The organism is Muriicola marianensis (assembly GCF_014638095.1).
Lineage (GTDB): Bacteria > Bacteroidota > Bacteroidia > Flavobacteriales > Flavobacteriaceae > Muriicola > Muriicola marianensis.
On sequence record NZ_BMFH01000001.1, the window covers coordinates 1,180,176 to 1,237,846 of the forward strand.

50 protein-coding genes, 2 tRNA genes and 1 riboswitch (2 of these 53 cut by a window edge) are annotated in these 57,671 nt (G+C 47.7%); of the genes, 23 read left to right on the forward strand and 29 right to left on the reverse strand.

The features are described from left to right. Both IEV19_RS05425 and metK read right to left on the reverse strand, forming a co-directional pair. On the reverse strand, nucleotides 1–852 hold the 5' portion of the coding sequence (locus tag IEV19_RS05425; protein ID WP_188369653.1) for an O-acetylhomoserine aminocarboxypropyltransferase/cysteine synthase family protein. The gene continues 441 nt to the left of window position 1, outside the view; only the first 852 of its 1,293 coding nucleotides appear in the window; its start codon is at nucleotides 850–852; the stop codon falls past the left edge of the window. Nucleotides 853–974: 122 nt separating this feature from the next. Beyond that, nucleotides 975–1,088: riboswitch (SAM riboswitch) on the reverse strand. A 75-nt stretch (nucleotides 1,089–1,163) separates the two neighbouring features. Beyond that, nucleotides 1,164–2,420 carry a methionine adenosyltransferase gene (gene metK / locus IEV19_RS05430; RefSeq protein WP_188369654.1) on the reverse strand — a complete coding sequence of 419 codons (1,257 nt, stop codon included), beginning with the start codon at nucleotides 2,418–2,420 and terminating at the stop codon, nucleotides 1,164–1,166. A gap of 324 nt (nucleotides 2,421–2,744) precedes the next feature. Between metK and IEV19_RS05435 the strand changes: the two genes are divergently transcribed. Further along, entirely contained in the window at nucleotides 2,745–3,359 is a 615-nt protein-coding gene (locus IEV19_RS05435; protein ID WP_188369655.1) for a deoxynucleoside kinase, read from the forward strand. A 76-nt stretch (nucleotides 3,360–3,435) separates the two neighbouring features. Here IEV19_RS05435 and IEV19_RS05440 read toward each other — a convergent pair whose 3' ends face one another. The 3 genes from IEV19_RS05440 to IEV19_RS05450 all read right to left on the reverse strand — a co-directional run bounded on the left by IEV19_RS05440 (nucleotide 3,436) and on the right by IEV19_RS05450 (nucleotide 9,575). Continuing rightward, nucleotides 3,436–5,844, reverse strand: a complete 2,409-nt coding sequence (locus IEV19_RS05440) for a sodium-translocating pyrophosphatase (RefSeq protein WP_188369656.1) — start codon at nucleotides 5,842–5,844, stop codon at nucleotides 3,436–3,438. Nucleotides 5,845–5,958: 114 nt separating this feature from the next. Beyond that, a complete protein-coding gene (locus IEV19_RS05445; protein WP_188369657.1) occupies nucleotides 5,959–8,451 on the reverse strand; it encodes a DUF5686 family protein in 2,493 nt (830 codons plus the stop codon). A 146-nt stretch (nucleotides 8,452–8,597) separates the two neighbouring features. Further along, nucleotides 8,598–9,575 (reverse strand): pyruvate dehydrogenase complex E1 component subunit beta, encoded by a 978-nt coding sequence (locus IEV19_RS05450; RefSeq protein WP_188369658.1) that lies wholly within the window; start codon nucleotides 9,573–9,575, stop codon nucleotides 8,598–8,600. Nucleotides 9,576–9,756: 181 nt separating this feature from the next. On the opposite strand from IEV19_RS05450, the gene IEV19_RS05455 reads away from it, so the two are divergent. From IEV19_RS05455 to IEV19_RS05475, 5 genes are all read left to right on the forward strand, one after another. Beyond that, nucleotides 9,757–10,503: an electron transfer flavoprotein subunit beta/FixA family protein gene (locus tag IEV19_RS05455; RefSeq protein ID WP_188369659.1), complete on the forward strand. Its 747-nt coding sequence runs from the start codon at nucleotides 9,757–9,759 to the stop codon at nucleotides 10,501–10,503. 30 nt (nucleotides 10,504–10,533) lie between these two features. Beyond that, nucleotides 10,534–11,502 carry an electron transfer flavoprotein subunit alpha/FixB family protein gene (locus IEV19_RS05460; RefSeq protein WP_188369660.1) on the forward strand — a complete coding sequence of 323 codons (969 nt, stop codon included), beginning with the start codon at nucleotides 10,534–10,536 and terminating at the stop codon, nucleotides 11,500–11,502. 88 nt (nucleotides 11,503–11,590) lie between these two features. Then, nucleotides 11,591–12,220, forward strand: coding sequence for a bifunctional nuclease family protein (locus IEV19_RS05465; protein WP_163691461.1), 630 nt, complete (start codon nucleotides 11,591–11,593; stop codon nucleotides 12,218–12,220). A 17-nt stretch (nucleotides 12,221–12,237) separates the two neighbouring features. Beyond that, nucleotides 12,238–13,704, forward strand: coding sequence for a NupC/NupG family nucleoside CNT transporter (locus tag IEV19_RS05470; RefSeq protein WP_188369661.1), 1,467 nt, complete (start codon nucleotides 12,238–12,240; stop codon nucleotides 13,702–13,704). A gap of 109 nt (nucleotides 13,705–13,813) precedes the next feature. After that, complete coding sequence (locus IEV19_RS05475) at nucleotides 13,814–14,638, forward strand: thymidylate synthase (RefSeq protein ID WP_188369662.1); 825 nt, start codon at nucleotides 13,814–13,816, stop codon at nucleotides 14,636–14,638. Between the two features lie 140 nt (nucleotides 14,639–14,778). On the opposite strand, the gene IEV19_RS05480 is transcribed toward IEV19_RS05475, so the two are convergent. Then, nucleotides 14,779–15,075, reverse strand: a complete 297-nt coding sequence (locus IEV19_RS05480) for an isoamylase early set domain-containing protein (protein ID WP_188369663.1) — start codon at nucleotides 15,073–15,075, stop codon at nucleotides 14,779–14,781. A gap of 126 nt (nucleotides 15,076–15,201) precedes the next feature. After that, complete coding sequence (locus tag IEV19_RS05485; protein WP_188369664.1) at nucleotides 15,202–16,326, reverse strand: aminotransferase class V-fold PLP-dependent enzyme; 1,125 nt, start codon at nucleotides 16,324–16,326, stop codon at nucleotides 15,202–15,204. Nucleotides 16,327–16,451: 125 nt separating this feature from the next. On the opposite strand from IEV19_RS05485, the gene IEV19_RS05490 reads away from it, so the two are divergent. Both IEV19_RS05490 and IEV19_RS05495 read left to right on the forward strand, forming a co-directional pair. Continuing rightward, the gene (locus tag IEV19_RS05490) at nucleotides 16,452–16,841 is read left to right on the forward strand and encodes a 2TM domain-containing protein (protein WP_188369665.1); all 390 of its coding nucleotides are present in this window, start codon (nucleotides 16,452–16,454) and stop codon (nucleotides 16,839–16,841) included. Then, a complete protein-coding gene (locus IEV19_RS05495; protein WP_188369666.1) occupies nucleotides 16,838–17,344 on the forward strand; it encodes a dihydrofolate reductase in 507 nt (168 codons plus the stop codon). The genes IEV19_RS05490 and IEV19_RS05495 overlap by 4 nt, the downstream gene beginning before the upstream one ends. On the opposite strand, the gene murI is transcribed toward IEV19_RS05495, so the two are convergent. The 8 genes from murI to IEV19_RS05535 form a co-directional block, all read right to left on the reverse strand. Beyond that, nucleotides 17,329–18,117: a glutamate racemase gene (murI, locus tag IEV19_RS05500; RefSeq protein WP_188369667.1), complete on the reverse strand. Its 789-nt coding sequence runs from the start codon at nucleotides 18,115–18,117 to the stop codon at nucleotides 17,329–17,331. The genes IEV19_RS05495 and murI overlap by 16 nt on opposite strands. Nucleotides 18,118–18,197: 80 nt before the next feature. After that, nucleotides 18,198–18,707: an OmpH/Skp family outer membrane protein gene (locus tag IEV19_RS05505; RefSeq protein ID WP_188369668.1), complete on the reverse strand. Its 510-nt coding sequence runs from the start codon at nucleotides 18,705–18,707 to the stop codon at nucleotides 18,198–18,200. 42 nt (nucleotides 18,708–18,749) lie between these two features. Further along, nucleotides 18,750–19,580, reverse strand: a complete 831-nt coding sequence (locus IEV19_RS05510) for an OmpH/Skp family outer membrane protein (RefSeq protein WP_188369669.1) — start codon at nucleotides 19,578–19,580, stop codon at nucleotides 18,750–18,752. A gap of 93 nt (nucleotides 19,581–19,673) precedes the next feature. Continuing rightward, on the reverse strand, nucleotides 19,674–22,295 hold the full coding sequence (locus IEV19_RS05515; protein ID WP_229732491.1) for a BamA/OMP85 family outer membrane protein: 2,622 nt from the start codon (nucleotides 22,293–22,295) through the stop codon (nucleotides 19,674–19,676). Nucleotides 22,296–22,299: 4 nt separating this feature from the next. Then, nucleotides 22,300–23,040, reverse strand: a complete 741-nt coding sequence (gene uppS / locus IEV19_RS05520; RefSeq protein ID WP_188369671.1) for an undecaprenyl pyrophosphate synthase — start codon at nucleotides 23,038–23,040, stop codon at nucleotides 22,300–22,302. 8 nt (nucleotides 23,041–23,048) lie between these two features. Beyond that, on the reverse strand, nucleotides 23,049–23,735 hold the full coding sequence (gene porG, locus IEV19_RS05525) for a type IX secretion system protein PorG (protein WP_188369672.1): 687 nt from the start codon (nucleotides 23,733–23,735) through the stop codon (nucleotides 23,049–23,051). 108 nt (nucleotides 23,736–23,843) lie between these two features. After that, nucleotides 23,844–24,725, reverse strand: a complete 882-nt coding sequence (locus tag IEV19_RS05530) for an NAD kinase (protein ID WP_188369673.1) — start codon at nucleotides 24,723–24,725, stop codon at nucleotides 23,844–23,846. Beyond that, on the reverse strand, nucleotides 24,722–25,378 hold the full coding sequence (locus IEV19_RS05535; RefSeq protein ID WP_188369674.1) for a CBS domain-containing protein: 657 nt from the start codon (nucleotides 25,376–25,378) through the stop codon (nucleotides 24,722–24,724). Before IEV19_RS05535 ends, IEV19_RS05530 begins: the two co-directional genes overlap by 4 nt. A gap of 93 nt (nucleotides 25,379–25,471) precedes the next feature. Between IEV19_RS05535 and IEV19_RS05540 the strand changes: the two genes are divergently transcribed. The 7 genes from IEV19_RS05540 to clpX all read left to right on the forward strand — a co-directional run bounded on the left by IEV19_RS05540 (nucleotide 25,472) and on the right by clpX (nucleotide 32,726). Next, entirely contained in the window at nucleotides 25,472–26,188 is a 717-nt protein-coding gene (locus IEV19_RS05540; RefSeq protein WP_188369675.1) for a pyridoxine 5'-phosphate synthase, read from the forward strand. Further along, nucleotides 26,185–26,955, forward strand: coding sequence for an alpha/beta fold hydrolase (locus tag IEV19_RS05545; RefSeq protein WP_188369676.1), 771 nt, complete (start codon nucleotides 26,185–26,187; stop codon nucleotides 26,953–26,955). Before IEV19_RS05540 ends, IEV19_RS05545 begins: the two co-directional genes overlap by 4 nt. Nucleotides 26,956–27,077: 122 nt before the next feature. Next, nucleotides 27,078–28,703, forward strand: coding sequence for an SGNH/GDSL hydrolase family protein (locus IEV19_RS05550; RefSeq protein WP_188369677.1), 1,626 nt, complete (start codon nucleotides 27,078–27,080; stop codon nucleotides 28,701–28,703). A 67-nt stretch (nucleotides 28,704–28,770) separates the two neighbouring features. Continuing rightward, nucleotides 28,771–29,124: a phage holin family protein gene (locus tag IEV19_RS05555; protein WP_188369678.1), complete on the forward strand. Its 354-nt coding sequence runs from the start codon at nucleotides 28,771–28,773 to the stop codon at nucleotides 29,122–29,124. 92 nt (nucleotides 29,125–29,216) lie between these two features. Continuing rightward, nucleotides 29,217–30,539 carry a trigger factor gene (gene tig / locus IEV19_RS05560; RefSeq protein WP_188369679.1) on the forward strand — a complete coding sequence of 441 codons (1,323 nt, stop codon included), beginning with the start codon at nucleotides 29,217–29,219 and terminating at the stop codon, nucleotides 30,537–30,539. Between the two features lie 171 nt (nucleotides 30,540–30,710). Then, a complete protein-coding gene (gene clpP, locus IEV19_RS05565) occupies nucleotides 30,711–31,391 on the forward strand; it encodes an ATP-dependent Clp endopeptidase proteolytic subunit ClpP (RefSeq protein WP_188369680.1) in 681 nt (226 codons plus the stop codon). A 99-nt stretch (nucleotides 31,392–31,490) separates the two neighbouring features. Beyond that, nucleotides 31,491–32,726, forward strand: coding sequence for an ATP-dependent Clp protease ATP-binding subunit ClpX (gene clpX / locus IEV19_RS05570; RefSeq protein WP_188369681.1), 1,236 nt, complete (start codon nucleotides 31,491–31,493; stop codon nucleotides 32,724–32,726). On the opposite strand, the gene IEV19_RS05575 is transcribed toward clpX, so the two are convergent. Both IEV19_RS05575 and IEV19_RS05580 read right to left on the reverse strand, forming a co-directional pair. Beyond that, nucleotides 32,723–33,268, reverse strand: coding sequence for a dienelactone hydrolase family protein (locus IEV19_RS05575; RefSeq protein ID WP_188369682.1), 546 nt, complete (start codon nucleotides 33,266–33,268; stop codon nucleotides 32,723–32,725). The two genes, clpX and IEV19_RS05575, sit on opposite strands and share 4 nt — an antisense overlap. 132 nt (nucleotides 33,269–33,400) lie before the next feature. Then, nucleotides 33,401–34,915 carry a GH3 auxin-responsive promoter family protein gene (locus IEV19_RS05580; protein ID WP_188369683.1) on the reverse strand — a complete coding sequence of 505 codons (1,515 nt, stop codon included), beginning with the start codon at nucleotides 34,913–34,915 and terminating at the stop codon, nucleotides 33,401–33,403. A gap of 77 nt (nucleotides 34,916–34,992) precedes the next feature. Between IEV19_RS05580 and IEV19_RS05585 the strand changes: the two genes are divergently transcribed. Beyond that, nucleotides 34,993–35,787: a DUF2797 domain-containing protein gene (locus IEV19_RS05585; protein WP_188369684.1), complete on the forward strand. Its 795-nt coding sequence runs from the start codon at nucleotides 34,993–34,995 to the stop codon at nucleotides 35,785–35,787. On the opposite strand, the gene IEV19_RS05590 is transcribed toward IEV19_RS05585, so the two are convergent. From IEV19_RS05590 to sppA, 3 genes are read right to left on the reverse strand one after another with little or no spacing between them, the layout of a single operon-like run. Continuing rightward, entirely contained in the window at nucleotides 35,780–38,500 is a 2,721-nt protein-coding gene (locus tag IEV19_RS05590) for an AsmA-like C-terminal region-containing protein (protein WP_188369685.1), read from the reverse strand. The two genes, IEV19_RS05585 and IEV19_RS05590, sit on opposite strands and share 8 nt — an antisense overlap. Before the next feature lie 27 nt (nucleotides 38,501–38,527). Then, the gene (locus IEV19_RS05595; protein ID WP_188369686.1) at nucleotides 38,528–39,238 is read right to left on the reverse strand and encodes a queuosine precursor transporter; all 711 of its coding nucleotides are present in this window, start codon (nucleotides 39,236–39,238) and stop codon (nucleotides 38,528–38,530) included. 3 nt (nucleotides 39,239–39,241) lie between these two features. Beyond that, a complete protein-coding gene (gene sppA, locus IEV19_RS05600) occupies nucleotides 39,242–40,999 on the reverse strand; it encodes a signal peptide peptidase SppA (protein ID WP_188369687.1) in 1,758 nt (585 codons plus the stop codon). A 189-nt stretch (nucleotides 41,000–41,188) separates the two neighbouring features. Between sppA and folK the strand changes: the two genes are divergently transcribed. Further along, the gene (gene folK / locus IEV19_RS05605; protein WP_188369688.1) at nucleotides 41,189–42,346 is read left to right on the forward strand and encodes a 2-amino-4-hydroxy-6-hydroxymethyldihydropteridine diphosphokinase; all 1,158 of its coding nucleotides are present in this window, start codon (nucleotides 41,189–41,191) and stop codon (nucleotides 42,344–42,346) included. Between the two features lie 8 nt (nucleotides 42,347–42,354). On the opposite strand, the gene IEV19_RS05610 is transcribed toward folK, so the two are convergent. Beyond that, nucleotides 42,355–42,897, reverse strand: coding sequence for an RNA methyltransferase (locus tag IEV19_RS05610; RefSeq protein WP_188369689.1), 543 nt, complete (start codon nucleotides 42,895–42,897; stop codon nucleotides 42,355–42,357). 135 nt (nucleotides 42,898–43,032) lie between these two features. Here IEV19_RS05610 and mutS point away from each other — a divergent pair, with 135 nt between their 5' ends. From mutS to IEV19_RS05625, 3 genes are all read left to right on the forward strand, one after another. Next, complete coding sequence (gene mutS, locus IEV19_RS05615; RefSeq protein WP_229732492.1) at nucleotides 43,033–45,645, forward strand: DNA mismatch repair protein MutS; 2,613 nt, start codon at nucleotides 43,033–43,035, stop codon at nucleotides 45,643–45,645. Between the two features lie 111 nt (nucleotides 45,646–45,756). Further along, nucleotides 45,757–45,829: transfer RNA gene (locus IEV19_RS05620), tRNA-Gly, on the forward strand. A 213-nt stretch (nucleotides 45,830–46,042) separates the two neighbouring features. Beyond that, nucleotides 46,043–46,127 (forward strand) — tRNA-Leu (locus IEV19_RS05625). Nucleotides 46,128–46,366: 239 nt separating this feature from the next. Here IEV19_RS05625 and IEV19_RS05630 read toward each other — a convergent pair. Further along, nucleotides 46,367–47,791, reverse strand: a complete 1,425-nt coding sequence (locus IEV19_RS05630; protein WP_188369690.1) for a DUF4236 domain-containing protein — start codon at nucleotides 47,789–47,791, stop codon at nucleotides 46,367–46,369. A gap of 105 nt (nucleotides 47,792–47,896) precedes the next feature. Between IEV19_RS05630 and IEV19_RS05635 the strand changes: the two genes are divergently transcribed. Then, the gene (locus IEV19_RS05635; RefSeq protein ID WP_194419542.1) at nucleotides 47,897–48,112 is read left to right on the forward strand and encodes a hypothetical protein; all 216 of its coding nucleotides are present in this window, start codon (nucleotides 47,897–47,899) and stop codon (nucleotides 48,110–48,112) included. A gap of 137 nt (nucleotides 48,113–48,249) precedes the next feature. Here the strand turns inward: IEV19_RS05635 and IEV19_RS05640 are convergent, their stop codons facing one another. From IEV19_RS05640 to IEV19_RS05660, 5 genes are all read right to left on the reverse strand, one after another. After that, on the reverse strand, nucleotides 48,250–48,882 hold the full coding sequence (locus tag IEV19_RS05640) for a hypothetical protein (protein WP_188369692.1): 633 nt from the start codon (nucleotides 48,880–48,882) through the stop codon (nucleotides 48,250–48,252). Between the two features lie 52 nt (nucleotides 48,883–48,934). After that, nucleotides 48,935–49,438 (reverse strand): porin family protein, encoded by a 504-nt coding sequence (locus IEV19_RS05645; protein ID WP_188369693.1) that lies wholly within the window; start codon nucleotides 49,436–49,438, stop codon nucleotides 48,935–48,937. Between the two features lie 210 nt (nucleotides 49,439–49,648). After that, entirely contained in the window at nucleotides 49,649–50,341 is a 693-nt protein-coding gene (locus IEV19_RS05650) for a LytR/AlgR family response regulator transcription factor (protein ID WP_188369694.1), read from the reverse strand. Then, on the reverse strand, nucleotides 50,331–51,389 hold the full coding sequence (locus IEV19_RS05655; RefSeq protein ID WP_188369695.1) for a sensor histidine kinase: 1,059 nt from the start codon (nucleotides 51,387–51,389) through the stop codon (nucleotides 50,331–50,333). The genes IEV19_RS05650 and IEV19_RS05655 overlap by 11 nt, the downstream gene beginning before the upstream one ends. Further along, complete coding sequence (locus IEV19_RS05660) at nucleotides 51,390–52,049, reverse strand: hypothetical protein (RefSeq protein WP_188369696.1); 660 nt, start codon at nucleotides 52,047–52,049, stop codon at nucleotides 51,390–51,392. A gap of 349 nt (nucleotides 52,050–52,398) precedes the next feature. On the opposite strand from IEV19_RS05660, the gene mscL reads away from it, so the two are divergent. Both mscL and IEV19_RS05670 read left to right on the forward strand, forming a co-directional pair. Continuing rightward, nucleotides 52,399–52,860 (forward strand): large conductance mechanosensitive channel protein MscL, encoded by a 462-nt coding sequence (gene mscL / locus IEV19_RS05665; protein WP_188369697.1) that lies wholly within the window; start codon nucleotides 52,399–52,401, stop codon nucleotides 52,858–52,860. Between the two features lie 198 nt (nucleotides 52,861–53,058). After that, nucleotides 53,059–53,331 carry a DUF4242 domain-containing protein gene (locus IEV19_RS05670; RefSeq protein WP_188369698.1) on the forward strand — a complete coding sequence of 91 codons (273 nt, stop codon included), beginning with the start codon at nucleotides 53,059–53,061 and terminating at the stop codon, nucleotides 53,329–53,331. Nucleotides 53,332–53,448: 117 nt separating this feature from the next. On the opposite strand, the gene IEV19_RS05675 is transcribed toward IEV19_RS05670, so the two are convergent. Together IEV19_RS05675 and IEV19_RS05680 are read right to left on the reverse strand one after the other, a co-directional pair. Continuing rightward, nucleotides 53,449–55,590 (reverse strand): glycoside hydrolase family 97 protein, encoded by a 2,142-nt coding sequence (locus IEV19_RS05675; protein ID WP_188369699.1) that lies wholly within the window; start codon nucleotides 55,588–55,590, stop codon nucleotides 53,449–53,451. Between the two features lie 82 nt (nucleotides 55,591–55,672). Continuing rightward, nucleotides 55,673–57,671 carry the 3' portion of an amylo-alpha-1,6-glucosidase gene (locus IEV19_RS05680; protein ID WP_188369700.1) on the reverse strand. Its footprint extends 398 nt past the window's final position, so only the last 1,999 of its 2,397 coding nucleotides appear in the window; the start codon falls outside the window, past its right edge; it ends in the stop codon at nucleotides 55,673–55,675.

Consider the following 57,671-nt stretch of genomic DNA (forward strand, 5'->3'; position numbering starts at 1 on the left):
TCCTTGCAGGATCTGGAAGGCGTTGAACGGACTCAGGCAGGCACCGTGGTCCCTGAGGCCTTCTATCCGTACCTTGGCGATAAAGGCAGCCGGTCCGAGCGCCTCGTGATATACCAGACCGTGATAACCGGGAGAGGGTTCCGTAAATTCCGGGAACTTACCATTTGCCCAGTCGAACGTACCCGCATCAATGATGGCACCTCCCAGGGCAGTTCCATTCCCGTTGATGTATTTGGTAAGAGAATGGATCACAATATTGGCCCCGTGTTCAATTGGGTTCAGCAAAGCAGGGGTAGCCACGGTATTGTCGACGATAAATGGAACCTTGGCTTTTTTGGCTTCACCGGAGATGGCTTTCAGATCCAGCACGTCCAGTTTGGGATTTCCCAGAGATTCCACAAATATCGCCCGGGTGTTCTCCTGTACCGCCCTGCCAAAGTTTTCCGGGTCTGACGGATCTACAAACGTAGTGGTGATGCCCAGCCTTGGCAGGGTCACACTTAACAGGTTGTAGGTGCCACCGTAAAGGCTGTTGGAAGCCACGATGTGGTCTCCTGCCTTCAGGAGTACCAGCAGGGTGGTATTGATGGCGGCTGTCCCGGAGGCGGTCACAACCGAAGCAATCCCACCTTCCAGTGAAGCGAGGCGCTGTTCTAAAATGTCATTGGTCGGGTTGTTGATCCTGGTATAGATATTCCCGAATTCGGCCAGGGAGAATAAATTGGCCGCATGGTCCGAATCGTCAAACACATAAGCTGTGCTTTGATAGATTGGAATGGCACGGGTCCCCCCGTGTACTTTGGTGTCGTGACCGGCGTGTAACGCCCGGGTCGAAAATTTCTGATCGCTCATGATTTTAGTTTTTTTATTTGTTGAACTTGAAATAAAAAAGCCAAACCACACATCTGCTTATAAAGCAGACGTCAAATCAAAAAAGTTATTAAGAAAGAGATATTACCAAGGGTAATGCATCAGTGTTATCTGCCCCGTTTCTTGTACGGGATAGAATGTAGCACCTTCTTTGCATGTGACACAAAGGGTTGCTAAGGCTTCAAAGGGTCTAGTCCCTCCACCTTTCTCGATAACTATTCAATAAGAGTTTGAACTTTGAATGGTCAAATATAGGAATGGATTCTTATAAAATCCTAATTATCCTACTAATTTTATATGTTAAATGCTTCCTGCACCAGCTCTACCATGTCGAGTTTTTCCCAGGTAAACAATTCCACTTCCCGCTTGATCCGTCCGTTATACGGCGATTCAAAGACCTTGGTAACTGTCCTGGGTTCCTTCCCCATATGGCCATATGCGGCGGTTTCCAGATAGATCGGATTTCTGAGCTTCAATCGCTCCTCAATAGCAAAAGGCCTGAAATCAAACAGGTCTGAGACGATCTTAGCGATCTCCCCGTCTTTCATGTCGACCTTAGCCGTGCCATAGGTATCAACAAATACCGAAGTGGGCTGAACCACCCCGATGGCATAGCTGATCTGTACCAGAATCTCATCGGCCACTCCTGCCGCGACCAGGTTTTTCGCTGCATGCCGTGCTGCGTATGCTGCACTGCGGTCTACCTTGCTAGGGTCCTTCCCGCTGAAGGCTCCCCCTCCATGGGCTCCCTTGCCCCCGTAGGTATCCACGACGATCTTTCTGCCGGTAAGGCCGGTATCCCCGTGAGGGCCTCCGATCACAAATTTCCCGGTAGGGTTGATGAAGTATTTGATGTCATCGGTAAAAAGAGCCTGAAGATTTTCCGGCAGTTTCTTTTTTACCCTGGGTATAAGGATCGCCAGGAGATCCTTTTTGATCTTCCCCAGCATTTTCATATCGTCCTCATCAAAGGGGTCGTGCTGAGTGGAGATCACGATGGTATCTATTCTGAGAGGAACATTGTCATCGGAGTATTCAATGGTGACCTGGGCCTTGGCATCGGGTCTGAGATAGGTGATGTCATCGTTTTCCCTTCTCAGAGCTGCCAGCTCCTGGAGGATCTTATGGGAGATATCCAGGGCCAGAGGCATATAGTTTTCGGTCTCTCGTGTAGCGTAGCCAAACATCATCCCCTGGTCTCCGGCCCCTTGCTCTTCCTTGGTCCCCCGGTCTACCCCCTGGTTGATATCCTTAGACTGTTCGTGGATCAGGGAGATTATCCCACAGGAATCCCCGCTGAACTGATAAGCCCCTTTGGTATACCCGATCTGGTTGATCACTTCCCGGGTGATCTGTTGCAGATCTACATAGGTGTGGCTCTTCACCTCTCCGGCCAGGACTACCTGACCCGTGGTGACCAGGGTTTCACAGGCTACCTTGCTCTCAGGGTCAAAGGCGAGGAAATTATCTAGCAGGGCATCACTGATCTGATCTGCGATCTTGTCCGGATGTCCTTCACTGACAGATTCTGAGGTAAACAAATAGGGCATAACCTTAATCTTCTTAAGCGAGATACGGATTCGAGTGATGCTGTAAGGAGTTTGAGATGCGGGGTTCCGCCGGAAACTGCTTTAGCATTTTTACAGAGGTTGCAATCAGTCAAATCCGTCCTCTTTTTCGGCCTCAAAAGTAGGGTAAATATCGATCTTCACAAAATATGAACCCTACTTTTAACCCTAAGTTATACTTCCGTTTCAATTCCCGGGAACGCAAAGTCAAAATCCAGGGATTAGACCGAAAAGATTTTCAAAGAAGCGGATATACTTTGTATATTGCTGTCCTTTCAAAAATCAAAATCCTAATACAAGGATCCTATGCACATTGCCGTTGCCGGAAACATCGGTGCAGGAAAAACAACCCTGACCGAACTGCTCGCTAAACACTATAAATGGGAGGCCCATTTTGAGGATGTCGTCGATAATCCTTACCTGGACGACTTCTATACCCAGATGGAGAGGTGGAGCTTTAACCTGCAGATCTATTTCCTCAACAGCAGGTACCGGCAGATCCTCAAGATCAGGGAAAGCGGCAAGAATGTGATACAGGACCGTACCATTTACGAAGATGCACATATCTTCGCTCCCAACCTGCACGCCATGGGACTGATGACCAACAGGGATTTTACCAACTACACCAGCCTGTTCGAACTCATGGAAAGTCTGGTGCAACCCCCGGACCTGTTGATCTACCTCAGGAGCTCCATCCCGAACCTGGTGAACCAGATCCACAAAAGAGGGCGGGAATACGAGAACAGTATCTCCATCGACTACCTCAGCCGACTAAATGAACGCTACGAAGCCTGGGTCCACGGGTATGAGAAGGGCAACCTTTTGATCGTGGATGTAGATCGACTCGACTTTGTCGATAACCCGGAACACCTGGGAGAAGTGATCAACCGGATCGACGCTGAGATCCATGGCCTTTTTTAGATCACCATCATCTAACAAAATAAAAAAACAAAGCCCCTGATCTCTCAGGGGCTTTATTCTTCTTGAAGAATATTATTTAATTCACTTCAACTTCTTTTTCAATCACTTTTTTGATGCGGACCTCTGCCCCATTCTTCATGTCGTTCAGGGCTTCGATCTTAGCTTTCACCTCTTCCATGGTCCCTGAAAAAACCTGCTCTTGTACGGTCTCTTCACCATTTTCAGTGGTCGTGGTAACGACAGTAGCTGTTACGGTACCGTCTTCTTTCTTTTCCATATTGACCTTGACCTCCTTTTGCATGCTCTGCTCTACAGGAGCTCCGGCCATCTTTTCTTCATTATAGGCCGTTACCTCATCGGCTGAAAGCGCGATACTGGGGGCAATTACCAAAGCAACAACAGACATGAGCTTCAGGAGGATGTTCAGAGAAGGACCTGATGTATCCTTGAAAGGGTCACCTACAGTGTCTCCAACAACAGCTGCTTTGTGGGCATCCGTACCTTTACGGCCGTCGGCCTCTATCATTTTTTTAGCGTTGTCCCATGCGCCTCCGGCATTCGACTGGAAGATCGCCATGAGCACTCCTGCGGTGGTCACCCCTGCGAGGAGTCCACCGAGCATTTCTGCTCCTCCGATAAATCCTATGGCTACCGGAACGGCAATAGCCAGAAGTCCGGGCAATACCATTTCCTTTATGGAAGCCTGAGTAGAGATGGCTACACATTTTTCGTATTCAGCCACCCCGTTAGCCTTGTCAAAGATCTTTCTGTCTTCAGCCGTTGCCTTTGACATATCGGAATTGTACTTACGCATGATCTCAAGGGCCGCTTTGAGTTGAGGAATATCCCTGAACTGTCGCCTTACCTCCTCGATCATGGCCATGGCAGCTCGACCTACTGCATTCATGGAAAGGGCCGAGAAAACAAAGGGCAGCATACCGCCGACCAACAGGCCTGCCATGATATCAGGTCGACTTACGTCAATGGCGTTCACATTGGCAACCTTCATAAAGGCGGAGAACAGGGCCAGGGCTGTCAGGGCCGCAGAGGCAATGGCAAATCCCTTTCCAATGGCTGCAGTGGTGTTACCAACAGCGTCCAGTTTATCGGTTCTCTCACGTACTTCCTTAGGCAATTCAGCCATCTCGGCAATACCCCCGGCGTTATCTGAAATAGGTCCATAGGCGTCAACGGCGAGCTGAATCCCTGTATTGGCCAGCATCCCCACGGCCGCAATGGCAATTCCGTAAAGACCGGCAAAATAGTGAGATACCAGGATGGCACCGGCGATAAGTATAATTGGCACGGCGGTAGACATCATCCCCACGCCGAGACCGGCAATAATATTGGTAGCAGAACCGGTTTCTGACTGACGGACAATACCACTAACGGGCTTGGTCCCGGTTCCTGTGTAATATTCGGTGATCTTACCTACACCCAGACCTGCCACCAGACCTGCGATAGTAGCAAGGAAAACACCCCATGCACCATAAGGCAGCCCCTCTACCGTGTCAGGGATCATGGCGTAAATAACGAAGTAAGATGCGATGATCATGAGAATGGCTGAGCCAAATTCTCCGATATTCAATGCAGTTTGAGGGTTTCCTCCTTCTTTTACCTTTACAAAGAAAGTCCCCAAAATCGACATGACAATTCCGAGGGCGGCAAGTACCAAAGGCAGGTACACTGCACCCAGACCTCCGAAGTCGGGTGTGATCACATAAGCCCCGAGGACCATGGTTCCTATGATGGAACCTACATAGGACTCAAAGAGGTCGGCTCCCATCCCGGCAACGTCCCCAACATTGTCCCCTACGTTATCTGCAATAGTAGCAGGGTTCAAGGGGTGGTCTTCCGGGATACCCGCTTCTACCTTCCCTACGAGGTCGGCTCCCACGTCAGCAGCTTTGGTATAGATCCCTCCCCCTACACGGGCAAAGAGGGCGATGGAAGAAGCTCCAAGGGAAAAGCCGGATAGCACGTTGAGTACCATGCCCAGGTTTTCGGCCTCTGGCCAAATATTCTGATAGATCATAAACAGGCCGCTGAGCCCGAGAACCCCCAGTCCTACGACCCCAAGGCCCATCACAGAACCTCCGGCGAAGGCCACTTCAAGAGCCTTTCCAAGAGAAGTTCTGGCCGCCTGGGTAGTGCGCACATTAGCTTTGGTTGCTACCCGCATCCCAATAAAACCGGCCAGGGCAGAACAAAAGGCCCCTACAATGAAAGAAAGGGCAACCATTCCGGTAGACCCCGCTTCATTCTCACCTTTAAAATACAAGAGAACAGCTACCGCCACGACAAAGATCGCAAGGATTTTATACTCGGCTTTGAGGAAAGACATAGCGCCATCTGCAATATTCTTGGCAATCCTGGCCATGTTGGCGTCTCCCACTTCCTGTTTGGAGACCCACATGTTTTTGAATAATACGAACAGCAAGGCGAGCACACCAAATGCCGGTAATAGGGTTACGATCAATTCCATATCGATTTGTTATTTATCTGTTAAAACGGCAGCAAAAGTAGTAAAACGGTTTAGAATATAAAAGCACTTATTTAGCCTGATGCATACCCGTACCGAATACAGTAAACGAAGTACTTAAAAGTGAAATCCAAATGTTCCCGTCACGCTGAACGGCCTTGCGTCCGGATTTTCCAGGTAATTCCCCCTGAAATTGAAATCGAGCCTGAAGATCTTGAAGATATTCCCCACCCCCAGGGAGTATTCCCAGTAGATCTTGTCAGAGGGAGCGATCAGGGGGATATTGGCCGGACTGTTCAGGGCGATATTCTCATCTGAAAGTTGTCCCCAGGCTCCTCTCAAACCGACGATTTCCCGAAGATTCCAGTCGCGTAGCACAGGGATACGGGAGAACAACCTGCCGTTAAAATTGTGTTCGAGGAAGAGTGCCATATAAGTATCCGTCACAAACTCGTAAAAATCCAGGTTGGGAAAGGTATTATAAAGGGTAAACAGGGTCTGGTTACCCGGGATCACATTGAGCAGGCTAAGGGGGACAGTCCCGACGGTTTTCCCCATCTCCACGGTACTGAGGAGTCGGCCAAAACCACCGATCTGCCAGGGTTGGGTATAAGAAAATTGGTATTTGGTATAGTTAAAATCACTTTCCAGGAATCCTTCCAGGCCCCTGGTATAATTAAAGAAAAGGGTAGCGTATTCGTCATTGACGCTACGCCTCTCCACCCCGTAACCTATGGTCTTCTTGCCGGGAGTGTAGATCAGCGTTGTGGTGAGATCGAACTGTTTTACCTCTGAGGAAACCCCCGTGGGCGAGTCCGGGTCGATATAATCCAGGTTAAATGCCTCAGGCAAGGCCGAACTCAGGGTCCGGAAAGAACTTCCAAAACGGATCCTGAAATTAGTCAGGGGTTCAGCCTCCAGGTTCAAGGTACTCAGGTTGATGTTGGAAAGGCGGTTGTTATTCCCCACCGTCAGGACGGCGGAGGAGGCAACGCTCCTTCCCAGGACATCGTTTGTAGCCGTCAGACTAAGGCCCAGTTGTTCGATATCCCGGCGATTACCCCCGGAGATGATGAGCCGACTTTCCCTGTCGAGGAGGAATTTGGCGGAGAAGCCGTGCTTGAACTTTCGATCTGAAAATCCGTAAGCCATGTATCCCTCCAGCCGCCAGGGGTCATTTTGGCCGAAGAAGGTCCGCGCCCCTCCCCTGAGCCGTATCCCTTCGGCATCGTTAAATCCAAAGGTGCTGTAGATATCACCTATGTCGATATTCCATTTATCAATCTCCACATATCCGGATCCCAAAATACTCACAATATTGTAGTAGGTATTGAATTTGGGAACTGTCTTAAGGGTATCCAGCAGGCTGTAGATCCCGCTTTCGTCCTTGTTGAGGGCTTCGAGCCTGTTTCGGTTCCAGAAGGTACTGTCCTGTTCAAAGACCCTCGGGTCGTAGGGATCTGAAGCCTCGCGGTAAAAGGAATCGGGCCTGGGGTCATCGAATTTGTAATGGTCATACACCGTGGTCCTCTTTCCGTAGATCCCTTTTGAAGTTTCCTTTTTATTAAGGGCGAAATCAGAAAGCATATAATCCCGCTTCAGCAGGAAGACGGAGTCGTTCACGACCTCGAAATCCTGTTCGATATAGATCTCCTTTACCCAGTTAATATTGGCGCTTTTTGTGACTTCGAGGTTGATCTTCTTCAGGGCGAAGGTGGAATCGTTCACCCAGAAATCACCTTTAAAAGTGAGTTCATTCTTCCTCCGGGGGTAGTAGATGATCTGGTAACACCATTTATTGTCTATGTAGGCGCTGTCTGAAAGTACGTAGTTGTATACATCCACCCCGGTACGGGATAGGGGACTCGTAAAACTCTTGTCAAAGAATTTCAGGTAATTGGCGTATACGTTGTAATCAGAATACAGGTCCTGAACAAAGGCTGTGATCGCCTGGTTGTTGCTGAATCCCGAGTTCTTGTTGCCCAGCACGTCTACCCTTTCCTTTTGAATGAGGTTGTTTCCGTACACTTTGGAAAAGACCTCATTGAGAAAGATGGGCAGGTAGGTTTTCCCGGTGATCCTGGAGGTATCCAGATCGGCAAAGATGAATTCCAGCCCTTTGAAGATCCGGCTTTTGATCAGGGCACTGTCTATGGTATTCAGGTCGAATTCCACCTTTTCGTATTTGTCGTACTCGTATTGATCGAACATCCGGAGCCCGTTGATCCTTTTCCTGGCCCAGATCTTTTTCAGGATGTCGATGGCGGGGTTGTTCTTCTTGGATTGCTTGCCCGAATAGACCACCACTTCATCGAGCTGCTCTCCTTCCAACAGTGTTATGGTAAGGTCATAATTTACTGCGGAAGGCAGGGGTACTTCCAGGGTCTGATAGCCGATAAAGGAGACCAGGACGGAATTGTAGCGCAAATCCGATTCGAGGTAAAAACGGCCATTGTCATTGGTGATCGTCCCCTTTGTGGAATTGGGAAAGATCACATTGGCAAAGGCCACGGGTTCACCGGCTTCATCGATCACGATCCCGCTGACCTTGGTCTGTGCCCAACTGTGACCGGCCAGAAGGAAGAAAAGAAAGATATATAGTATTCTCATTGTGCAATGCCGAACAGTCTGACGGGAACTCATTAGAACCGGTTGTGCGATCCCGGATGTCTCCCTAAAACCCCCTAAAAATTACGTATAAAAAAACTTCGCCTGTTTTAGGAAGACGAAGTTTTGTCGGTATTATTGTGAAAGTCTTACTTGTACATCACTTTTTTTACAGCCCTGATCACATCCTCATGATTGGGAAGCCACTCTTCGAGCAGTACAGGAGAATATGGAGCAGGCGTGTCGGCCGTGTTGATCTTTGCGATGGGCGCATCGAGATAATCAAAAGCCTTTTGCTGCACCTGATAGGTGATCTCTGTAGCGACATTGCCAAACGGCCAGGCCTCTTCAAGGATCACCAGTCGGTTGGTCTTTTTTACAGAAGTCAGGATGGTTTCTGTATCCATAGGTTTTACAGTCCTCAGATCGATGATCTCGCACTGAATGCCTTCTTTCTCAAGTTCATCAGCTGCTTTGTAAGCTTCTTTGATGATCTTGCCGAAGGAGACGATGGTCACGTCCTTTCCTTCCCGCTTAATCTCAGCTACTCCTAATGGAATCGTGTATTCGTCTTCGGGCACTTCCCCTTTGTCACCATACATTTGTTCAGATTCCATAAAGATAACAGGGTCATTGTCCCGAATAGCCGATTTGAGAAGCCCTTTGGCGTCCCTGGGGTTGGATGGAACTACAACTTTGAGGCCGGGGCAATTGGCATACCAGCTCTCAAAAGCCTGGGAATGGGTGGCAGCCAGCTGACCTGCTGAGGCTGTCGGACCGCGGAAAACGATAGGACAGTCGAACTGTCCGCCGGACATCTGCCTGATCTTAGCAGCGTTGTTGATGATCTGGTCTATTCCCACCAAAGCGAAATTGAAGGTCATAAATTCTATGATGGGCCGGTTCCCGTTCATGGCCGACCCTACTCCAACCCCGGCAAAACCGAGCTCTGAGATGGGGGTGTCAATTACCCGACGGGGGCCGAATTCATCCAGCATTCCCTTAGACGCTTTGTAAGCTCCGTTGTATTCGGCAACCTCTTCGCCCATGAGGTAGATCGATTCGTCCCGCCTCATTTCTTCGGACATTGCTTCCGCTATCGCTTCCCTGAATTGTATTGTCTTCATATACTAGTGATTCTCGACATGAAATCATTTCAAAATGCGAACAAAAATAGGAAATTATCCTTCAATTAAGCCGGAGAGAAAGGCAAAAACATTTTAAAAATTTATTATGCATGCATAGTATTTTTTGTTTTTATTGGTTATCTTTGGGGCCACACTATTCTAATAAATCAGTAAAACTCAAATGAAGATATTAGTTTGTATCAGCAATGTTCCGGACACCACTTCCAAGATCAATTTCACGGCAGATAACACCGCATTCGACACCACTGGAGTGCAGTTCGTGATAAATCCCAACGATGAGTTCGGACTTACCCGGGCCATGTGGTTCAAGGAAAAGCAAGGTGCCACGGTTCACGTAGCTACGGTGGGTGGCCCAAGCGTTGAATCCACCATGCGAAAAGCCCTGGCTATCGGCGCCGATGAGGGCATCAGGATCAATGCCGAACCCACGGACGGATTTTTTGTAGCCCAGCAACTCGCCGAGGTGATCAAGACCGGTGGATACGACCTGGTCATTGCCGGAAGGGAATCTATTGATTATAACGGGGGAATGGTTCCCGGGATCATTGCAGCCCTGCTCGATATCAACTTTGTAAATACCTGCATCGGTCTGGAGATCGAGGGAGATAAGGTTACCGCCATCCGGGAAATAGACGGGGGAAAAGAAACCCTGGAAACTTCCCTTCCGCTTATCATTGGCGGTCAGAAGGGGCTCGTTGAAGAATCCGATCTGCGCATCCCTAATATGAGAGGGATCATGATGGCCCGCCAGAAAAAACTCAATGTGGTAGAACCGGTTGAGGCCATCCACGCCATCAAGGATAAAACCTTCGACAAGCCTGCCCCAAAAGGACCGGTAAAGCTCGTTGACGCCGGTAATGTAGGCGAACTGGTGAAACTGCTCCACAACGAAGCCAAAGTCATTTAATCGCACTTAAATCCTAAGAAAAACAACTTTATGTCTGTTCTAGTATATACCGAATCCGAAAACGGAAAACTTAAGAAAAATGCCTTCGAGGCCGCATCCTATGCCTATAAGGTAGCCCAGGATATGGGCACAACCCTTACCGCAGTGAGTTTTGGGGTGGCCGATGCTTCGGCCCTGGGTGAATACGGAGTCTCCAAGGTCCTCAAAGTTCAAAATGACAAACTGAAGGTTTTTAATGCCAGGGCATATGCAGCAGTGCTCGCAGAGGCCGTAGGGCAGGAAGGGGCTAAAGTGGTCATCCTGAGTTCGAGCACGGACTCCAAGTATCTGGGAGGCCTGTTAGCCGGGATGCTCAAAGCCGGCTACGTTCCCAATGTGGTGGCCGCCCCTGACAGCGTGACTCCCATGTTAGTTAAGCGCATGGCGTTCAGCAACAAGGGATTTGCCCATACGGAGATCACTACGGATGCCAAGATCATTGGGGTTTCCAATAACGCCTATGGCGCGCATGAAAATAAAACCTCTCTGGAAGAAGCATCTTTTGATCCATCGCTTGGTGAAGGTGTCTTTTCGACGAACTCTGTGAACATCGACAAGGTGTCCGGCGAGGTGACCATTGCCGATGCCGATATCGTAGTTTCTGCAGGCCGGGGCCTGAAAGGTCCGGAGAACTGGGGTATGGTCGAAGAATTGGCAAAAGTACTAGGGGCGGCCACAGCCTGCTCCAAGCCTGTAAGTGATATGGGATGGCGTCCTCATGGGGAACACGTAGGGCAGACCGGGAAACCCGTGGCGAGCAACCTCTACATCGCCATAGGAATCTCAGGTGCCATACAGCACTTGGCAGGTGTAAGCGCATCCAAAGTAAAAGTGGTGATCAATACGGATCCCGAGGCTCCCTTCTTCAAAGCTGCCGATTATGGGATAGTCGGTGACGCCTTCGAAGTGGTCCCTGAACTCATCGAAAAATTAAAGGAATTTAAGGCCCAGAACGCCTAATTTTTGTTAATTTGTGCCTTTGAAGGGCTGTTTAAATACTTAGGACATTCCCTATATTTATACAGCCCTTCTTGGTATTGGAGTGATTATGAGTTTAGTAAGGTTGAAAATAAAGGGCATCTCCTACAGCCAGACCCAAAACGGGGCTTATGCCCTTATTTTGAATGAGGTTGAAGGAGACAGAAAGCTGCCCATCGTGATCGGTGCTTTTGAGGCACAGTCGATCGCCATTGCCCTGGAAAAGGAGATCAAACCGCCGAGGCCGCTTACCCATGACCTTTTTAAAAATTTTGCCGACCGGTTCGACATTGTGGTTAAACAGGTCATTATCCACAAACTGGTGGATGGGGTTTTCTATTCCAGCATCATCTGTGAACGGGACAAGGTGGAAGAGATAATAGATGCTAGGACCTCCGATGCCATCGCCCTGGCCCTGCGCTTTAACGCCCCCATTTTTACCTATAGAACGATACTCGACAAGGCGGGAATCTTCCTTAAATTCTCATCAAAGGAGAAGGAAAAAGAGGAGATCGATGACAGTATCGTGGTGGATGAGATCCTGCAGGAAGGTGAAACCGTAGAGATCGATCCCGGTTCTCAGGCTCCTTATAAGGAACTGAGCATGGACGAACTCCGCAAGGAGCTGGAAAAAGCCGTCGCCAGTGAAGACTACGAAAAGGCGGCCCGCCTGAGGGATGAAATCTCCAAACGCAAATGATCTGCTAGCCCACGCCTATGAAGCCAGGATTTTGGATGCTGTCCCTTTTGCTGCTGCTTTCCTTCCCGGTCCTGGGCCAGGAAATCAATGCTCCTGACAGCCTCCTGACCGATAGCATTCCAACTATGACAATGACCGAGGCGATCAGCAGTTCTGACGGACTTATCGCACCCAATGCAGGATTTTCTATAGACAGCCTGTGGCGAGGGATCCTTGGCATGCTGGTGCTCTTGCTGATATCCTATATCTTCTCTGCCAACAGGAAGGCCATAAATTGGAAGACCACCGCCATTGGCCTGGGAATACAACTCTCTCTTGCCATTGGGATCCTGAAAGTTCCCTTGATTCAGTGGTTCTTCAACAAACTGGGACAATTCTTCAATGAAATCCTGAACTATACCCTGGCCGGGAGTGAATTCGTCTTTGGCGGTCTACTGAATCTTGACAATCCCAATATCGGCTATATTTTTGCCTTTCAGATCCTGCCTACCATCATTTTCTTTTCTGCACTGACTTCTGTCCTCTACTACCTTGGGGTCATTCAGAAGATCGTCAAGGGCCTGGCTTGGTTGCTTACCCGCTTCCTCGGGATCTCAGGAGCCGAGAGCCTTAGTGTCTCCGGGAATATCTTCCTGGGCCAGACGGAGGCGCCCTTGTTGATAAAGGCATATTTGGAAAAAATGAACAAGTCAGAAATCCTTCTGGTCATGATCGGAGGGATGGCTACAGTGGCCGGAGGGGTATTGGCGGCTTATATCGGCTTTTTAGGGGGAAATGACGAACAACTCCGGCTGGAGTTTGCCCGCCACCTCATCGCAGCCTCAGTGATGGCGGCCCCAGGGGCCATAGTGATCTCAAAGATGCTTTATCCCCAGATCGGGGAAGTAAACAAGGAGATACACATTTCAACAGAAAAAATAGGCTCCAATATTCTCGACGCGATCGCAAACGGCACCACTGAAGGCCTTAAACTGGCCGTGAATGTGGGGGCCATGCTCCTTGTCTTTGTGGCGTTTATCGCCATGATCAACGGGATCCTTGGATGGGTTGGCGATATCACCACCCTGAATGACTGGCTGACCGTCAACTCGGCCTATGAAGAGCTTTCACTGGAGGCCATTCTCGGAGTGATCTTTGCACCTCTGATGTGGCTCATTGGGGTCAACTCCCAGGACGTACTGCTTATGGGGCAGTTGCTGGGTATCAAGCTGGCTGCAAGTGAATTTATAGGATATATCCAACTGGCAGACCTGAAAGACGTGAGCAATGGTACCCATTTTGCCTTCAACAAATCGATCATCATGGCCACTTACATGCTCTGCGGCTTTGCCAATTTTGCCTCTATCGGGATACAGATCGGAGGCATCGGCTCCCTGGCACCGGGGCAGCGCAAGACCCTCTCGGAATTCGGGATGAAAGCTGTGCTGGGTGGCACACTGGCCTCCCTCCTTTCGGCTACCTTTGCCGGGATGATCCTGGGGTAAGTTTACCCGAAGCTTCGTTAATAAGTTTTCAAAAGAAGCCAGAGATGTCACCGTCATTGAAATAGAGCTTTTTTTATTTTTACAACCAGTTCAATTATCAACATCCCGAATGAAGCAATATCACGACCTCCTCAACTACGTGCTCGAAAATGGAAACAGGAAAAGCGATCGTACCGGTACCGGGACCATCTCGGTTTTCGGGTATCAAATGCGGTTCGACCTCAATGAGGGATTCCCTCTGGTCACTACCAAAAAACTGCACCTAAAATCTATAGTTCACGAACTGTTGTGGTTTCTCAAAGGGGATACAAATGTGAAATACCTGCAGGAGAATGGGGTCCGAATCTGGAATGAATGGGCCGATGAAAAAGGAGACCTGGGACCCGTTTACGGCTATCAATGGCGCAATTGGAATGGGGACGGGATCGACCAGATCAAAAACCTCATCCATACACTGAAGAACAACCCGGACAGCAGGAGGATGCTGGTGGCTGCCTGGAACCCCAGCGTGCTGCCTGATCCCTCAAAATCTTTTAGCGAAAACGTGGCCGATGGCAAGGCCGCCCTGCCTCCCTGCCATGCCTTTTTTCAATTCTATGTGGCTGACGGTAAACTCTCCTGCCAGCTTTACCAGCGTAGTGCGGATATCTTTCTGGGGGTGCCTTTCAACATTGCCTCCTATGCCCTTTTCACCCTTATGGTGGCCCAGGTATGCGGCTACAAACCCGGAGAATTCATTCACACCTTCGGAGATGCCCATATCTACAACAACCATATGGAACAGATCGAACTACAGCTGAGCAGGGATATCAGACCCCTTCCCAAAATGGTGCTGAATCCGGAAGTAAAGGATATCTTCGATTTCAAGTTCGAGGACTTTACCCTCCTGGATTACAATCCGCATCCCCATATCAAGGGAATGGTAGCAGTTTGATTCTATAATATCTTTTCCGGTCAAAAACAATACAGAAGGATAACTATATTCAAGAAGTCCCTTTTACCACTAAAACTCAGGCAAAAAAAATCCGGGACCTTTTCTCAAGATCCCGGATCACAGTCTTTTTTGGAAATGAATTACAGTTCCAACACGGCGTTCTCAGCACCGGCGTAGTCGTTCCACTGGTAACGATCGGCCTCTGTCTCATTTACATAGGTACCGTCTACCAGGTAACGGAATTCATAGGTGTTCTCCTTTGGAAGGTCGAAGGTACCTTTGAAGTTTCCGTTCTTTAATTTTTTCAGCATGCTGCCTTTTGGGTTCCAGTTGTTGAAGTCACCCACAACAGCAACTTTTTTTGCATCCTCTGCAGGAACAGTAAAGGTTACTTTTACTACAGGTTTTGATTTCAAGTATTGTTTAGTAATAGCCATCTTAATCGGTTTTAAAATTTGGGACAAAATTATAATATTAAAATACTCATTTCCAATGATTAACGAATTATTATCAATTTCATAATAATACTGTTACAAAAAATTGACATCCGTAATTTTGGACCGTTACTTTTCAGGACTAGTCAAGGAGGAATCGGCAGATTTCAGGATCTGAACCAAGCGGTCGATCTCATTTTTAGTATTATACAGGTGGAAACTCAACCGTATACCCCCGCCTCTCTGTGAACAACTCACCTCTTTTTGGACCAGATATTTGAACAAGCGGTCGTCTCCCCTGATGTTGAGGATATTCCCATGAACCTTCCTCCCGATCACGGCCTTATCCAGCAATTTTAGTTCTGCCAGCTCCTCTGCTGCCTGCCTTATGAGGCTGCTGTTGTATTCCTCAATATTTTTCACTCCCCATTCCATCAGCTTTTTTACGGAGAAATCCAGACTGCCAAAACAAAGACTGTCGAGGTGGCCGGGTTCCAGATGTTTTGGCAAACGGATGTTCTCCTTTCCCTCAAGTTTACCGTTGACAGAGTTGAATCCTGTGGCACTGGGGGAGAAGGCATCCGAAGCTCTTTCTGAAAATAACATATACCCGTTGCCTGTACCGGCCAGCATCCACTTATATCCGCTTCCCCCAAGGACATCGAGGCCAGAAGCGTCAAAATTAATATCACAAGCCCCACAGTATTGGGTGCCGTCAGCGATCAATATAAGATCGGGATACTGCTCCCGGATATACCGGATGAAGTCGGGATCTATCCTGATCCCATTCTCCCATTGCACCAGGCTGAAGGCAAAAACGTCGTAAGTTCCCTCCTTGAGTTTTTTCTCTATCTGATCTTCGAGATCGTAGCCCAGGGTAGCATAAGATACGGGGAACCCCCTGCTCTCAAAAGGCCAGTTTACCGAAGGGTAATCTGTCTGGAGCAAGAGTACCCTCGACTTTTCATGTAAGCCTTCCAGCAGCAAGTTTATCCCAAGCGAAAAATTCGGGACGAGAGCGATCCGCTGCCGGTCACATCCGAGAAATTCCCCCAGGGTATCCCTTACCCCGGAGATCATCTGGAAGCTCTCCATTTTCATTTCACTGCCCCCGATCAAAAAGTCCAGATCGTGTTCCTGTCGCCATTCCAGCAATTCTTCAGACATCAGTCCGATCGCAGCAGTATTAAAGTAAAGAGAGTGCTTTACCACCGGAAAGGAATTTCTCAAACTGTCGGGATTAAATCTGGACATAGTTCTTTTTCAGGGTTTGTAAAATCTACCGTTATCCTGGATCAGGCCCTTGCAACATCGCTAAAATCTAAGCGCAAAATACATGATGAATTGGCCTATCTTTGTTGTTAAAGATAGCGATTGAGATGACTTCGAGGCAAAGAAAAGAATCCGGCCTGGACCTGGAACAGCACGAACTGATCGAACACGCCCAGGAACGGATCCGAAGTAAAAAGAATCTGTACCGGCATTTAGTGTGGTTCCTGATCGGGGGTGTCGGGTTAGTCCTGCTTAACAAGGTGTTCAAATACGGCGCCGAATACGACTGGTCTTACTGGGTTGTGGGGTTCTGGGGCATTCTGTTTCTGGTCCATCTGGTCAATGTCTTTATCCTGTCACCTTTTACTGGGAAAGACTGGGAGCGGTCTCAGCGCGAAAAACTCATCATCGCTCAAAAGAAGAAGATAGCCGCACTTAAAGAAGAGGTGGAACGTGAATATCCACTTCCATCAGCTCCTAAAAAAAAAGTGGAATGAAGAACATCATCATCATAGCCGCGGCCGCTGAGAACAATGCCCTGGGCAAGGACAATCAATTGCTCTGGCACCTTCCGGACGACTTCAAACGCTTTAAGACCATCACCACAGGACATACGATCATTATGGGAAGGAAGACCTTTGAGAGTTTTCCCAAACCACTCCCCAACAGGTTCCACATCATCATCACCCGCGACCGGTCTTATACCACGCCATACGAACAGTGTGCAATTGTACATTCATTGCAGGAAGCTTATGAAAGGGCAGCACAGGAAGAGACCGTTTATGTCATAGGGGGTGGGGAGATATATTCCCAGGCCATGGCCGATGCGAACCTGCTTGAAATTACCCGGGTGCACGCCTCCTACGAGGCCGACGCATTTTTTCCCGAGATAGATCCCGGGCAATGGGAACTCCTCAGGGAAGAACGGCATCCGGCCGATGAAAGGCATGTTGTTCCCTTTACGTACCGCACCTATTCCCGCCGTCAGAAATCCAGGTAAGCAATCCTGATATCACCTGATTCCCCTTGAAGAAAATGGGACAGTAATTCGTGATTGGCATTGCTGTAAAACTGATGGGTCGTCTCTTCCTTTTCAGCGGAAAGGAGACCGTGTTTTTCCAGGATGCGGAAAGTTTGTCTGGCCACTGCTTCTCCGCAATCTATGATCCTGATACCTTCAGGCAATTCCTCTTTGAGCAGGGGGATCAGATGGGGGTAGTGCGTACACCCCAGCACGAGATGGTCTATCCCGGCTGCCAACATGGGCTGCAAATATTTACGGATTAGGTTTTTCGTTTCTCCTGAAAGGGCCTTGCCCTGTTCTATCAATTCTACGAGGCCTCTGCCTTCCTGTTCGAGGATCTCGATATGGGATGCGTGGTTTCTCGAAGTACTGTGAAACAGTTTACTGCTGAGCGTTCCCCTCGTGGCCAGTACCCCTACTTTCCCTGTAGCAGACCCCAGGGCCGCGGGCTTGATGGCAGGCTCTATCCCGATAAAGGGAACGGGGTAATGAGCCCTGAGGTGATCAATGGCGTTGGTCGTAGCTGTATTACAGGCGACGACAATGAGTTTGCAACCTTTATTCAGCAGCCATTCCGTATTCTTGACACTGAGGTCCAGAATCTCCCGGGATGTTTTTTCACCGTAGGGTGCATTCCTGCTATCTGCGAGGTAGAGCGTGTCCTCTAAAGGAAGTTTTGATCTGATCTCCTTCCATATGGATATCCCCCCTACTCCTGAGTCGAAAATGCCTATGGGTCTGTTGTCCAAGGTATGTGTTGAATTGATTACTGTAAAAATAAAAAAACCGCCCTGGTAAGGACGGTTTTTTTAAGTGGATTGTTTTGGGATTAGAAGCCCAATTCCTTTTTGACTTCAGGAAGCAGGTCTTTACCCTTGGCTACGATGAGTCCGCCACCCTGAGTAGAGTCCATCACGTATTCTATTCCCTGGGCAGCAGCAACCTTTTCGATGGCTGCCATAGCCTTTTCAGAGATGGGCTGGAACAGTTCGGCCTGCTTTTTGGCCAGCTCCTGCTGGGCAGCCTGCTGTGCTTCACCGATATTCCTTTCGAATCCCTGGAGCTCTACGGCCCTTTTTTCGTTTTCCTCCTTGGTCTTGGCAGAAGCCTCGCTCTGGTATTGCGTATACTTGTTTCGCAACTCAGTCATTGAGCTTTCGATGTCAGCCTTGTAGGTTTCCTGTAATTTCTTCAGTTCTGCCTGTGCAGCTTTCATCTCCGGCATGGCCGACAGGAGCTCGGTTACATTGATGTGTGCAACCTTGCTTTGCGCGTTTACAAACCCCGTAGCGGCAACAAAAAATAAGATGGCTACTGCTACATTCTTCAAGTGTTTCATGACTTTAAATTTACTATTTGAGTGTTATAATTGATTCCTATTCTAATTAACTGTATCCTTTTTCTGTTCGGTCTGCTTGGCTCTTTCAGCTTCTTTTTCCTTTCGCTTGGCTTCACGTTCTTCAAGGAGCTTCTTCCTCCTTGCCTCATAGGCCTTCTTGCGTTCCTCTCTGAGCCTGAGCTGTTCCGCTCTTTTATCCTCGGCAGTTTGTCTGCGGAGTGAATCTGCTTCCTGGGCTTTTTCAAGTCTGTCCCTGAGTGCGTCCGTCATTTCTTCCTCTTCCTCCGCTGCGGCCGCTTCAAAGGCTTCTATCCTCGCTCTTTCAGCTGCCTTATTCGGCCTGCTGACCCTTCTGGTCCTGGCGATCCCTCTCAGCACTAATTCGCTGATATCGTGCCTTTTTTCGGAGTACAACATTACGACATCCGCAGATTTATCGAAAATAAAATCGTACTTTTTATTGGCTCCGATCGCCTGTACTTCGTTGAATACCTGGTCCTGGATCGGCTGAATCAATCTTTGCTTTTGCAGGACGAGATCCCCATTGGGTCCAAACCGGTTTTGCTGGTATTCCAGCATCTCCTTTTCCAGGATCTGGATCTCCTCAGTGCGCTCAGCGATCAGTTCATCCGTCAGCAGGACTTTTTCAGCCATCAGGTCTTTCTTCATCTGGTCGATCACTCCCTGCTTCTCCTCTATCTCAAGTTTCCATCTCTGAACCCGATTCTCGAGTTGCTCATTCGCTTCCCGATACTCCTCCACATTTTCCAGGATATACTCCATGTCTACATATCCGATCCGTACACCCCGTTGCCCAATGGCATTGAAAGTGGTCAGGAACAAGACAGTGATTAAAAGAACGTTTGTCTTCATGTTACTCAGGTTTAGTACATAGAAAATATCGTGCCAAAATTACTAAAACTTTTAGTATGAGCGCTTTACCTTTTTAAAGGGAAGAAGAAAAACCTAGAATTGCTGGCCTATGATAAAGTGCGTCTGCCAGCCACTCGGACCATTCCCCACAGACTGTGGTCTCAGGTCCTCGTCAAATCCGTAGCCAAAATCTATCCCCAGTAAACCAAAGGCAGGCATGAAAATCCTCAAGCCCACACCGGCCGACCTTTTTAGTTGAAACGGATTAAAGTCTTTAAAATTGTTGAAGGAGTTCCCTGCTTCCAAAAATGTGAGGCCGTAAATAGAGGCCGAAGGCTTCAGGGTGAGCGGATATCTGAGTTCCATGGTGTATTTATTGTACACAATACCTCCTTCCTGAGCGAAGGTTATAGGGTCTACGGGAGTAAGGGAGTTGTTCTCATAACCCCTCAACTGAATCTGTTCCCGTCCGTCGAGCGTAAAATTCCTTCCGAGTCCGTCTCCTCCCAGGAAGAACCGTTCAAAGGGCACTTCCCCCACATCACTGTTGTAATTGCCCAGGAAACCGAATTCCACATTCGTCCTCAACACCAGCTTATCAACGAGCCTCGTATACCAGTCGCCCCTGAATTTGACCTTGTAGTATTCCAGCCACCGGAAGCGTTCCTGGTCTACGCTTTCCAGCTCATTCCTTTCCGCTATGGTAAGATCGCTTCCAGCCAGCCTTCGTTCGGTCTGCAATTCGGTAAGTTCTTCGCTCCTCGCTTTCAGGGCTGCAAAATCCTTATCGCTGAAGAGAGAATATGGCGGGGTGAATTTTGCGGTCACCTCAAAGATAGACCCGGTGATAGGATATATCCTTCCTGGGCCGGCAGAGCTCCTGGAGATCCCGAAAGTATACGCCAGGGAATTCGACTGACCATTACCGAAGTTGAAGAGTCCCGTCCTGTAGTTCCTGAAATCGTACAGCTGGTAGCTCAGGGCGTGGGATACCGTGAAAAAGTCGTCAGGCCACTGCACTCTTTTGGCGAGCCCCAGGGTAACCCCGGTGATGGAGAACTGCTGATCTTTGTCTACTTCTATCCGACCGTTATTTCCGAATGACGCCAGGAATTGTTGTGTTCTTGACAAGGACATATTGAAACGGACGGGCTTCTTGCCCCCCAGCCAGGGTTCTGAAAAATTAAGGCTGTAGACCCTGAAGGTACGGCTGGCCTGCAACCTGAGCGCAAAGGTCTGTCCGTCTCCCATGGGAACGGGCTTGTAGGCCTCCCCGTTAAAGAGGTTCTGGATAGAGAAGTTGTTGAAGGAGAGTCCGAGTGTACCGATGAAACCACCACCACCGTAGCCTCCCTGCAATTCGATCTGACTCGAGCCGGACTCCACCAGGCTGTACGCCAGGTCTACGGTCCCTGAGTTGGGATCGGGATTCTGAATGTCCGGTGCGATCTGCTCCGGGTCAAAGAATCCCAATTGTCCTAGTTCACGAACACTTCGTATAATATTTTCCTTACTGTATTTCTGGCCGGGCCTGGTCCGGATCTCCCGGAATATGACATGGTCATTGGTCTTGTCATTCCCGGTGACCGTTACATGGTTTAAAAAGGTCTCCTTCCCTTCGATGATCCTGATCTCAAAATTGATAGTGTCATTCTCTGCCGAGACTTCTACCGGGTTGATCTGGGAGAAAAGGTATCCGTTGTTCTGATAGAGGTTGGTCAGGTCATCGGCATCGGGCTTGCTGTCATCGGCAATTCGCTCGCGCAGTAATACCCCGTTGTAGGTAGAGCCTTTTTTAATACCCAGTACCTGGGAGAGCTGGCGGTCTGTATAGACGGAATTCCCGACAAAGTCGATGTCCCCGAAATAGTATTTATTGCCTTCCTCCACATTGATCGTTATCCGGATATTTTCATCATTGACCCGTTCGATGGTATCTGAAAGGACGCGGGCATCCCTGTACCCGTTCTCGGCGTACTTGTCGATCAGGGACGAAAGGTCCTCCTTATAGTCCTCAGGTATGTACTTGGATTTCTTCCAGAATCTGCCCAGCCTTTTTCGTTTGGTGTTTTTCAGGGCTTTTCGAAGCGACCGGTTCGACAGCTCCTCATTGCCTTCAAAAACGATTTGGGAGATCTTGACCTTATTCCCCTTGTTGACATTGATGACCATACTCTCCGCATTGGTCTCTGAAGTGTCCCTGGAGGTGACAATGGTCGCCTTGGCATTGAGGTAACCCTGTTTCTTGTATTTATTCTGAAGGTAATTCTTGGTGTTGGCGATCAGGCTCTCCGTAATCTTCTTCCCTTTCTTGAGGTCTGTGTCCTTGATGATCTCGTCTACCTTGCGTTTTTTTACTCCGTAGATAGTGACCTTTGAAAGGGTGGGCCTTTCCTTGATATTGAGTTCGAGGTAGATATCATCCCCATCGATCCTGGTGATATAAAAGGTAATATCACTGAACAATTCGAGTCCCCATAATTTTTTGAGCACGTCACTGATCTGGTCTCCGGGCACGGTGATCAGTTGTCCTTCCCTCAACCCTGTGTAAGTTTTGACTGTCTGCTCGTTATAACTTTGGAGGCCGGTCACTTCCAGACTTTTGAGGATGTACTTTTTCCCATCGTCGTAAGGAATATCCTGTGACAGAAGGTTGCCGGAACACAAAAGATAAAGGAAGATAAAAAGGAGGCTTCTGAAGAAGAAACTATTCACCCCATTAATTGAGTTGTTCGCTTGTTTTTCCAAATCGTCGTTCTCTGTTCTGGTAATTCTTTAATGCTTCTGCCAAATGTTCCCCTCGAAAATCGGGCCAAAAGACGTCTGTAAAAAACAATTCGGCATAGGCAATCTGCCAAAGCAAAAAATTGCTTATCCGATGTTCTCCACTGGTACGAATAAGCAAATCGACATCCGGCAGGTTGTGCGTGTAAAGATGACTATTAATAATGGCATCATCAATATCGCCGGGCGAAATTATATTATTTTTAACTTTGAAACTAATTTCCTGAACGGCATGTCTTATTTCTTCTCTGGCACCGTAGCTCAAAGCGAGGGTCAGGACCATTGCCGTATTACCTGAAGTTTTCTCGATCACCTCAAGTAATTCCCCGTGGGCCTTAGCCGGAAGGGATTCGATCCTGCCTATGGCATTGAGCCTGATATTGTTTTTGTTCAGGGTTTTGAGTTCTTTCTTCAGGGAGGAGACCAGGAGGTTCATAAGGGTGTCTACCTCCAGTTTTGGACGTTTCCAGTTTTCTGTGGAGAAGGCGTAAAGCGTAAGGTATTCGATCCCGATCTTTGCGCAGTTCTCTACGGTTTCCCGCACGGATTTGACGCCATTCTCATGCCCGAATATCCGGAGTTTTCCCCTCTGTTTTGCCCATCGGCCATTACCGTCCATGATAATAGCCAAATGAGTGGGTAGTGGACCCGCCTTCAATTCTTCTATAGTGTTCATCCTTCTACTTAGTCAAAGCAATCAGAGCAGACCACCCTGCCGAACGTGTAGGTCAGGGTAATCCCCGAGAATACATACCAGTCGTCACTCAGTATATTCCCGAACCGGAATTGCTCAAAATTCGACCCCTCGGGATTGCTGGCATCCAGGTTGTCCGTAAAGGTATACCTGGCACCTACCTCTGCCCCCAGGATCAGGTACTGGTTCAGCCTCAGTTTCGCCCCCACCGTCATGGGGATGGCAAAGGAACCGTCTTTCTGACCTGTTTCCTGCAGGACGCCGGCGTCGAAATAATTAAAATCATAGCGAAAATACGCAATTCCTGTGTATAGGTAAGGGGTAAATGCCTGAGAAAGTGAATGCAGGTTGTATTCCACGAAGTTCAATTCGAGTCCGGCAGATACCTCCAGGAGGGTATGGTCGAGGTTATAACCCCTCTGCTGCCTGGATGCCATATCCGACTTGGCGTCATCGGCGGTAAAGGAACCGTAGAGGGCGCTTGCCCGCCAAGCGTAACGCTTGCTCTTATTCCACTTGAAGATTCCGCCAAATGCAGGGCCTGAGGGAGAGATGAAGTTCATCCGACCCACGTCCCCGATATTGTTCAACCCCCCGCCCAACAGGCCTACCTCAAAGGTCTGCCCCTGAACCTGAGCAGTCATAAAAACGAGAAATATGCACAGAAAAGCTCTCATTTCCTTAAAAAAGGGGCAAATATAAGCCATATTACCGGTTGGACTCGACAAAGGCAAGGACATTTGTTTTTTTGATAAACAGGGAATTGAGTTATTTATTGTCTGTCCTCAGTTGCGTTTGTCCTGTCCCCACAACAATTTATTGCGGATTGTCTTGAGGAAACTTTCCGAGGCATACTCTATCATTTTTACGGTAAAGTCGGCCTTTTTAATCAGCAGTTCTTTCCCGTTGTCAATGGTAGCCAGCCTCGAATCAAGAGAGACCATATGTTGGTCTTCCCGTCCGGATACTTTGATCCTGATCTCAGTATCATCCGAAATGACCAGGGGTCTTGCGTTCAGGTTGTGCGGGGCGATGGGTGTGATGACCAGGGACTGGGCTGTAGGGGTCATCACCGGCCCCCCGCAGCTCAGAGAATAGCCTGTTGATCCCGTAGGGGTTGAAATGATAAGTCCGTCTGCCCAATAAGAAGTTAGATATTCCTCATCGAGGTGAGTTTCGATAGTGATCATGGAAGTGGTGTCTTTCCGACTGACCGTCACCTCATTCAGGGCGTAGTTCATGCCTTTGAATTCCTCTATCTCCGGATCAGCAGACACAGTCACCAGACTTCGCTCCACAATTACATAATCACCCCTCTTGAATTGGTGGATCAACTGCCTGACATCCTCTTTCTTGTAGGTTGAAAGGAAGCCAAGCCTGCCTGTATTGACCCCCACTATCGGGATCCCGAGATCGCCTACATAGGTGACGGCGCGCAGGATGGTGCCGTCTCCCCCGAAGCTCACAAAAAGGTCGAATTCACTGCTGAGGCCTTCTTTATGGTCGAACGTCGGGTAGGATATATTTTTTTGGTGCGTGCGAAGCAATTGCAGAAAATCTGCTTCTATGACAACCTGGGATTCCATTCCGGCCAGTTCCTCCAGCAATTCATAGACATAAGAAAGACCGTTGTCCTGAAAGGCCTGACCGTAAATGGCGATTTTCATACATTCAGGAATTTGTCCAGGTAATCAGAACGTTCTTTTAGGTCCTCCAGGAATTGATCGGCTTTGTTGCCATAGAGGATGGAATAGTTATAACGGCGGAAGGTGTTCACGACCTCGCTGAAATTGTTGGTCCCCACCTTGATGGTGATCTGCACCACCTCGCTGCGTGTATCTGTAATAAAAGCACCGATAAGTTTGGTGTTGTTACTTTCGACGATCTGGGCGATCTCGCTAAAGGAATAGTCCTTGATGCCCTTCGCCACTACGAGGATGGCTCCGGGTTCCTTAAAGAAAGGCGTGTCTATAAAAACCCCCACAAAATCATTCAGGTCGTAATACCCCAATACATGGGCTTCCTCGTCCAGCACCGGTATGAGGTTGGCTTCATTCCTCGAAAAGAGTTCCAGCACATCCAGCCATGAGGTTTCCCTGGAGGCGTAAAAAGATTCCAGGTTGGTTCTAAAGCTGGAGATCTTTTCCCCCTTTTCGAAGGATTCCAGGTCATTTTCCGAAAGCAAGCCCAGCAATTTCTGGTCTTCAGTAACGGCCACGTGCGAATAAATACTATTCTTGAAGAAGTGAATGGGCTCCTCAAGCAGATCCTGGACGTCGAATACAGGGATGGTGTGGATGATATGGGATTCTATGGACATGGCCTTTAAAATTATCGCAAATTACTAATTAAAAAGATCAAAAGGCATGCCTAATTCGTATTTTTGCGGCGATTCAACGATGATATGATCCCCATGACGAAACTCAGTGTCAACATCAATAAAATTGCCACCCTCAGAAATGCGAGGGGAGGCAATGTACCCGATGTAGTGAAAGTAGCACAGGATATAGAAGACTTCGGCTCAGACGGAATCACCGTACATCCCAGGCCTGATGAAAGACATATTCGTTACTCCGATGTCTATGCCCTGAAGGAGGTGCTCAGAACGGAATTCAATATTGAAGGAAATCCCAATCCCAAGTTTACGGACATGGTGCTTGAGGTTGTCCCTGCACAGGTTACCCTGGTGCCCGATGCGGTGGATGCCATCACTTCCAATGCAGGTTGGGATACCAAAAAACACCGATCATTCCTGCAGGAAAAGATCAGCGCGTTCAAGGCGAAAGGAATTCGTACCTCCATTTTTGTGGACCCTGATCCTTCTATGGTGGAGGGGGCGGCAGAAACAGGAACAGACCGCATAGAACTCTATACGGAAAGTTATGCCAGGGGATTTGCAAATGACCCGGCCAAAGCCATCGCCCCATACGCAGAGGCAGCCAGAATTGCCCATTCCCTGGGGCTGGGAATCAATGCCGGGCACGACCTCAGCCTGGAAAACATCGCTTATTTCAGCAAGGGCATCCCACATCTGCTTGAGGTCTCCATAGGCCATGCCCTGATCTGTGAGGCTATCTACCTGGGCCTCGAAAATGTGGTAAACATGTACAAACACAAACTGAGACCGTGAACAGCCTCTATTCTAACATTGTTGGATCGGGAAGGCCCCTGATTATCCTGCACGGCTTTCTGGGTATGTCTGATAACTGGAAGACCCTTGGGAACCGGTTTGCTGATGAAGGTTTTAAGGTGCACCTGATAGACCAGCGAAACCATGGCAGGAGTTTCTGGTCGGATGAATTCAACTACGAAGTCCTGGCGGAGGACATCAGAAGGTACCTCCTGGAGCACGAGATGCAGGAAGCAGATATTTTGGGGCATTCCATGGGAGGGAAAACCGCCATGCAATTGGCTTGCTCCTATCCTGAGATGGTCTCTTCCCTTATCGTAGCCGATATTGCTCCGAAGTACTACCCCCCTCACCACGATTACATCCTCAAAGGCCTTCAGGCATTGAGGCCGGAGGATCTCACCTCCAGGACAGATGCAGACAAGGCACTCTCTGCCCACATTCGGGATTGGGGCATACGACAATTCTTGCTTAAAGGTCTCTACTGGAAGGAAAAAGAACAGCTCGCCTTTCGCTTTAATCTGGATATTCTGGCCGATCGGATGAATGAGATCGGAGAATCCATTGGCAGTACAGAAAGGTACGAGGGCCCTACCCTCTTTATCCGGGGCAGCCGTTCTGAATACGTGCAGGAGCAGGATCTTCCTCAGATCCGGAATCATTTCCCCAATGCACAACTCAGGACGGTGGATGATGCCGGCCACTGGCTGCATGCCGAAAATCCCGATCAATTCATGGAATTCTCCCTTGCATTTTTAAATTCCTAATTTTTCCCTCCGCTTATCGCAACAATCCTAATTCTAATGGGGCAAAATTGCGTGTGTCATAATTTTGGTTAAATTTGAGACCACTGACATTCATTACGTACTATCAACTCAAATTCTCCTCAATGAAAAAGCTCTTTGCCCTTCTGGCATTCTTCGGACTGCTTTTTGTGTCCTGTAGTGATGACGATACTACGGTCACCACCACCCCTCCACCGGAACCCATAACCTATACCAGCGGAACGGCCGATTTTTCAAATTATGTAGCCCTTGGCAATAGCCTTACAGCCGGATATTCAGATGCCGCCCTGTTCATAGACGGGCAGACAGCGTCCTTTCCGAACATGCTGGCCCAGAATTTTGCCCTGGCGGGTGGAGGCTCCTTTTCCATTCCCTTTATGGCAGATAACCTTGGTGGAGCGACACTCAACGGGTCTCCAATCCTTGGAAACAGGCTCATCCTCTCCTTTGCGAGCGGTTCACCAACCCCTGTACCCGTTTCAGGTCAGGGTTCAACTGAGATCAGTAATACCCTGACGGGCCCATTCAATAACATGGGCGTACCAGGAGCCAAAAGCTTCCACATGGTGGCTCCGGGTTACGGCAATGTGGCCGGTGTACCCCTGGGATTAGCCAATCCCTACTATGCCCGATTTGCCAGCTCTGCCTCTGCTACCATTATCGGTGATGCCGCTGTACAGAATCCTACTTTTTTCACCCTGTGGATAGGAAATAACGATATTCTCAGCTTTGCCACTTCCGGCGGGGCCGGGGTGGATCAGACAGGAAACCTCGACCCAAGTACCTACGGAGGCAATGACATTACAGATCCCAATGTATTCGCCAGCGTATACGACGGACTGCTGCAGACTTTGACAGCGAACGGAGCAGACGGGGTGGTAATCAACCTTCCTGACGTCACCACCATACCGTATTTTACCACAGTACCTTATAACCCGCTCGATCCCACAAACCCGGCATTCGGGCCTCAGATCCCTCTTCTGAATACCATTTTCGGAACCCTGAATCAGATCTATACGGCTATCGGGCAGACCAACCGCATTGTGGTTTTCTCTGAAACTTCTGCCAGTCCAGTTGTGATCAGGGATGAAAGCCTGGCAGATATTTCGGCAACGATCGCCGGGGCTTTACTGGCCAGTGGACCTGCCTTTGAGGCATTTATCGCCCAGTTCGGGCTGCCCCCTCAGGCAGCACCCCTTGTTGCTAATTTACTGGGAGCTACCTACGGACAATCCAGGCAGGCTACTCCGGAAGATCTGATCGTCTTCCCGAGCGCAACGGTCATAGGAACTGTGAATACCACGTCGGTACAAAACCTTGTGGCTCAGGGATTATCTGCTCAGTTGGCAGGCCAGTTCTCAGTAGAGGGAGTGTCTCTTCCCCTAGCAGACAAATGGGTCCTCACCCCGGATGAACAGGCCTCTGTTGCAGGCGCGACAGCTGCCTATAACCAGACTATTTCCGCCCTGGCTCAGGCATATGACCTGGCTTTTGTAGACGCCAACACCTACCTGCAGACCATCGCAGATGTCGGGATTCCCCTGAGTGACGGAAGCACGATCACTGCCTCCTACGCCACAGGAGGAGGTTTCTCCCTCGATGGTGTTCACCCATCCCCAAGGGGTTACGCATTGGTGGCCAACCTGATCGTAGAGGCAATCAACGCCAAATACGGCTCAAACCTGCCCGGGGTAGATCCGTTGGATTACACCGGACTTTACATTCAGTAAACCAAAAAAATTTATAATTTAAAAGCACGCTTCAGGGCGTGCTTTTTTATAACCTAATACTGCGTCTATGAAATTTATACTCCGAATGCTCCTCTCAGCCCTGGCTGTGGTCCTTCTCGCCAACCTGTTGAGCGGGGTGCAGGTCGACTCGTTTTTGATCGCCGTTATCGTGGCCCTGGTGCTCAGCCTTCTCAATTTCATTGTAAAACCTATTCTGGTCATATTCACCCTCCCTGTGACCATCCTGACTTTCGGGTTGTTCCTATTGGTCATCAACGCTGGTATTATTCTTCTGGCCGACTGGCTGGTGACCGGCTTCTCCGTGGATAATTTCTGGTGGGCCTTGCTGTTCAGCCTGTTGTTATCCTTCCTTCAATCCCTGTTTTTCTCTGCCCTGAAAGAACCGGAAAGGACCCAGTGAAGACAAAGTCAGACAAGTTTCTAAAAACTTGTTCCCCAGTGTAAAATGTACTACTTTTGCCTCCCTTTTAGGGACGTAAATCATATGTATTCATGAACATTAGCAAGGAGCAGATCGATGACCTGAACGCCGTTGTCAAGGTCAACATCAGTAAAGAGGATTACCACGATAAGGTGGAGAAAATATTGAAGGATTACCGCAGGCAGGCCAACATTCCCGGATTCAGGAAAGGACAGGTCCCCATGGGCCTGATCAAAAAGCAATACGGCAGGGCTGTCCTGGTAGACGAGGTGAATAAATTACTGCAGGACAACCTGAACAAGTACCTCAACGAAGAAAAACTCGACGTATTGGGTAACCCCCTTCCCAAACAGCAGGATAGTTTCGACTGGGACAGGGAGGAATTCTCCTTTGAATTCGAGTTGGGCCTGGCACCGGAATTCGATGCAACTTTAAAGACTAAGAAGCCTGTCACTCACTACAAGATCGTCGCCGATAAAAAGATGATCGAAGAGCAGATTGAGCGTATCAGGAAACAATACGGAAAACTGGTCTCCAAAAAAGAAGTCGGTAAAAAGGACGAGGTTACGGGAACTTTCTTCAATGAGGCCGAGGAGATAGACCATAAGTCGACTCTGGAATTAGACAAGATCAAGAGCAAAAAGGCTCTGGATTCCCTCCTTGGCAAGAAGGCAGGAGAGTCCGTTACCTTGAAGACCAAGGGGCTTTTCAAAGAAGATTACCTGCTCTCAGGTGCGCTTGGGATCAACAGGGATAAGGCAGACAAACTAGACATTGAGGTGAAATTCACTATCGATGAAATCAACGAGCGCCAGCCTGCTGAACTCAATCAGGAACTCTTTGACAAACTCTTCGGAAAAGATAAGGTCACTTCTAAAAAGGAATTAAAGGAACGCCTTAAGACAGATGCCGAGAAACAATTTGAACAGCAATCGGATCAAAAATTGCTAAACGATGTTACGGAGCGATTGATCGAGACCACGAAATTTGACCTACCTACTGAATTCCTTAAAAAATGGATTCAGATGACAGGTGAAAAACCCTTGTCTCCGGAAGAGGCAAACGATGAATACGAAAAATCCGAAAAGGGATTGAGGTATCAATTGATAGAGGGAAAGATCATCAAGGACAACAACATCGAACTCACCTTCGATGAATTGAAGGAATTCACCAAGGGCTTTATCAAGTCGCAGATGGCCCAGTACGGTCAGATGAATCCCGCAGAAGAAGAGCTCGATGCCATCGCCGGGAGGGTGATGAGCAACCAGGAAGAGGTGAAACGTCTCTCCGAACAGCTCATGAGCCAGAAATTGCTGGCCCTTTACAAGGAGAAGGCTAACCTGAAAGTGAAGGAGGTTACCTATGAGAACTTTGTAAAAGAGGTTTACGGATAAATAATCATTCCCGGAAATACAACGGGTAAGGCCAGGCCCAACAGGGTGTTAAGGCTATGGTAAATTTGATGGCCCACGTTTCTCTGTCATCGATTTTCATTAAAAATAAGTATCTTTACAGAGCCGAATGAGTACAATTCGGCTCAATTTTTTTAATACCATTTTCCAACAATGAACTACGGACAAGAATTTAAAAATTTCGCGATAAAGGATCAGGGGATCAACAGTTTGTACTACGATGACATACTGCGCAGCATGTACCCTGTGAACATGACCCCTAATATCATAGAGGAACGACAGTTAAACGCAATTGCGATGGATGTTTTCTCCAGGCTGATGATGGACAGGATCATCTTTCTGGGTACGGGGATCAGCGACCAGGTAGCCAATATTGTTCAGGCACAGCTCCTCTTCCTGGCCAGCGCGGACTCCTCCAAGGACATCCAGATCTACATCAATTCCCCAGGAGGTAGCGTCTATGCCGGATTTGGCATCTATGACACCATGCAGTTCATCAAACCCGATGTGGCCACCATATGTACGGGGATGGCTGCATCTATGGCTGCTGTACTGCTCTGTGCCGGGGAAAAGGGTAAACGAAGTGGTCTCAAACACTCCAGAGTGATGATACACCAGCCCATGTCAGGTGCCCAGGGACAGGCCAGCGATATTGAGATCGCCGCCAACGAAGTCTTAAAGATCAAAGACGAACTCTACCATATCATCTCCAAACATTCAGGTCAGCCTTTTGAAAAGGTGTATGAAGACAGTGACCGGGACTACTGGATGAAGGCCGAAGAGGCCCTGTCATACGGTATGATTGACGAGATCCTGGAAAGAGACAAGGACTAATACAAGAGCTGTTATTAATCTGCGAAATGTAACTACCGGACCGGAAAGTAAACCAAAAGCCAAAATATTTCGTTATAATAGCCGATAGTACAGAGAAAAATGGCGAAGGAAAACTTAGAATGTTCTTTTTGTGGTCGGAAAAAACCCGAAACCAACCTGTTGATAGCGGGCCTGGATGCCCATATCTGTGATCGATGTATAGAACAGGCTCATGGGATCGTGGCAGAGGAATCCAAGCAGTCCAGAACGGATGATCTTTCCTCCGAACTCACCCTGAAAAAGCCGATGGAGATCAAAAATTTCCTCGACACTTTCATCATCGGGCAGGAACGCACAAAGAAAGTATTGTCCGTAGCGGTTTACAACCACTACAAAAGGTTATTGCAGCCCAGCTCCAAGGAAGATGAGATAGAGATCCAGAAGAGCAACATTATCATGGTGGGACAGACCGGAACGGGTAAAACCCTGATGGCCCGCACCATTGCCAAGATGCTGAATGTCCCCCTGGCCATTGTCGATGCTACTGTACTGACCGAGGCCGGATATGTGGGCGAAGACGTGGAGAGCATCTTGACCAGATTGCTGCAAGCAGCGGACTACAACCTTGAAAAAGCAGAGAGAGGCATCGTGTTTATCGATGAGATAGATAAAATTGCCCGCAAGAGCGATAATCCTTCAATTACCAGGGACGTTTCCGGAGAAGGCGTTCAGCAAGGTCTGCTTAAACTCCTGGAAGGCACCGTGGTAAATGTACCCCCTAAGGGTGGAAGAAAACACCCCGACCAGAAATTCATCGAGGTCAATACAGAAAATATACTTTTTGTGGCCGGAGGTGCCTTTGACGGTATCGAACGCATCATCACAAAAAGGCTGAACATGCAGGCCATAGGCTACAGTGCTTCCCGTAAGGAAGAGAACATAGACCAGGACAATGTCCTGCAGTACATCATTCCCAAAGACCTGAAGGAATTCGGCCTGATCCCTGAGATCATCGGTAGACTGCCCGTTCTCACCCATATGAATCCGCTTGATAAGAAAACACTGAGGGCCATCCTTACGGAACCCAAGAACGCCATCATCAAGCAGTACGAAAAACTGTTTGCCATGGACGGGATCACGTTTCAGATCACCGAGCAAGCGCTGGACTATATTGTGGATAAGGCTATTGAGTACAAACTGGGAGCACGTGGGCTCAGGTCACTGTGTGAAGCCGTATTTACAGATGCGATGTTTGAACTTCCAAGCAGCGAAGACACGGAATTTAAGGTGACCAAGCCTTATGCCGAAGAGAAACTTTCCTACGAGACCATCAAGAAGTTGAAGGCGGTCTCTTAGAGCTGAAATTTTTTGTGTATCACAGCTTCCAGGAGGGACAGGCAAACCTTTTGGATGATCTTCTCGTCAGAATACAATTCGTGCCCGAACTGGGGCATAATTTCCAGGGAAACACCTTTTTCCCTCGCCCATTCCTTAGTAGGAAGATCCTTGTCGTTCTCACCGTATAACAGGCGTACAGGACAGGCAGGAGGAGTACCGTCAAGGGGAAGATCTATGGGCGAAACGGCGTAGAGTGATTTAATAGGCAATCCTTGTTCTGCTGCAAGCCATGTCACCGTACCCCCTGCACAAAATGTGAGGTAATGAGCCGGTTTCTTTTCCTTTTTAAGCAGTTGCTTTACTGCTATATCCTTGCCCCCTTCACTAAAAGCCTTGTAAAGCTCCTCTGAGGTGAGCATGACCAGGTCAACATCGGCGAGTTGCTGAGTGTCGTGAAACTGGATGTCAAAATATTGTTGAAGGTAACCGAGGTAAGATGTGATCCAAAGACCTTTCTTAGACCCCCACATATCGGAAAGGATGACAAGTTTTTCAGCCATGATTCTAAAGTTCAGGTTAAGTACGGTGATCTAATTTGGTTATAATTCAGAGATTCAGGCCTATTTTTTTGACGATCGGGTGTATTTTATCGATAAGGTATGTTAAAACGGGCACTGAAAGGGGGTATTCTCCTACGTATTCATCTGCAGCAGTTCGTCCAGGTAAGCCCTGTCGTTGGACAGCCTGGGGATCTTGTGCTGGCCTCCCAGCTTGTCCTTGGATTTCAGCCAGTCGTAGAACAGGTTTTCCCGCGCTACATGCACTGTAGGCATGTTCAGGGTCATATCGTTGTAGCGCTTGGCCTCGTAATCTGAATTCAGCGCTTTCAGAGCCCTATCCAAGGATTCTGTGAAGTCGTTCATCTTTTCTGGCGGCTTGCGGAATTCGATCATCCATTCATGGGCACCTTTCTCCTTCCCTGACATAAAGATGGGGGCCACGGTATAGTCCTTGATCTGGGCTCCGGTCTCCCGGCAAATCTGCTCCAGGGCCTTTTCTGCATTCTCAATGATCAATTCTTCCCCAAAAACATTGATATGGTGTTTTGTGCGTCCTGTGATCTGTATACGGTATGGGTCCGTGGAAGTAAACCTCACCGTATCCCCTATTTTATAACGCCAGAGTCCTGCATTGGTCGTGATGATGATTGCGTAATTCTTACCTGTTTCCACTTCCCAAAGCGGAATGGCCTGCTGCTGTTCCGTTCCATAGCGATCCATAGGGATGAATTCGTAAAAGATCCCGTAATCGAGCATGAGGAGCAGGTCATCTGCATTGTTCCTGTCCTGGATGGCAAAAAATCCTTCAGAGGCATTGTAGATCTCATAGTACCTGAAATTCTTTCTGGGCAGGAGCTTGTCATACTGTTCCCTGTAAGGTTTGAAACTAACCCCTCCGTGAAAGTACACTTCCAGGTTTTCCCAGATCTCGAAGAGATGTTCCTTCCCGGTCTCTTCCAGGGCATTGTTCAGCAAGACCAACATCCAGGAAGGCACACCAGCCAGACTGGTCACATTCTCCTGAATACTTTCCTGAATAATTGCTTTCATTTTGGATTCCCATTCGCTCATCAGGGAGACCTTATTGCTGGGCGTGCTGCTGAGTTCTGCCCAAAAAGGCATATTGTCGATCAGGATGGCCGAAAGGTCGCCGAAGAAGGTGCCGTTGTCCTCGTATAATTCCTTGCTCCCTCCCAGCCTGAGGCTTTTTCCTGTAAATAGCTGTGAATCCTCATTGTTGTTCAGGTACAAGCATAGGAGATCTTTACCCGACTTGTAGTGGCAATCTTCCAGGGCCTCCACGCTAACCGGGATAAATTTGCTCTTTGCGTTCGTGGTTCCACTGCTCTTGGCGAACCATTTGATAGCGGTGGGCCAGAAGATGTTCTGCTCTCCCCTTCTGCTGCGCTCGATAAGGGGTTCGGCGTCCTCATATGCTGTGACAGGCACCCTTGCTCTGAATTCTTCGTAATTCTCAATGGAAGAAAATCCAAAACGCCTGCCTATCTCCGTATCCTCAGCGATTTCCAGCAGCTGCTCCAGCACTTCCTGCTGTACCTCAGCAGGATATTTCAGAAAGAGTTCTATCTGGTGAAACCGCTTTTTCAGCAGCCAGGAAGCTATGGAATTAAAGAGTGGAATGGGCATTTTTAGGTATCTTTGGCCAGATTTATAAGGAGTGAAAAGGTAGGAATTTTTGACCGAATTTCTATAAAAACAAGAGTATGCAGTTCGAAGGAGTTTTACGCAAGATGAAGACTGAGATCGGGGATCCGATCCAATATTACCTGTTGTTCGAAACGGATTTCCTGAATGTGAACCAGGTACTGGGCAAAAAGCTTCAGATCTCCTTCCTCAAATACCAGTGTCTGAATTGTGGCCTGGAAAGACCGATCTTCAGACAGGGATTCTGCAGGACCTGCTTTTTCGATATCCCGGCTGCAGGGGACTGGATCATGCATCCGGAACTCAGCACTGCCCATCTCGGAAAGGAAGACAGGGACCTGGAATACGAAAAAAAGATGCAGTTACAGCCCCATATTGTGTACCTGGCCAATTCGAGCAATGTCAAGGTTGGCGTCACCCGCAAATCCCAGGTGCCCACCCGCTGGATAGACCAGGGCGCCCATGAAGCCATTGAGATCGTTGAGGTTCCTAATCGCTATCTGGCAGGGATCACGGAGGTGGCTTTGAAAGAACATATCGCAGACAAGACCAACTGGCGCAAGATGCTGACCAATGATGTGGACGATGAGGATCTGGTGAGCTGGCGCGATAAGCTGCGCTCCTATATCCCTGAAGAGGCAGCGCCTTATTTTATCCAAAACAATAAGGAAACTGAACTTCATTTTCCGGTACTTCATTACCCAAAAAAGGTAAAAAGCCTGAATCTGGAAAAGACCCCGGAATACAAAGGGGAACTTACCGGGATCAAAGGCCAGTACCTCCTATTCGAAGACAATACCGTCTTCAACGTCAGGGGCAGTGAGGGATATTACGTGGCCCTGACACTTAGTTGACGGAATCTTTTTTTACTGTCGTCGAATCCTTTTTCTTCTTCTTCAGCAACCCTCCTAATACCGATTTGGCTGCATCCTTGACTGCCTGATTCGTTTTCCCACCGGCCGTGGTATCCCGTTTAGTGGTATCGGTCTTCACAGTACCCGAGGTCAGGATGTTCCCCAGGGTCTTCTTAACCTCATCGGTAGGAGAGGTTTTCGTAATGGTACTGTCCGCCTTTTTACCTGCCAGAAGGCCTTCAAGAAGGTCAGAAGCCTTTGCTTTCCCCTGGCTCACGAGTTTCTGTTTCTGAATCTCGACCAGGCTGGCTGTGAGATCACGAACTCCGGAGGTCAGGTCCGTCTTTACCTGAGGATTGTTGTACGCGCCACCAATGGTCACCCCCACAGGGATGGTAAGGTTTTGGAGACTGTTGTCATTGATCCTGGCGATCAGGTTGTTTACTTCAGCACCCAGGTATCGTGCAGGCACATCGAGACGGGCCCTGTAATTTAGCTGGTTGTCAAAACTATGGCTTCCATCCACCGTGATCGCAATGTCCTGGTAACTAAAGGTCATCGGCCTTACGGTCACTACCCCCTCTTTGAAAGAAAGGGCGGTCTTCAGCCCACTGAGGTTAAGTTTCGCCGGGTCGAAGAACTGGAGCTGGGTGGCCATGGCATTGAGTACATTGGATTTCTCCGTGTTGATTTTGGTCTCCAGGATCTCGGCCAGCACGTTACCCGTGATACTCTGGAGCTTTGGCGTGAATTCAGGACTCAGGTTTCCGGATAGGGATATCCTTGAATTCAGTTTTCCTTGAAGGGCTGCCGCCACCGGTGCCAGTGTCCTTAGGAGGTCCAGGTTATTAAATGCCTCTGACAACTGAAACTGTTCAGCACCGAGATTCATGTCGAAAATCGGCGTTTCACCCTTGGTAGATACGGTACCTTCCAGGGTTAGCTTTCCATTGAATATGGACGAAGAGAAATTGTTCAGGGTGGCGGTCTCATCCTTGATCCTGATCGTACCCTGAACATCCCGAAGAACCAGGTTATCATACAATACATTCTGAGCCTTCGCATTGATAGAACAGTTGAGGAAGGACGGGATCTTTACTGCTGCCTGCCCGGATTCCTCTCCTGCATCGCTTTGCTCCTCGGGTTCCTCCACCATAAAATCATTGAGGGAAAAGGTATTCGAATTGAGGTTGAAATTGCCTTCCACGTCCTCCTTGTTGAACATAAAGCCCAGCAGGTTATTGAGGGTACCGGTAATGTCAAAATCCGTCTTTCCCAAATTTCCCTGCATTCGGTTCAGGGTAATCCTTTCAGGCTTAAAATCGATAGCAATCATCTGGAAACGGGCCGGGGCGGTGAGTTCATCACTGTTGTATTCGAATCCTTCCAGGCTCAGCTGTCCTGAGGTCCGCGTCTTGGCATATTGCTTTTTCTCCAGGGTGGCCATGTCAAAAGCAGTGTTCACATCAGCCTTCAAAAGGCCTTTCAGGTCCTGTTCTGCGGCATAGGGGTATGCCTTTGAGAGGTTGGCCAAATTCATGTTGGCGTCTACATGTGCGTTAACACGTGTATTACCCGTCAGGTCTCTAATCTCGGCTTCCATCGCAAAACGGTCCTGATCTATGTTGAACGAAGCCTTGTCTACTTTCACATAGGTGTCTTCCGTCAGGCCAGTTTCATTGATTACTAATGCGGAGATCACGATATTATCAACCGATTTGGGCAAGTCAGGATATTTGAAGGAAGCTCTGTCGGAACGTATGTCGATGCGAAAGGCAGGGATATGCTCATCATCGATCCTGCCTTTTAATTCTCCTTTGACGACAAATTCTCCCGTTGTAGACACATCTGCGATGTCTTTGGAATACTTCTCCGGGAACAGCGCCAGGAAGTTCCTGAAGTCAGAGGAGGGGGTCTCAAAGGTGATATCGACCTCATTGAATTCATCCTCCACTCTCACGAAACCATTGAACACTAGGGGGAGTTGATTGATCTGCCCTGAATTTTCTAAAAAGGTATAGGTGTTGGTCTGCAGATCGATCCCCAGAAGTGCATCCAGGGAAACCTTGTGTTTGTTCAGGTATTCGGTCCCGTCCATGCTCAAGCTCACGTATCCTTCAGAGTGCGTATCCAACTGGGACTTTGCAAGGGAAAGGTCCCCCGTACCTTTGTGCTGAATCCCGGAGACATCGAGATAGATCCCTCCGGCCCTGTCGTGGTAGATAAGCCGTGAATCGCTGAAGCCGTATTCCTGCAGGTCGAGCGTAAACCCGCTGTCATCGGACGTGTCCCCGGTCCGGGAATCTTCCTTTTTGCCGATCTCGTAATTGGGCCTTTCTTCCTCGTCGTACACGATATTGATAAAAGCCCGGTCGAGACTCAGTTTCTGCAGTTTAATAGGTTCTGACGGGTCTTTGAACAACTCGAATACCGAGAGCGACAGGTCGATCTCAGAAGCACTGAACAGCGTATCTCCTTCAAAAGGTGCTGCCGTGGTCAAAACGGCATCCGATATCCGGAGGTTCGCATTTGGAAAATTGCGAATCAGACTGAGTTTCGCTTCCGAAAAATCAAAGGTGCCTGTTATATTGCTGTTGACTTTGTTTTTGAGGAGCTGACCAAACCGGCCCTCCAGTATAAACGGCAGGGCGATGATCGCCCCTATCAGGACCAGCAGGACAGCTGCTGTAATTTTTACAACTTTTTTCTTCATGAAATGAGATTTAGAGCTGAAACAGAATCAGATATCGAGGGTGATTTCCTCACCTATCTTTAGTCCGAATCGTTTCCTAAGAATATATACGAAAAAATAGAGAAAAGGGGTGTCGATCAGTGCTATAAAAACCTTAAAAAGAAAGCCGCTGATCACAAGACCTGTAAAGAGGGTCCAGGGCAGTACCCCAAAGACACATAACAGTCCTACCACCGTAAAGGTATCTATGAACTGGGACAGGAAGGTAGAGAAGTTGTTCCGTATCCACAGGTATTTTCCCTTGGTCACCCGTTTCCAGAAATGGTAGATGGCTATGTCGACATATTGGGCACAGAGATAGGCGATCATAGATGCGAGCACCGCGATGGGGGAAAGGGCGAAGACCTTTCGGAAAGTCTCATCTCCTATGGGCGATTCGGGAATTGCCGGTGCCCATTCGGCCAGCAGAATGATCCCCATGGAGAAGAAAGAGGCAAAGATCCCCGCAGTCACGATCTGGTTAGCCTTCTTCTTCCCATAGATCTCCGAGATGAGGTCGGTGATCAGGAAGGTGATGGGATAGGGAAGGATTCCTACCGAGATCTCGAACAGGGATGCCCCATATACCGAAATATCCCCAAAAGGCCGCCAGTAAAAAAATTTCTGGAAGATAAGGTTGGAGACTACCAGGGAGGTGATGAACAGCGCCCCCAGGTATAGATAGATCTTATAGGCAACCTTCCTGTCCTTCTCGGTCATAGTCTATCGGATGGTTAAGCTATAGGGCAATCTGGCCTGCACCCCTTTCTGTCGAACGGCATTCCTGACCTCCCGGTACAGGAGATATCCCTCTTCTCCCAGCTCGGAAATCAACAGGTTTTTCTTGGCCTTTTCACTGGAACCGGAAAGGTCTTCCATCAGCATTTCGAAGTTGGATTTATACCTGGGATATCGGCGGATGCTAAAGGATGAAATATCGGCCAGAGCGGCAGCTTCGGCTATAGCGTCATCCAGGCCTCCCAACTGGTCTACGAGGCCCAGTTGCAGCGCTTCTTTACCGCTCCACACCCTGCCCTGGGCCAGACTGTCTGCTCGTTGAAGAGATATGTTACGGCCTTCTGCCACCCTTTTCAGGAAGGTCTGGTAGGTGTTTTCAATACTTTCAGTGATGACACCCCTGAATTCCGGGCTCATGGGTTCAAACAGAGAGTATTCCGTGGAATTTCTGTTGGTCTCCACCTGTTCTGCATTGATGCCGATATTTTTAGCCAGTTTCGATATGTTGGGAATCGTCCCGAACACGCCTATGGAACCCGTGATGGTAGTAGGTTCTGCCAGGATCTTGTCCGCCCCTGCTGCAATATAATACCCTCCTGAGGCGGCCACATCTCCCATGGAAACCACTACCGGTTTTTCCTTCCTGGTAAGCATTACTTCCCTCCAGATAATATCCGAGGTAAGGGCACTCCCGCCGGGAGAATTCACCCTCAGGACCACGGCTTTTACTTTGTTGTCTTCACGGGCCCTGATCAACGCCTTGTTGATCAGCCCCTGCCCTATAAAATCCGGGCCGCCTTCCCCGTAAAAGATCTCCCCCTGGGCATAGATTACCGCAATGCGGTCACTCCCTTTGTACACCGACTTTTTCCTTGCCTCTTTCATATAGTCAGACAGCTCTACATAATCGATATCCTTTTCTTCTGAAATATCGAGGGCAGTTTTGATCCTTGATTCATACTCGTCCATATAAAGGTTCCCGTCTACAAGTCCGCTTTTTAGAGCCAATGCGGGGGTCCTCCCCCCGAGGGAATCAGCAATCGAATTGAGATCATCCGGGGTCAGTCCCCTGTCCGAGGAAATATCATCCACAATGCTCACCCACAGGGATGCCAGCAGCTCACGGATCTGAGTGCGGTTCTCTTCACTCATTTCATCCTGGAGGAAAGGTTCTACTGCACTCTTGTACTTCCCGTGTCTGACCACCTCCATCTTAACTCCGGTTTTCTCCTGTAATTCCTTAAAGAAGAGTACTTCTGCAGAGAGGCCCCTGAAATCCATATTTCCCACGGGATTCAGATAAACGCTATCGGCTACACTGGCGAGGAAATAATCCTTTTGCATGTAGAGATCGGCATAAGCATAGACAAATTTCCCTGACTCCTTGAAATCCTTAAGTGCATCCCTGATGGCCTTTACCTGAGACCATCCGGCCATCACGAACTGGTTCCTGACGCTGATCCCCCTGATCCTGTCATCTTCTTTCGCTACAGAGATTGCATGCAGGATATCATCAAGCCCCACAGCTTCCTCAAAAAGTCCGGCAAAAGGATCACTCTCATTGCTTCCTGTATAATCATTGATAGGGTCTTTGATCTGAAGATCGAGAACGGAATTCCGTTTTACCACTACTCCTTCTTCCACATTAGCCAGGCTTATAAAAATGAGGAACATAAAGAACATGATCCCGAAAGCGATCAAAGTTCCCAGAATTGCAGCCAGTAAGTTTCTTAAAAAATTCATTCGAGTAAATTAGTCCCGTCAAAGATAGTGAAAGTGCCTATCTCCCTGGTTCTGCGGTCCATATTTTCACAAAATGACCCTATAGGCAACTACTATGTCACTAGGCCCGCCCTGCCTTTGATCAATGGGTGCAAAGCGAATTATGTGACGGCCCTAAATCCATTTCTTTTTCATTAATTTGCCAGAACTATGGCAGCTCCTCATACGGTCTATTTATCCCTGGGAAGCAACGAAGGGAACAGGGTGTATTTTCTTCAGAAGGCTTTGTTCCTTCTGGGAAAAATATCCGGGCCTGTGCAGAAAATCTCCCCTGTCTATGAGTCCCCGTCCTGGGGATTTGAATCGGCTCCTTTCCTCAACGCCTGCGCAGAACTGCAGACTGAGATGTCGCCGGAAGAATTACTCGATTGTATTCTGGACATTGAGAAGTCCCTGGGGAGGGAACGATCATCGGAAGGTGGCTACAGGTCGCGCACCATCGACCTCGATATCCTTTATTACGATACCGTGGTCATGGAGGGTGAACGGTTGAAAATACCCCATCCCGGAATCCCCCTGAGGAGGTTTGTGCTAAAACCCCTGGCCGACATTGCGCCACAATTCTACCACCCTGTTTTGGGTAAGGACACCCGTAACCTGCTGCAGGAATGCCGGGACGAATCGGTTCTGACCAAGACCGGGATTAAACTTCATCCCCATTGGGAAGAAAAGTTTGCCGACCTGAACTTTGTCACCATAGAGGGAAATATCGGGGCCGGGAAAACCTCGTTGGCCCAGCAGATCTCAGAGGACTACAAGGCCAAACTCGTCCTGGAGCGCTTCGCAGACAACCCTTTCCTGCCCAAATTCTATGCAGACCAGGCACGATATGCCTTCCCGCTGGAAATGTCGTTCATGGCCGACCGTTACCAGCAATTTACAGAGGATACATCCCAATTCGACCTGTTCAAGAAATTCATGGTGAGCGATTACGACGTGTACAAAAGCCTGATCTTTGCCAAGATCACCCTACAGCCGGACGAATACAGGCTGTACCGGAAAGTGTTTGGCCTTATGTACCGGGAAGTGAGAAAACCCAACCTATATGTCTACCTCTACCAGACCACGGACCGTTTGCTTGAAAACATCCGGAAGAGAGGGCGCAGCTATGAGCAGCAGATAGAGGCCGACTACCTGGAGCGTATCAACAAGGGGTATTTCGACTTCATAAAGAGCTATCCGGAGCAAAAGACACTGATCCTGGATGTGAGCGAACTCGACTTTGTGCAGAATCCCGGAGATTACGAACACGTCCTGGACCGAATCCTTGACTTTACGGCAGCCTCACAAGTCGTGCAAAAAAAATAAAAAGACCCCTAGCTCTTATTCCTCTTTTCCCTGAGTTTACACCAGAAATCCCATACCACTACCCCGGCACTTACCGCGATGTTCAGGGAATGTTTGGTACCCTCCTGGGGGATCTCCAATACGCTGTGGCAGGCGTTGACCACCTCCTGGGAAACCCCTTTTACTTCATTGCCGAAGACCAGGGCATAAGGTTTATCGGTTGAGGGCTTAAATTCGTTCAGGGGAAGAGCACCTTCAGCCTGCTCTACGGCCAGGCAGTAGTGGTTTTCCCTCAGTTCCCTGATCAGGGCCAGGCAATCTTTTCGGTATTCCCAGCTAACACTTTCGGTGGCCCCCAGTGCCGTTTTCCTTATATCCTTGTGGGGAGGGGTGGCTGTGATCCCGCAGAGATATATCTTTTTGACTAAAAATGCATCAGCCGTACGAAAGACCGAGCCTATGTTGTGGAGGCTGCGGATATTGTCCAGAACGAGGACCAGAGGGGTCTTATCAGCCTCCTTAAATGCCTTTACATCCAGTCTGTCGAGTTCTTTATTCAGCAGTTTTCTCATGGGGTTTCATATAGGTCGAAAGGATGTTCAAGTTATCCCAAAATATCAACAACTGTTTACATTGCAGGGGCAAATCGGTATTTTCGTCTTACGGGTGCAAAGATAGGCTTAAGCCATTGTTCAAAAAGAAAGGAAATGAAAAAAACCGGGAAGGTAACTCCCCTCATGAAGCAATACAACACCATCAAGACCAAGTATCCTGATGCACTGTTGTTATTTCGCGTAGGCGACTTCTACGAGACCTTTGGGGAAGATGCTGTCAAAGCTTCGCGTATTCTCGGCATCATCCTCACCCAGCGGAACAACGGGGGTGATCGCACTGAACTCGCGGGTTTTCCTCATCACTCCCTGAACACTTATTTGCCCAAACTGGTGAAAGCGGGTCAGCGCGTAGCCATATGTGACCAGCTCGAAGACCCGAAACAGACCAAGACCATTGTCAAAAGGGGCGTCACAGAATTGGTTACCCCGGGGGTCGCCCTTAACGATGATATCCTGTCCTCAAAAAGCAATAATTTCCTTTGTGCCCTGCATTTCGGTTCTTCGGGTTACGGTATCGCCATGCTGGATATTTCCACAGGGGAATTCCTGACCTCTGAAGGCAGTACAGAGGAAGTGGATACCTTGTTGCAGCATTTCAATCCCAGCGAGATCCTTCTCTCCAAAAAACACAAGACCGATTTTGCAGAGACCTTCGGCTCCTCTCATCATACTTTTTTAATGGAAGACTGGATCTTCCAGGAGGATTATGCCACAGAATCCCTTTGCAAACATTTCAAGACCTCTTCCCTGAAAGGATTTGGGGTTGCAGGCCTCACTTCAGGGATCATTGCTTCCGGTGCGGCATTGCATTACCTCTCGGAGACAGAACACAGAAGACTGCAGCACATCAACAAACTAGTGCGTATCGCGAATAAGGAACACGTTTGGATGGACCGCTTTACGATCCGAAATCTGGAACTCTTTCATTCTCCTCACCCTGAGGCTGTAACCTTGCTCGAGGTCATTGACAAGACTAAATCCCCAATGGGGGGAAGACTGTTAAAGCGTTGGCTCTCATTTCCATTGAAAGACCTTGAAAAGATACGTGCCAGGCACAGGGCCGTCGGGCATTTCCACAGTGAGGAAGGGGTGTTGCGAAAACTCCAGGCGGGAATTGGAAAGATGGGAGACCTCGAAAGACTGGTCGCCAAGGTCGCAACAGGCAGGATCAACCCCAGGGAGACCATACAGCTCAAGAATTCCCTGGAGGCCGTTGTCCCTATAAAGCAAGTGATCAGCCATACAGGTAACGAGTCCGTAGATGTACTCGGACAGGGACTGGACACCTGTGAAGAACTCAGGAAACGGATCAAGGAAGTGCTTAATGAGGAGGCCCCGGTACAACTGGGAAAAGGCAGCACGATCGCCCCGGGCTTCTCGGCAGAACTGGACGAGCTCAGAGGTCTGGCCACCTCAGGAAAGGACTATTTGGACCAGATGCTGGCCCGGGAAACGGAACGCACAGGGATCACCAGCCTTAAGATCGCTTCCAATAATGTTTTCGGGTATTACATTGAGGTAAGGAATACACATAAGGACAAGGTTCCGGAAGACTGGATCAGGAAGCAAACACTGGTCAGTGCAGAGCGTTATATCACGGAAGAATTGAAGGAATACGAGGCAAAGATCCTGGGGGCGGAAGAACGTATCCTGGAACTGGAGCAGCAGCTCTTTTCCCAGCTGGTCTTGTGGATGCATGCTTACATTAATCGCATACAAGAGACTGCAAAAGGTATTGCCTCCATAGATTGTCTCTGCGGATTTGCCGAGCTGGCCCGGGAGAACCGGTATATAGCTCCTGTTATGAATGATTCAACCGCACTCCACATTTCACAGGGCAGGCACCCGGTCATTGAGAAACAACTCCCCCCGGGAGAAGCGTTTATTCCCAATGATGTGGTCCTTGACCGGGAGAATCAACAGATCATTATGATCACCGGACCCAACATGAGCGGGAAGTCGGCTATTTTGAGACAAACGGCCCTGATCGTCTTGCTTGCCCAGATAGGAAGTTATGTCCCTGCTGAGGAAGCGAACATAGGGTTGGTCGATAAGATATTTACCCGCGTAGGGGCCAGTGACAATATCTCTCTGGGAGAATCCACTTTTATGGTGGAGATGAACGAGACAGCCTCCATTTTGAACAACCTGTCGGAGCGCAGTTTGCTGTTACTCGATGAGATCGGGCGGGGGACCAGCACTTATGACGGGATCTCAATTGCCTGGGCTATTGCGGAGTACCTTCACGAACATCCTACGAGGGCTAAAACCTTATTCGCCACTCATTACCACGAACTCAATGAGATGGCCGCCACTTTTGAACGGATAAAGAATTACAATGTCAGCGTAAAAGAATTAAAGGACAAGGTCCTTTTTCTAAGGAAACTGAGCCCGGGAGGAAGTGCCCACAGTTTTGGCATCCATGTCGCGAAGATGGCAGGCATGCCCCAGCAGGTTGTACACAGGGCAAACAAGGTCATGAAAAAACTGGAACAGAGTCATTCCAGTGAGGAGATTACCGGCAAACTTCAGGCGGCGGCTTCTGAAATGCAATTGAGCTTCTTCCACCTGGATGACCCCCTGTTGGAGGAGATCAAGGAGGAGATCCTCACCCTTGATATCAACACCTTGACTCCGGTGGAAGCCCTTATGAAACTCAACGAGATCAAGCGGTTGCTTACCAAGAACAAGAAAGCAACTTCCTGACAAGAGTAAAGGCTCAACTCCTTTCTTTTTCCCCTGAAAGTTCTTTGGATTTTACGGAATTGTATTAAATTTGCATCCGCATCTGTCGGAGATGCGTTATTCTGACGAATTGCGAAAATAGCTCAGTTGGTAGAGCGCCACCTTGCCAAGGTGGAGGTCGCGGGTTCGAATCCCGTTTTTCGCTCAGAGAAAACGCTGCCTGCCAGCGTTTTTTTGTTTGATTAAGTCCCTTTAGGCTCGAGTGGTGGTCCCGATAGTTATCGGGAGGTAGACACGTTGCGACAGCGGCGTGTTAAGCATCACTAGTTTAGCAGAGGCTCGAGTGGTGGTCCCGATAGCTATCGGGAGGTAGACACGTTGCGACAGCGGCGTGTTAAGCATCACTAGTTTAGCAGAGGCTCGAGTGGTGGAATTGGTAGACACGTTGGACTTAAAATCCAATGGCCATTACGGCCGTGCGGGTTCAAGTCCCGCCTCGAGTACAGATGCGAGAAAAAGCCAGCGCTATGCGCTGGTTTTTTATTTCTTAACGCCGAGCCAAGCTCGCTTGAGCGAAGGCGGCTGAAATAAAAAGCCGGCATGAAATGCCGGCTTTTTCTCGTTCAAGATGTTCGGGCGGGACTCAACGACGAAGGAGTTAATTCCCGCCTTTTTAACTCTTAAAGTTATTCAGAATTTGTGCGATGTATAATAATTCACAAGACAGAATTGAACTTTTATCTTAAAAATTCCCATTATTTAAAATCTCATCAATCTTATCTTCACTCGCTTCTATTTTCGCCAACATCCTTAGAACTTCAAAAAAGGAGTCCATGGCTCCTTGTTTGGAGGTCATTATAAAGGCATTAAAGCCATTCCCCGAAGCAATCGAATATTGGGAATATAAACAGACGGGCAACCTCCTGTTGTTAGAGAAACGTCTATCAGGTCCACCATCTTTATTTACGTATTGAAAGGTAAAATCTATCTCATTGGCATCTGATAACAGTCTGTCACTTTCAACAAACCTAGTCATACCTGATTCCAAAATAATATTGTCATATTGTAATCCCGCGAGTTCATTCCCCCTTTTTAAAAGAAGAATATCTGGAAAGAAAAACAATTGGGTGGTCATCAATTTAATGACTGGAACCTTTACATTGGTTTTGAAATACTTAAATGGCATTTCATTACTACTATAACCTTTTATGAGTTTCCTATTCACCATTGTACCAGCCCCAGAAGAGTATTTTAGGTCCAAACTTTTTTGAGAGGTGATTATCTGCCATTTTCCTTGAGATGACATAAAATCATCGAAAGAGGACTGAATTTGGGATTCTATTTCACTCAACAAATCATCTTTTTCATAAATCAGATTAACTGATTTTCTTCTTTTATCTAAGTAACCAAGAAAAAATATCCAAAACACGTATAACACCCCTCCTCCTGCCAAAAAATACAACTTCGTATCGGCCTCTGGATTTTTTTCAATTCTTTGGTTCGTTCCGGTCTTTACTTTAACGGTACCTGCAAGGTTTTTATGAACATAAAGAGTGTCTCCTGGTCTTCTCAAAACTTTTATCCAGTTGCCCTCGGCCGAATCAAGAAATAAAAATTTTTCACCTCGTCTTGCTTGATAAACAACATCAGAATTTGACGTGGATGGCTGATTTCTTAAGTTGGCGATGGAATTCGAAATTGTTGTTACATTTTCATATACATCCTCTGAAACCTTCTTTTCACGCTCTTTAAAAAAAAGTATACCGAAATAAAAAAATAATGGCACTACAATGAGTAATGGATATGACCCAAGAACATGTATTAAGTCAACTTTGTTTGCTTTTTTTTGTACCTCAGTGATAAACTCTTGTGATTCAGAATCCGTGATTTTATCAAAGTTTTGTGTGATATGAGAAACTGGAATATCACTTAATCCTAGTTCCTGATATTGTTTATTATCATTCTGGGATTTTCTTTTTGACGCGCCTTTTCCTAAGTATTTTCTATAGTAAAAACCATTTCTGCCTAAATGAACATACGTCCCAGCGGGACCAAAAACCAGTCTAGCTCCCTTTACACCAGTCGAAATACCTATTCCACTTTTAGAAAAATTCAATTTTAAAAGATTGCCAAGTATTCCTAAAGACTTTCGGAAATAAAAACCCATACCTAATTAGTTACTTTATTATGAAAATAAAATTCATATTTGAATGATCCCGAAACATACATTATTACTAAATTACTTCTATTCTATAAAAATAGACATACAGAAATGAGACCATCAAGATTTATAATTCCAATAGCCATTTTAGCGCTATTTTCACTTTTAGGATTTTCCGAGAATGAAGGAAATAAATTAGAAGTAAAGCTGTCCAATTTGGCTAAAATGGAGGTAGTCAAGTGCAAATACAGGCAGTGCAATGCCGTGGCCAAATCAACAGGAAAAAGATGTCAAAAATGTGTCTCTAAATCTTCTGATACGAAGTGATCTCTGCACAAAAAATGACTTTCAAAATTATTAATTGGACTATATTTTAATATGCAATAAAACCGGCATTTCATGCCGGCTTTTTCTCGTTTGAAATGTTCGTGGCGTTATAAATCTGCACTATCAATCTGACTTATCTATTTGGTATAAGGAATCCTTCTTGACACTTTCCGCATCAGTACATTGATAAGATCATCTGCTGAAGAGCCTAAACCGCCTTTTACATTCTTGTAGTAGTTGACCACAACTTCGTTGTCCTTATGAATGAAGTCCATGTTTGCAGTGGCATTCTGTGTTGCCCCAACAAAGCCGATCACAGCCAGGCCTAAGGCCGCGGCATCCGACATGGGTTTATTCGTAGAAAATTTGCCGGTGACAACCACATCCACCCCCAGAATCTCACAGAGATTCGCAGGTATTTGCTCAAATGCCGTTAAAGGTTCAATCCCAGCGTCTTTTAGCAAGGAATTAGTCACCGTTGGGTTTTGGACTCCAACCAGAAGTTCTCCCCTTTTCTCCCTTGTCAGAAACCAAGAGTACATCGCCTTTTGAATATTAAGCGCTTCCTCATTTTCAATTTCCTTGATCTGTTCGGGTGTGAAATCCTTTAATTCCTTTGGCCTTAATTTCACCGAAGTGTCTAATGGCAATATCGCGATTGTCTTGGTACCGGCGACATAGGTTCCGGCATCAGGGTGCACGTACAGTTTTGTCTGCGACTGCAAGGCGAGCGCAGAGAGTATCAGCATACTCGACAAAAATTTTTTCATGATGAGACTCGTTATGGACGTTAGTAAATCACAAGAGAGCGTCAATTATTCTTTAAAATTTATATCCAAGCCCTAATTGGAAACCACTCAGCTTCAAAGAGGCGTCAAATTCGTTATCTTCCACCAGGTTAGACAAGCCCAAGGTATACCTTCCCTCTACCAGGAAGTTCTCTGAAAAATCAAATGACAGTCCCAATGCAGCCCCGAAATTGAAAGATTTTTCCCCTTCTTCCGTATTGAGTAAGAATCCGAAACTGGGTCCTGCCACAACATTGAACTTATCTACTAAACCGAACTGTGCCAAAACGGGAACCTGAATCTGGTCCAGGTCCTTTATTGAGATGTAGTTGATCTCCGGCCTGATATTCAAGGTCTCTGCTGCCTCTATCTCGGTGAATAACCCCAGGTAAAATCCCGTCTCATTGTCACTGATCTTAATCCCGTCAAAATCCGCCTTGGCCGTCGCAAAATCGGCTCCTGCACGTACCCCAATACTCTGGGCGTTCACGCTTATTAATCCTGTAATAATGCACAATGTGAAAAAAAATGTTCTCATAGTCGACGTGTTTATTTAATTGATTGTTTTTATGGATTAAAGCAAATACAAAATCAGAACACTAATAAATCTATTCGTCGAACACAATAATGATCATGGCAAACAATGGAAAATAACCGACATTCAAATTCCCGTTTGCTACATTGAGGAATCGTCATTTCACAAATACGGGAATAGGGGAAATTTCAGGATTTATGTTGATTGAAAATATCAGTGGTTGTTCAGGATCTTTAAGAAATCGGATTTAAACTTCTGACCTATGGGTATCTTGTGTTTCCCGATAAACAACTGGTTTCCGCTGATGCTATTGAGCTTGTCGAGATTGATTGCAAAGGATTTATGGGAACGAATAAACTTTTTATCGGGTAACAGATCAAGGATATTTGTAAATGTACTATTGGTCATCAGGAAATGGTCTTCCAAATGAATTTTTACATAATCCCCAAAGGCTTCCACATACAAAATTGCATCTATAGATACCTTATGCAGTGTTTTATCCGCCTTGACCATTAAATATTGATCATATCTGCCGGATGGACCTAACTGAGAGCTCTTTTCAAATGCCTTGGTGACCGCCGCATAAAATCTGTCAAAAGAAAAAGGCTTCAGCAGGTAGTCCACCGCATTTAATTCAAAACCGTCAACCGCATATTTTGAGTATGCCGTAGTAAAGATCACGGCCGGAGGGTTTTTCAATGATTTTAAGAATGTCAATCCGGATATCTTAGGCATATTGATATCTAAAAACATGAGATCGATCTTATCACTTTTAAGTTTCTGCAACGCCTCAACCGCATCACCACAAATTCCGGAAAGGGTTAAAAAATCCACCTTATTTACGAAGGTCTCCAGTACCTTTTGTGAAGTTGGCTCATCGTCTACGATCAAACAATTAAGAAGCATCTCTGAATAATTTAAGTGATACGCTAAAGACGTTATTATTTCTTTTAATCTCCAATTCGTGAGTGTCAGGGTAAACAATTTCAAGATTCTTTTTAAGATTTGTCAATCCCACACCCGAATATCCCCCATTGGATCCCTCAGTATCGCCACTTATATGATTCTCTATTCTGAAATGAAACTCTTCACCCTTTTGAATAAAATCGATGGAAATAAAATTCTCATCTTCCTTACCGGGTACCCCATGCTTAAAGCTATTCTCTACAAGTGGCAATAAGAGCATGGGATAGATTGAAAAATCTTCGTTCTCTACATCCTCCCTGAATTGAATCTTATCCCCTTCTTTCTTCCTGTATTTTTGAAACCCTATAAAATTTTTCAGCAATAGGACCTCTTCTTTTAAGGTCACTCTGGAAGTGTTAGAATCATAGATGATATATCTCAGAACTTCAGATAACTGGACGATGGCATCTTTGGTCGTCTTTTTATTTTCGAGGGCCAGAGCATAGATCACATTTAGTGAATTGAATAAAAAATGAGGGTTGATCTGGGCCCTTAAAGAAGCCAACTGCATCTGAATCTGCTGATTCTTTATTTTGAGCTGACGGTTTTCAGCGGTATTGAAATGGATCCAGTCCTCAGCGAGCTTCAGCAGGCTTGTACCCGTGAGGAAAAGAAAAAATATACCTGTTAGTTCTGGAATGGAGTAGTAGGATATAAAGAAATAATCCGGAAAAACGTAATCGATCAAAGAATTGAAAACCCACCTGTTAAACAGTGTAAAAGCAAGTATATTGATGACAAAAAATAGAGCAAAAAGCAGATACCTTTCCTTTTTCAGAAAAATGGGTATGATCAGATAGAGGTTGATGAGAACGGGTATGATGATCGTAACCAGGAAACTTCCCGTATAGATATAATCTATTTTTTTTGGAGAATTGAAATGTGAAAATGAATAGAGCAATACCAGGAATATCACAGACCAAAGTATAGCATTAAATACCAGTGGCCTGTGGTAACTTCCCGATATTTTCAATTCGGCAGTATTCATTTACCGCTTAAAATAGTATTGTATTGATTCTCCTTCCCATTTATCCTCAACATCGGAATCCATGTATTTGGAAATAAACCTCTCCAATTCATCCGATGAAGCCGTGAGCAGATATCCCGTATTATCTACCCCTGTTCTTTCGTGTTTTATCTTTATTCGATCCTCTTCCAACAACTGAACCAGTTTCTCTTCTGAAAACCACAGCAGATTTGCCGAGTTGTAATCATTGGAGAATTCGAGTTTTGCCAGTGTATGCATGCCTACAAAATGTCCGGTAGCTACTGGATTAATTGTCTTCATCTCGACATCCAGGAGAGAAAAATCGAGAAAAAGCTGTTCCCTGACCTTAAACGGCATTGCCACAAAGGTTGCGATTCTACCCTCATCATTAAGCTCTACATAGTATCCATCCTTGTACTTGTTGTATTCTTCCAGGTTTTCCGGGGACAGGTTCTCGGGGGATGAGACATTTTTGTCAATAAGATATCTATCACCGAAAGAAATCACTAAACATGAGTTATCCCTATCATCATGCCATGATCCTAAGAATTTACTTTCAAATGAGATACTGTCCTTAGTGTAAAAAGGAAAGAGTGACTTAACGATACAGGAGTTAAGTAAGAATACTCCCAACACAAAAATTAATCGCCTGGTTTTCATGAATTCCTATTTTAGATTGTCTATCAAAAAAAGAATTAAGAAGAGGTAAAGGCAATAAATTTCGACAAACACGGTACGAGGGCCGACATTCAATGATTCTATTAAATATTGCAGGCATACTGATAATCATGAATTTAATTTTCTAATGACTATTCGTATCTAATTACCTCAAACCCAGACCCGAGAGAATCTACCCTAAATGTATTGAAGTTTTTCTTACCTAAAGAGAATTTAACTCTTCCGTACTGTATAACCGGTATAAGGCCGGATGCAGGCCATTTCAACTACACGCTGGCACTCTTCGCAAAGCGTACAAAAAAGGTTACCTTTTGCCCCATAAACTCATCTTATGCAATTAAAGTTCATCAAAGAATTCAAGGAATTTGCCGTCAAAGGAAATATGATCGATATCGCCATCGGGGTGATCATAGGGACGGCCTTTAACAACGTGGTCAATGTTTTGGTTAAGGAGATCTTCCTCCCTCCTCTTTCCTTTATGACCGACGGGATCAACTGGGAGAACAAAAAGATCATCCTCAGGGAAGCGGTCACCGTGGATGGGGTTACCAGGCCCGAGGAGATCGCTATAGGTTATGGAAAACTGTTGGAAGCCGGAATCGATTTCCTCATCATCGGGTTTACCGTGTTTTTAGTGGTCAAGGTCATGAATAAGGTCCGAAGCAAAGCCGATGATCCTAAAAATACATCTGAGGCCACTCCCAAGAACATCGAACTGCTAAGCGGAATTTCGGATCTTATGGAAAAGCAGGTAGAAATATTGGAAAAGATAGAAAAGGGAAGAAAAAAGTAATTCTAGCCGGTGCTGTTAAAAATATTACCACAAGTCGCAGACTTGCGGCATCGGTGCCGAAATACTCTAAATCATTATAAACCAGTGTATAACACCTAAATATTTCATATATTTATTAGGATCAATGGAGTCCGAAACCATTCCAAAAAGGGGGTATAACCGAAATACCATAATAGTAGGAAAACCAAAATTCCAGCCATGCCAAAATTCGTTATCGAGAGAGAGATCCCGGGAGCCGGGAAGCTCACCCCGGAACAGCTCCAGGGAATTTCACAAACTTCCTGTGGTGTATTGAATAATCTGGGGCCCAAAATCCAGTGGGTCCACAGTTATGTAACAGACGACAAGATCTATTGCGTATACAACGCCCCTGATGAAAAAATGGTCAGGGAGCACGCCAAACAGGGCGGATTCCCGGCAAACCGAATCAGCAGGGTGGCGACCATCATAGATCCAGTTACTGCTGAATAAGATTGAACTTATCAGAAAATCGACGCTTGGCGAAGATTGTATCTTCGGACTTTTTTTAATTAAAAAGTCAAAGATTCTGCTTTAGTATACCACAAGTCACAGACTTGCGGTAACTCATCATTTTTGCATCAGACTCAGGGCAAACCCGCCTCCTGGAGCCAAAATTACCTCAACTGAGTCCTCTGAGGTCACATCCATTGAGGTGATCTCGTAGGCCTGGGGATTGCTATCCCAATGTGCATCTGCTGCATCCTTATATAGAGCAGCCCTGTAGGTTTTTCCGGGTTCCAGGAAGTCGAGTTGTATAACCTCTGTCCTACTTTCCTCATCAGTGATCCCACCGACGAACCAGTTGCCTGTTCCCCTTTCTTTACGGGCGATGGTTACAAACTGACCCACTTCCCCGCTGAGCACGCGGCTCTCACTCCAGTCGACCCCCACGTCACGGATAAACTGCAGAGCAGGATGGATTTTCCCATTCTCCGTATAGTGTTCCGGCAGGTCGGCGAGCATTTGTATGGGACTGTAGATAACCACATACAGGGCGAGCTGGTGTGCAAGAGTGGTCATGACACGGTTATCGGGCTTGTATTCGTCGAACCTGATGTTGAAGATCCCGGGGGTAAAATCGATGGGGCCCGACAGCATTCGGGTAAAGGCCACCGTAGGCAGGTGATCCGGGGGATTACCCCCATCAGCAGACCAGGCGTTAAATTCCTGGCCACGTAGTCCTTCCCTGGCGATAGCATTAGGGTAGGTCCGCCGTTTTCCGGTGTCCTTGATGGGCTCATGGGCGTTGATGGCTATCTTCATCTTTGCGGCCTCCTCGAGCACCTTGTGGTAGTGCCTGACCATCCATTGTCCGTGGTGATATTCGCCCTTGGGGATGATCTTGCCCACATATCCCGTCTTGACGCTGTTCATCCCGTTGTCTTTCATAAACTGATAGGCCACCTGCATTTGTTTCTCATAGGTGAGGGGAGCCGCAGAAGTCTCGTGATGCATGATCACCTCCACTCCTTTCTCCCTGGCATAGGCCATCACCTTGTCGAAGTCGTAATCGGCATAAGGGGTCATGAAGTCGAATACCCCTTCCCGGTCGTCCGTATTGATCCATTTGTCCCAGCCTGTATTCCAGCCTTCCACCAGCAGGCCTTTGATCCCATTCTCAGCGGCAAAGTCGATATACCTCATCGCGTTTTCCGTGGTCGCCCCGTGGTTGGGCCTGATCTCCCCGCTTTTGGTAAAGGTGTTCATACTCTGGCTTCCTTCCATATCCCAGGTGGATTTCCCCAGGTGCATCTCCCACCAGATCCCCACGTATTTCATAGGGGTGAAATAACTAACATCCCCTATGATGTTGGGGTCATTGAGATTTAGTACCAGGGTGGATTCGATGAGGTCCCCGGCCCTGTCTGCGATCTGTATTGTCCGCCACGGAGTATTGAAGGGGGCCGAGATCACGGCCTTCCCCCCCGTCCGCTCGGAGCCCACCAATTCACTCACCATGCTGTTGTTTGAGGTGTCGACCTTCAGTGTCATCCCGGCGTAATCCGTCAGGTCGGCCTCGTGGAAGCTCAGGTATATTCCTTCGGACGTCTTCATGGTCACGGGAGTATTCACCGCATTCTCCGGGATATAAGTAGCCTTAAGGTTAGGGTCGTTCCGCTTGGAGATGGCGTCGATCTCCGAGAAGTTGGTCTCGTTGTACAGGTGCTCATAGATATCCCAGTCGCCCGGCTGCCACCATACCCGGTGGTCTCCGCTAAGATTAAACTGAGTGTGCTCATCCGTAATCAGGACCTCTTGCATGCCGGGTTGGTCAGGGAACTCATAGCGGAACCCAATGCCGTCATCAAAGGCACGGAAGACGATATTTATTTTTCTATTAGGTGCCTGGGTCTCTTCCAGGGCTATGTGCATCTCGTTGTATTGGTTGCGCACACTATCCCTTTCACCCCAAGGCATAGGCCATGTCTTATCTTCTGAATTGAAGTTGATATCCAGGATCTTCAACCCCTCCTTAAGAGAAGGCATCTCCTTAAAATCAAAGCCCATGGAAGAGGAAAGGATGACCGGCTGATCCTTGTAGAAAACCTCATAGGCAGGCGCTCCTGCATCGTTGAGGTTAAATGCCACCCTGATCTCCCCATCTGGCGATTCAACGACCGTATCCGGACTGACTGAACATCCTGTTATCAGGAGTATCAGTACACCTAGAATTAATAAATTGGAATTTCTGATCAATAAGGATCTCATTTCTTCGCTTTTTAGTGAACGGTCCTAAAGATAAAAAAGTAAGGGGAAAACAGCTAAAGCGTGCACGGTCACAAGAGATCTATCAGGGATCAAAGCTCACCTGCGCCTCCAGTTCGGATTCTGTTGTGGCAAGCTCATAAAAGCCGTCACGGGATACAGCTACTTTCTTGCTTATTATGTTCATAGATGCCTTTCTGTCGCTTTCATCTCTGAGCCTGAGAAGGATCTCCCACCCGGGTTGCTCCTGTTTCACCCGTACCTTATACCCGTTGGTGGTTGCCTCATAGTACACAGATACGGCGTTGTCTGCCACCACCACATTCTCTAGGGAGGCATTGGGCCAGGCCTGCGGCATTTGTGGAGTGATGACCACCTTTTTCTCAGCAGCCCTGGGTTGCACCCCAAAGAATTGTTGCACGATGGGAATGGCAAAACTGTAGATATTCCAGGCCTGAACGATCATCCCGTAATCAGGGGACACCTCATACATACTACCGGGAAGGGCATAACTAAAAGTCCGTGCCATGCGCTGGAGGTAATTCAGTGCCTTGTCGGGCCTGCCGTAATTGTTCTCGGCCACAGCCTGCACCCCTGTGGGCAGGGTCATCACAGCCCCTGTATAGGAAAATATCTTTGACCCTTTAAAAGAGCCGTCATCAGAGCCGGCCGACTCGTCCCGGTCGATCCCGGTAACAAATACACCAAAGGGATTTACAAAAGATTCAGCGGTTTCCAGGGCTTTAAGCGCCTTATCAGAATCGGCGATCCCCATCTCCATGGGGGTATTCACCACCCAGTTGTGATGGAGCACAAAGGGCCTGGGGGTAGATGACGGATTGGCTATGACAGCTTTTTTGGTCGCTTCGAGTTCCGTTACCGCCCAGGGTTTGTCCAGGGTATCAGCGCGGACTATGGCATCTTCAATCAGGTGCAATGCCTGCTGGTCTGTTCCGATAAAATCGGCATAGGAATTGAATTCCTCTGACCAGAATTCGGCATTGATTGCCTTTTTTAATTGTGCAGCTTTTTCCCGGTATACTCCAGCTTGTTCAATATCCCCTAACTCCTCCGCCATTTTAGAGGCATCCGCAAATGCGCGTTGCGTATAAGCCGCCACATCTATCATCTCACTGTCCAGCCCATGGATCTCCATCATCCCGAAACCGTCCGGGAATCCATTCCCATCGATATCTTTTTCTGCCATCAGCCACTCCATTCCCTTTTTGACTGTGGGAAAGTACCGCTCCAGGAATGCCTTGTCGCCATTCCATTGATATACCTCCCAAATCAAAGAGGCAAACTGGGGCGTCTCATTGATATTCCCTGGGTTGAAAACCGCCCCGTTGGTGGATACCTCATGTACGATCCTGCCGTTTCCGTTGGTCGCTTCCGACAGGCTGTCGAGCAGGGCGATGGTATTGTATACAGCCTCGGTCTGACCTATCGTCATATAGCCTTTTAAGGCATATTCACTGTCTACTCCGAACCACCAGGGGTAATCGGGAATTCCGGCAGTGATGCCACTACCGATCTCAGGGACGGTCCTTACCAGCCAGTCGCAATTGTACTTCAGCCATTCAAAGGTCTGCTGCAAAACAGTATCGGGAATGGTGAGCCTGGATTGAGCCGCGAGCTTTTTGTATCGCTTTTTCTTATCCTCGAGCATGGCCAGTGAATTTGCTTGTATCGACCTGTAAGTCTCAAGGGCAGCTTCCCGGGACAGATAGGACCCCGCAATAGCAAAGGTTATAGTGCGGGATTCTTTTGGCGGTATTTCAAGGGAATATGAGATCATTCCCGAAATACCTTTGCCTTCGTAAGTCGACTCTGACTCATTATGGGAATCCGACTCCAGATCGGCCCCGAAGGTCACAAACCAGGGGTTGTCAACGTCTTTGGCTATCCATGTATCCGTAGCCTCATCAAATGTGATCGAATCCTGTCCGTCTATCATCTCTGTCCTTTCCCCCAGCCAGGTAGGTCGAAGATCGGCATGACCGGTAAAGTCGACCTGTATTTCCTTTTTCCGATCTTCCTCATTGGTAAGGACCAATTGTATCAGGATCCCTTCTTCCCCATCC

Coding starts and splice junctions, on each gene's coding strand:
- metK (WP_188369654.1), bottom strand. CDS start 2,420: ATGCCCTATTTGTTTACCTCAGAATCTGTCAGTGAAGGACATCCGGAC.
- IEV19_RS05435 (WP_188369655.1), top strand. CDS start 2,745: ATGCACATTGCCGTTGCCGGAAACATCGGTGCAGGAAAAACAACCCTG.
- IEV19_RS05440 (WP_188369656.1), bottom strand. CDS start 5,844: ATGGAATTGATCGTAACCCTATTACCGGCATTTGGTGTGCTCGCCTTG.
- IEV19_RS05445 (WP_188369657.1), bottom strand. CDS start 8,451: ATGAGAATACTATATATCTTTCTTTTCTTCCTTCTGGCCGGTCACAGT.
- IEV19_RS05450 (WP_188369658.1), bottom strand. CDS start 9,575: ATGAAGACAATACAATTCAGGGAAGCGATAGCGGAAGCAATGTCCGAA.
- IEV19_RS05455 (WP_188369659.1), top strand. CDS start 9,757: ATGAAGATATTAGTTTGTATCAGCAATGTTCCGGACACCACTTCCAAG.
- IEV19_RS05460 (WP_188369660.1), top strand. CDS start 10,534: ATGTCTGTTCTAGTATATACCGAATCCGAAAACGGAAAACTTAAGAAA.
- IEV19_RS05465 (WP_163691461.1), top strand. CDS start 11,591: ATGAGTTTAGTAAGGTTGAAAATAAAGGGCATCTCCTACAGCCAGACC.
- IEV19_RS05470 (WP_188369661.1), top strand. CDS start 12,238: ATGAAGCCAGGATTTTGGATGCTGTCCCTTTTGCTGCTGCTTTCCTTC.
- IEV19_RS05475 (WP_188369662.1), top strand. CDS start 13,814: ATGAAGCAATATCACGACCTCCTCAACTACGTGCTCGAAAATGGAAAC.
- IEV19_RS05480 (WP_188369663.1), bottom strand. CDS start 15,075: ATGGCTATTACTAAACAATACTTGAAATCAAAACCTGTAGTAAAAGTA.
- IEV19_RS05485 (WP_188369664.1), bottom strand. CDS start 16,326: ATGTCCAGATTTAATCCCGACAGTTTGAGAAATTCCTTTCCGGTGGTA.
- IEV19_RS05490 (WP_188369665.1), top strand. CDS start 16,452: ATGACTTCGAGGCAAAGAAAAGAATCCGGCCTGGACCTGGAACAGCAC.
- IEV19_RS05495 (WP_188369666.1), top strand. CDS start 16,838: ATGAAGAACATCATCATCATAGCCGCGGCCGCTGAGAACAATGCCCTG.
- IEV19_RS05505 (WP_188369668.1), bottom strand. CDS start 18,707: ATGAAACACTTGAAGAATGTAGCAGTAGCCATCTTATTTTTTGTTGCC.
- IEV19_RS05510 (WP_188369669.1), bottom strand. CDS start 19,580: ATGAAGACAAACGTTCTTTTAATCACTGTCTTGTTCCTGACCACTTTC.
- uppS (WP_188369671.1), bottom strand. CDS start 23,040: ATGAACACTATAGAAGAATTGAAGGCGGGTCCACTACCCACTCATTTG.
- porG (WP_188369672.1), bottom strand. CDS start 23,735: ATGAGAGCTTTTCTGTGCATATTTCTCGTTTTTATGACTGCTCAGGTT.
- IEV19_RS05530 (WP_188369673.1), bottom strand. CDS start 24,725: ATGAAAATCGCCATTTACGGTCAGGCCTTTCAGGACAACGGTCTTTCT.
- IEV19_RS05535 (WP_188369674.1), bottom strand. CDS start 25,378: ATGTCCATAGAATCCCATATCATCCACACCATCCCTGTATTCGACGTC.
- IEV19_RS05540 (WP_188369675.1), top strand. CDS start 25,472: ATGACGAAACTCAGTGTCAACATCAATAAAATTGCCACCCTCAGAAAT.
- IEV19_RS05550 (WP_188369677.1), top strand. CDS start 27,078: ATGAAAAAGCTCTTTGCCCTTCTGGCATTCTTCGGACTGCTTTTTGTG.
- IEV19_RS05555 (WP_188369678.1), top strand. CDS start 28,771: ATGAAATTTATACTCCGAATGCTCCTCTCAGCCCTGGCTGTGGTCCTT.
- tig (WP_188369679.1), top strand. CDS start 29,217: ATGAACATTAGCAAGGAGCAGATCGATGACCTGAACGCCGTTGTCAAG.
- clpP (WP_188369680.1), top strand. CDS start 30,711: ATGAACTACGGACAAGAATTTAAAAATTTCGCGATAAAGGATCAGGGG.
- clpX (WP_188369681.1), top strand. CDS start 31,491: ATGGCGAAGGAAAACTTAGAATGTTCTTTTTGTGGTCGGAAAAAACCC.
- IEV19_RS05575 (WP_188369682.1), bottom strand. CDS start 33,268: ATGGCTGAAAAACTTGTCATCCTTTCCGATATGTGGGGGTCTAAGAAA.
- IEV19_RS05580 (WP_188369683.1), bottom strand. CDS start 34,915: ATGCCCATTCCACTCTTTAATTCCATAGCTTCCTGGCTGCTGAAAAAG.
- IEV19_RS05585 (WP_188369684.1), top strand. CDS start 34,993: ATGCAGTTCGAAGGAGTTTTACGCAAGATGAAGACTGAGATCGGGGAT.
- IEV19_RS05590 (WP_188369685.1), bottom strand. CDS start 38,500: ATGAAGAAAAAAGTTGTAAAAATTACAGCAGCTGTCCTGCTGGTCCTG.
- IEV19_RS05595 (WP_188369686.1), bottom strand. CDS start 39,238: ATGACCGAGAAGGACAGGAAGGTTGCCTATAAGATCTATCTATACCTG.
- sppA (WP_188369687.1), bottom strand. CDS start 40,999: ATGAATTTTTTAAGAAACTTACTGGCTGCAATTCTGGGAACTTTGATC.
- folK (WP_188369688.1), top strand. CDS start 41,189: ATGGCAGCTCCTCATACGGTCTATTTATCCCTGGGAAGCAACGAAGGG.
- IEV19_RS05610 (WP_188369689.1), bottom strand. CDS start 42,897: ATGAGAAAACTGCTGAATAAAGAACTCGACAGACTGGATGTAAAGGCA.
- mutS (WP_229732492.1), top strand. CDS start 43,033: ATGAAAAAAACCGGGAAGGTAACTCCCCTCATGAAGCAATACAACACC.
- IEV19_RS05630 (WP_188369690.1), bottom strand. CDS start 47,791: ATGGGTTTTTATTTCCGAAAGTCTTTAGGAATACTTGGCAATCTTTTA.
- IEV19_RS05635 (WP_194419542.1), top strand. CDS start 47,897: ATGAGACCATCAAGATTTATAATTCCAATAGCCATTTTAGCGCTATTT.
- IEV19_RS05640 (WP_188369692.1), bottom strand. CDS start 48,882: ATGAAAAAATTTTTGTCGAGTATGCTGATACTCTCTGCGCTCGCCTTG.
- IEV19_RS05645 (WP_188369693.1), bottom strand. CDS start 49,438: ATGAGAACATTTTTTTTCACATTGTGCATTATTACAGGATTAATAAGC.
- IEV19_RS05650 (WP_188369694.1), bottom strand. CDS start 50,341: ATGCTTCTTAATTGTTTGATCGTAGACGATGAGCCAACTTCACAAAAG.
- IEV19_RS05655 (WP_188369695.1), bottom strand. CDS start 51,389: ATGAATACTGCCGAATTGAAAATATCGGGAAGTTACCACAGGCCACTG.
- IEV19_RS05660 (WP_188369696.1), bottom strand. CDS start 52,049: ATGAAAACCAGGCGATTAATTTTTGTGTTGGGAGTATTCTTACTTAAC.
- mscL (WP_188369697.1), top strand. CDS start 52,399: ATGCAATTAAAGTTCATCAAAGAATTCAAGGAATTTGCCGTCAAAGGA.
- IEV19_RS05670 (WP_188369698.1), top strand. CDS start 53,059: ATGCCAAAATTCGTTATCGAGAGAGAGATCCCGGGAGCCGGGAAGCTC.
- IEV19_RS05675 (WP_188369699.1), bottom strand. CDS start 55,590: ATGAGATCCTTATTGATCAGAAATTCCAATTTATTAATTCTAGGTGTA.